We start from the raw sequence: 54,224 nt of genomic DNA on the forward strand, positions 1-54,224 counted from the left end.
CGCGGCTGCGGCGCGGGGGGCGCGGGTTCGGGTTCCGGCTGCGGCTCTGCGACGGTTTCGGCCGGCGGCGCGGCATCCTCGGGCTCACCCTGATCCGGCGCGACCGATTGCGCGGGCGGCGTCACCGCCTGCGGCGCGGTCGCCTCCAGCCCGACGTCCTTCACCAGGCTGACCTCCATCGGGGTCTGCTGGAGCTTCTGCGGATTGGGCGTCGCGAGAAAGCCGACCGACAGCAGGCCGAAGAGCACGACATGCCCCGCGACCGCGATGCCGAGGCCGATCTTCTCCGCGCGATCCATCAGCGCGCCGCCGTTCCGCCCGCGCCGGAGCCTTCGACGGTCAGCAACGACACGCGGTTGATCCCGGCGCGGTTGAGTTCGCCCATCACCCGCATCACCCGGCCGTAGTCGAGCGCGCGATCGGCACGCAGGAAGACCTGCGGCGGCTCGCCCCCCGCCTTGCTCGCGGCGAGCCGTTCGAGCCGCTCCGGCAGCGCCGCCTCGGTCACCGGCGCGTCGTCGAGGAACAGCTGCCCGGCGGCGTCGATCGACAGCTGCACCGGCCTGGCGTCCTGATCGAGTGCCTTGGCGCGGCTGTCGGGCAGGTTGACGGGGACGCCCGCGGTGAGCAGCGGAGCGGTCACCATGAAGATGATGAGCAGCACCAGCATCACGTCGACTAGCGGCGTGACGTTGATGTCCGCCACCGGCGCCCGCCGCCCGCGGCCGCGGGACGAGGGAAGGTTCATGCCCATCAGATCCTCCCCGGCACGGGGAGGCGGACCGCGTCACGCAGTGACGTGGTGGAGGGGGCTTTCCACATGGCGCGGCGCCCGGGGATGCCCCCCTCCGCCACCGCTGCGCGGCGCCACCTCCCCAGACCGGGGAGGATTGAGAGATCGCCCCTCACCGTCCGCTGTCCAGCTGGCGCGACAGCGTGGTGTGAAAGCCGTCGGCGAAACGGCCCAGCGCTGCCTCGATCCGGTTCACGCCGTGGCTGAAGCGATTGTAGGCGATCACCGCGGGGATCGCGGCGAACAGGCCGATCGCGGTGGCGAACAGCGCCTCGGCGATCCCCGGCGCGACCACGGCGAGCGACGAATTCTGCGCCTGCGCGATGCCCGTGAAGCTGCGCATGATGCCCCATACGGTGCCGAACAGCCCGACGAACGGCGCCACCGAACCGATCGTCGCCAGGATGTTGAGCCGGTCGCCGATCCGGTCGATCTCCAGCGCCGCCGCCGCGCCCATCGCCGTCGCCAGCCGTTCGCGCGTGCCGCCCTTGTCGATCGAACCGCCCGCGGTCGACCGGCGCCATTCCTTCACCCCGGCAGCGAAGACGCGCGCGGAGGGCAGGTCCTTGTCCGCCTCCGCCTTGTAGAAGGCGTCGATATCCTCCGCCTGCCAGAAATCGCGCTCGAACCCCGCCATGCCCGCGCGGATCCGGCCCAGCCGGCGCCAGAAGGCGATGATGAGCGCCCAGGTCCAGACGCTGGCGATCAGCAGCCCGGCCATCACGATCTTCACCACCACGTCCGCCTGCAGGAACAGCGCGACCGGCGACAGCGTCGCCGCATCCATGTTGAACACCGGATTCATGCATTGCTCCCCTGCCAGATCAGGCTTTGGTAGATGTCCGTCCAGGCGGTCGGTTGACGCTTGGGCCGGCCCGACGGCGCGACCAGCGCCGCCGTGACCTCGGCCTGCGTCAGAACAAGCGGACCGCGCCTGACTGTCTGATGAATGACGACGCTGGCGGCGCGGACGCGCAGCACCCGGCTGACGACGAGCAGCGCGTCGTCCAGCCGCGCCGGCGCCGCATAGCGGATCGACAGGTCGGCGACGGCATAGGCGCCCTCGCCCGCATCGTGCACCGCGCGCTGGTCGATCCCGGCGAGCCGCAGCATGTCCGAGCGCGCGCGCTCCATGAATCGCAGATAGTTGGCGTGGTAGACGACGCCGGACACATCGGTGTCCTCGAAGAAGACGCGCACCGGATAGCGATGCTCGCGCCCTTCGAAACGTCCTGCCTGCGGCTGGTCCAGCCCGTCGTCACTCATGCCGCCGCGCGTTAACCCAACCGGCGCGCAGGGGGAACCCCGCGCGCGCGGCGATCACGGCGTCACGATGGCGCGCGTATCGACAAAGACGCTGGGATCGAGCGCCAGCCGGGGGCGTGCCGCGGGCAACGCGACCGGGATCGCCTGGACGGTGCGGATCGCGGGCGCGGCGGTATCGGCCATCGCCATCCGCGTCGCCGCGGCGCGCTGCGCCCGCCAGCGGTCGTAGGCGGCGTAGACGTCGGTGAACGGCCGTTCGAGCGCGGCGAGACGCACGACGGCGAAGGCCGGCAGGTCGGCGGGCGCGACCGCGGCCCCATCGGCAAGCGTCGCCGCGGCGGCGTCGCAGAACGCCGCATGTCCCGGCGCCTGTGCGAAGAAATTGTACAGGCGCGTCATCTGGTCGTCGTAGCGGTCCTGCCAGTCGCCGCCGCCGGTGCGGAATTCCGCGGCGAGCCCCGCCTGCGCCGCGGCGAGCGCCGCCTTGCGCTGGCCGAGCATCGTATTGTAGCCGGCGACGATCGCCGCCGCATCGGGGCCGCGGCAGGCGAGCGCGGCGACGTTGAGCGCGGCGCGCAGGTGCCACAGCGCGCCGTCGGCGGTCAGGTCGCGGTTCGGGGTGGCGTAGCGGCCATCGGGCATCACCGCCGGGATCCGCATGCCGGCATAGGTGCCCGCGGGCATCGCGGCGATCGCCGCGGCCGGTGCCGGTTCGGGGGGAACGACGGCGACCGCGCCCGGCTTCGCCGTGCATCCGGCCAGCAGGCCGACGCCGATCGCGGTAAGAACAACGTATCGGCGCATCGCCGGTCCTTCCCTGCTGCCCCCCGACAGGCCCGAAGTGTGATGCGCAAATGGTTAACAAAAGGTTACCGCATGCCGCATATCGGCGTTCAGGCGGCGCGCTTCTCCAGCGCGGATGCCGCCTCGCGCATCAGCGCGGCGATGATGTCGGCGATCGGCTCCTCGCGCGTGACCATGCCGACCGACTGGCCGGCCATCACGCTGCCATGCTCGACGTCGCCGTCGATCACCGCGCGGCGGAGCGCACCGGCCCAGTAATGTTCGATCTGCAACTGCGCCTCGGCCATCGCCACGCCGCCCTCGTCCAGCGTCTGCGCGACCTCGCGCTGCTTGGCGCTGAACAGCTCGCCGCCCGCGTTCTTCAGCGCGCGTACCGGGATCACCGGCAGGCGCGGGTCGATCTGCACGCTCGCCACCGCGTCGCGGGCGGAGGCGCGGATGAACGCCTTCTTGAAATTGGCGTGCGCGATCGATTCGGTCGCACAGACGAACCGCGTGCCGAGCTGCACGCCGGCCGCACCCATGTCGAGATAGCCCGCGATCGCCTCGCCGCGACCGATGCCGCCGGCGACGAACACCGGGACCGTCTCCGCGATCTCGGGCAGCATCTCCTGCGCCAGCACGCTGGTCGACACCGGGCCGATGTGGCCGCCCGCCTCCATCCCCTCGATCACCAGCGCATCGACGCCCGAGCGGATCAGCTTCTTCGCCAGCGCCAGCGTCGGCGCGAAGCATATGACCTTCGCCCCCGATGCCTTGATCGCCTCTAGGCTGCCCTTCGGCGGCAGGCCGCCGGCGAGCACGACATGGCCGACCCCGTGCCGGGTGCATACCGCGATCAGGTCGAACAGCGCCGGGTGCATGGTGATGAGGTTCACGCCGAACGGCCGGTCGGTCATCGCCTTCGTCGCCGCGATCTCGGCATCGAGCAGCTCGGGCGTCATCGCGCCGCAGGCGATCACGCCGAACCCGCCGGCGTTCGACATCGCCGAAACGAGGTTGCGTTCGCTGACCCACGACATGGCGCCTGCCATGATCGCGACCTCGCTGCCGAGGAACGCCGCGCCGCGCGCCATACGGCGGCCGAGCCTCTCCCCTCCCGCATGCGAAAGGGGCTGGGGGAGGGCCTGATCGGCGGTGTCAGTCGTTGGGAGCGTCATGGCGCATGCCATGCCCTCCCCCAATCCCTCCCGCAAGCGGCAGGCGGATTTTACGCTGCCTCCGCGTCCAGGCCGTACGCCGTGTGGAGCACGCGGACCGCGAGTTCCGTCTCGTCCTCGTCGATCAGCACCGATACCTTGATCTCGCTGGTCGAGATCGCCTGGATGTTGATGCCGCGCGCGCCCAGCGTGGTGAACATCGTGCTGGCGACGCCCGCATGGCTGCGCATGCCGACGCCGACGACCGAGATCTTGGCGACGCGCGTGTCGTGGACGAGTTCGGAAAAGCCGATCGCGTCGCGCCCCTGGTTCAGCGCCTCCAGCGACCGCGCCAGATCGGCGGACGGCACGGTGAAGGTGACGTCGGTCGATCCGTGGTTGTGCGCGATGTTCTGGATAATCATGTCGACGTTGATGTTCGCCGCGGCGAGCGGCGCGAAGATCGCGGCGACCGCGCCGGGCTTGTCGGGCACGCTGATGAGCGTGATCTTCGCCTCGTTCTTGTCGTGCGCGATCCCCGTGATGAGCTGGCGTTCCACGTCATCAATCTCCTCTTCGCCGACGATCATCGTGCCGGGCAATGTGTCCGCCATCGGCGCGTCCTCGCCCGTGAAGGACGAGAGCACCTGGACGCGGACCTGTTCCTTCATCGCGAGCCCGACCGACCGGGTCTGCAACACCTTGGCGCCGACGCTGGCGAGTTCCAGCATCTCTTCATAGGTCACCTTGGCGAGCTTGCGCGCGCGCGGCACGATCCGCGGGTCGGTGGTGTAGACGCCGTCGACGTCGGTATAGATGTCGCAGCGATCCGCCTTCATCGCCGCCGCCACCGCCACCGCCGACGTGTCCGATCCGCCGCGTCCCAGCGTCGTGACGCGCCCCCTGCCGCCACCGGTATCGTCGGCGACGCCCTGGAAGCCGGGGATCACCGCGACCTCGCCCGCCGCCAGGCTAGCGTCGAGCGCGGCGGTCTCGATCGTGCCGATCCGCGCCTTGGCGAAGGCGTCGTCGGTGTGGATCGGCAGCTGCCAGCCGAGCCACGAACGCGCCTTCACCCCCGCCGCCTGCAATGCGATCGCAAGCAGGCCGCTGGTGATCTGTTCCCCCGCGGCGACGACGACGTCATATTCGCGCGGGTCGTACAGCGACGACGCCTCGCGGCAGAAGCCGACCAGCCGGTCGGTTTCGCCCGCCATCGCCGACACGACGACCGCGACCTGGTGTCCGGCATCGACCTCGCGTTTGACGCGCGCGGCGACGCTCCGGATGCGCTCGATCCCGGCCATCGACGTGCCGCCGAACTTCATCACGATCCGCGCCATCTGGCTCGCCAAACTCCTTGGGGTAGAGGGGCCGTCCTGATAGGTAGCGGCCATGGGAAGCGCAAGCGACACGATGGGCGGGACGATCGACCCCGGCGAGGCACGCCACTTCGGCGCGATGGCACGCGACTGGTGGGACCCCAGGGGGTCGTCGGCGATGCTGCACCGGCTCAACCCCGCGCGGCTGGGCTATATCCGCGCCGCGATCGACCTGCACTGGGACGGCGACGATACCGGCTTCGCGCCGCTCGCGGGCCGGACCACGCTCGACGTCGGCTGCGGCGCCGGGCTGCTCTGCGAACCGCTCGCCCGGCTCGGCGCGCAGGTCACCGGGATCGACGCCGCGGCGGAAAATATCGCCGTAGCTCAGGCACATGCCGAGCAGTCGGGCCTGTCCATCGACTATCGCGCGATCGGCGTCGAGGCCATGACGGGCCGTTTCGACCTCGTCACCAGCCTCGAGGTAATCGAGCATGTCCGCGATCCCGCGGGCTTCGTACGCGGGCTGGCGGAGGCGCTGGACGACGGCGGCCTGCTGGTGATGTCGACCCCCAACCGCACGCCGCTGTCGCGCCTTGCGCTCATCACGCTGGCGGAGGGCACGGGGCGCATCCCGCGCGGCACGCACGACTGGGACAAATTCCTCACCCCCGACGAACTGACCGACCTGCTCCGGCGCGCGGGGCTGACCGTCACGGACGTGCGCGGGCTCGCCTATTCGCCCGCGACCGGGTTCCGCCTGAGCGATTCGACGCAGCTGGACTATTTCGTCACCGCGAAACGCCGCTAGGCGCGCCGCCATGTCCGTCCTGCACGCGCGCCGGCTGCGGCTGCCGATCCTGTTGCTCGTCGCCGTCGCCGCGCGCTGGCTGACGTTCGGCAACCCGCTGGTCCATGTCGACGAGGAATTCTATTTCGTCGCCGCCTCCCGCATGTGGCAGGGCGCGCTGCCGTTCGTCGACGTGTGGGACCGCAAGCCGATCGGACTGTTCCTGCTCTATGCCGTGCCCGCACGGCTCGGTTTCCCCGCGGGCATCTGGGCCTACCAGATGCTGGCACTCGCCAGCGTCGTCGCGACCGCCTGGCTGATCGCGCGGCTGGCCGAACGGATCGGCTTTGCCGCCGGCGCCACCGCCGCGGCGCTCGCCTACATCCTGTGGCTCGACCTGCTCGGCGGGCAGGGCGGGCAGTCGCCGGTCTTCTACAACCTGCTTGCCATCGGTGCGGCGTTGCTGCTGCTCGCGTCGGCGGCCTCGCCGCGCCGCCGCGCGACCGGCCTGCTCGTCATGGCGCTGATCGGCGTCGGTCTGCAGATCAAGACGTCTCTGGTGTTCGAAGGCATCCTGTTCGGCCTGTGGCTGCTGGTCGAGGACTGGCACATCGCCCGCCGGCCGGCCGCATCGCTCGCCTATGGCGCGGCCCTGATCCTCGTCGCGCTGCTGCCGAGCGTCGCGGCGGCGGGCTGTTATTACGCCGTCGGGCAGTGGGACGCCTTCGTCTACGCCAACGTCCTGTCGATCTTCCAGCGCCACGCCGACCCGATCGGCGAACTCGCGTCCAACTTCGGCCAGATCGTCCTCATCGCCTCGCCGCCGGTGACGCTCGCGATCCTTGCACTATACCGCGGCACCGCCGACGCGGACCACGCCCGCGACCGGCGTTTCGTCGCGCTGTGGCTGGGCGTCGCGATCGCCAGCGTGCTGATCTTCCGCCCGTGGTTCGACCATTATGCGCTCCCGATCCTGCTGCCCGCCTGTGCCGCGGCGGCCGGCCTGCTCGGCAGCGCACGCTGGCGCCGCCACACGCCTGCGCTGCTGCTGACCGCGGCGCTCGCCGGCCAGATCGTGCTGGTGGTGCAGCGGCTGGGCCGCGGCGACGCGCGCGAACTGGCGGCGATGACGCGCGTGGTCGGCCGGGGACCGGGATGCCTTTACGTCTATTCGGGGACGACGATGCTCTACGCCTCGACGGGACGTTGCACGCTGTCGCGGTTCCTAGTGCCCTCGCACCTGATCCGCGCGCGCGAGGCCGGCGCGACCGGCGTCGATCAGGACAGCGAGATCCGCCGCATCCTGGCGGCGCGCCCCGCGGTCGTGGTGATCCGCCCGGCCTATGGCGGCGAACGCCCTGCCGCGCACCGCATCGTCGTCGACGCGATGGCGCGCGACTATCGCCTCGCCGCCAAACTGCCGATGGGCAACGAAGGCGTCAGCATCTATCGTCTGGCCCGATGAAACGCCTGTTCGCCTCGATCCACGACGTCTCGCCCCGCTTCGAGGGCGAGGTCGACCGCCTGCTCGACCATCTCGCGCCGCACGTCGGGCGGCGGCTGGCGATGCTGGTCGTGCCCGATCACTGGAGCAGCGCGCCGATCACCCCGGCGTTCGCGGCACGGCTGCGCGGCTGGTCGGACGAGGGGATCGAGATGTTCGTCCACGGCTGGACGCACCGCGACGACAGCCGCCACGCCGGTGCCGCCGCCGGGTTCAAGGCGCGCCACATGACCGCGGGCGAGGGCGAGTTCCTCGGCCTTTCGCATGACGAGGCGCTGCGGCGGATGCGCCGCGGCAAGGCGCTGGTCGAGGACATCACCGGGCGCGCGGCGACCGGCTTCATCGCCCCTGCCTGGCTCTATTCCGACGGCGCGCGCGCGGCGCTGGCCGATGCGGGGTTCGCACTGGCGGAGGATCACGCCCGCGTCTGGCGGCCGGGCGGCGGCGTCGTGGCGCGCGGGCCGGTCATCACCTGGGCCAGCCGGACGCGCATGCGCCAGCTGAGCTCGCTCGCCGCGGCCGGCGCGTTGCGCCACGCGCTGCAACCGCTGCGCAACGTGCGGATCGCGGTCCATCCCGGCGACACGGGCGTCGCCGGCCTGCTCGACAGCATCACCGCGACCTTCGCCGCCTTCCGCCGGCACCGGCCCGCGGCCTACGCCGACCTTCTCGCCGGCTGATCCTTCGCCGCGATCACCGCGGCGTAATGCGCGACCAGATCGGCGGCATGCTCCTCGTCGCTGCGCACGCTGGCGGCGGCGACCGCCGCCGCGCGGCGCACGATCGCGCGTTCGCGGGCCAGCATGCGCAGGATCGCATCGGCGCAGGAATGCGCGTCGCGCTGGACATAGACCTCGGCAAACAGCGGATCGGCGATTTCCGCGGTGCCGCCGCCATCGGGCACGATCAGCGGCGTGCCGCTCGCCAGCGCCTCCGCCGGGACGAGCCCGAACGTCTCGGTCCCGCAGCCGTGGATATAGGCGTCGGCGCTCGCCATGATCGTCGCCAGCCGGCGGCGGTCGTAGACGGGCTGGAACAGCCGGATGTGCGGCGTATCGCCGATGTGCTTTTCGAGCGTCTTGGTGTCCATCCCCTGACCGAGGATGACGAGCCCGACGGGCGCCTGCGTGCCCGCGCGGTGCACCGCGTCGATCACCGTCGGCCAGCGCTTTTCGGGATGGTGGCGACCGACGCCGAGCAGCAGCTGCGCGTGCGGCGGCAGGCCGCATTGCTGGAGCAGCGCGGCGCGCAGCCCCTCGTCGCGCAGGCTGGGCGAGAAATGCGCGCGCTCGATTCCCAAAGGCATCGTCGCATCGACGTGCAGGCCGCGCGCCGACAGCTGCCGCGTCAGCGACGGGCCGTTGGTGACCACCGTGTCGAACCGGTCGAAGCAGCGGGCGAGATAGCGGTCGTACCACGAGAATGCCCGCTCGATCCGGGGCGCGGAGGCGACCGGCTTGAACCAGCGCTTGGGATAGGCCTCCAGATTGTCGTTGTGGAGAAAGAACGACCGGATCGCCCGCCCCCGCCAGTCCGCCACGATCCACGCGGCGCGCCATGGCGAGCAATTCTCGACCACGTCGGGGTCGAGCGCATCGAGCCGGCGGTGAAGCGGCTCGGCATCCCAGAACAGCCCGTAATTGGCGTCGAACGGCATGCCCGGCGCCTTGATGTAATGCACGGCGCCGCCGCCCGGGCGCTCCTCGATCCGGTCCTCGCGGCCGGGGGCGAGCACGATCAGCTCGTGACCCATCGCGGCCAGCACCTCGATCTTGCGATCGACATAGGTGCGCACGCCGCCGCCGGTCGGCGAATAGAATTCGTTGACGTCGACGATGCGCATCAGTCGCGCTTCAATGGGGCGAAGCCGCCCAGGCCGCGCAGATATTGCATGCGCACGACGCGGTCGCTGGTGCCGGTGCCGACATCGACGATCGCGCGGTCGACCTTGGGCCGCGACATGCCGAGCTTGCCCTCGCCGGGGAAACCGGCGCCGTCGTCGAAGAAGTTGAACTTGTTCTTGTCGTCGCGGTCGTGCGTCACGAACAGCGCATAACGGCCCGGCCGCGGCACGCGGATGCACACCGCCACCTCGCCCGTCGCGGGGATGCCGGTCCACACCCGGCGGAACGTCTTGCCCGCCGCGATCAGCTTGCTGTCGTCCTCGAGGAAATCGGCGTCGGTCGCGGGATACAGTTCCAGCTTGATGCGGCCCTTGTGATCCTTCAGCCCGATGACGCGGGCGAGGATCGCGGGGCCGCCGCCGGGGCTGCACGCCGCGGCGTCGCTGCCCAGCACCTGCGCGCCCGCCGGCGCCGCGACAAGCAGCGCGGGCAGGAGCATGGCCAACGGCTTCATTGCGGCTTCCTCGTCGCGAGATGGTGCAGCCCGAACCCGACGATCAGCACCGCATGGACCAGCAGCACCGCCGCCGCGGTGAACGCGATCAGTTCGGACAGCGCCTGGTCCTCGCCGATCATCAGGATCGCGAAATTGGCGAACAACAGGTCCTTGTTGGGCAGCAGCGGCAGGCGCGAGAAGAGCAGCCGTCCCGCCGACAGGAACAGCCAGGTTCCGATCGCGACGCTGGGCATCGCCAGTGCCCAGGCGGCGGCGAGGAAGAACGCGCCCAGGATCAGCCGCGCGCAATGGACGCCGAACACCATCCACAGGTCGGTCCGCGGCAGCGAGAACACCTTGCGCGAAAAGATCAGGAACGGCAGCGAGGTGCCGAAGATCACCACCAGCGATCCGTAGACGTAGCGCATCATGTCCGCGGGGATCAGGTTGCGCCCCGCCGGCAGCGCGATCGCGATCATCGCCAGCGTCACCGCATTGCCGGCGATCGCGGACAGGATCGACACGTCCTTCACCGCGCCGAACGGCGCCGCCACCAGCTGCGTCCGCGCCCGCGCCCAGGCGTAGAAATAGGCCTCGCCCGAATAGCCCATGACGACGTCGTTCGCGATCCGCTTCTTGATGAGCGCGACGAGGCCGGCGAGCGGGATGCGCCACAGCCGGCGGAAGATCACATAGTCGGCGAGCGGCGGCACCAGGTACAGCCCCGCGAATGCCGCGTAGAACAGCGGATTGCGCGGCGTCGCCCGGTTGAGCCCGGCCAGTCCCGAATTGAACAGCTCGTGCCCCAGCCCCGCCAGCATCGCGAGCGTCACCAGCGCGCCGATGATCGCCGGCCAGCGGCTCTTGATCGTCTTCAAGGGCTGGAGGCCCGCGATGTCTGGGGACGGCGGCACGATCTCGACGTAGGGATGGCCTGCACTATGGTCGATCTGCACCCGGTGGTCCGAACGATGAAGGTGCCGCGGCTTACCCGTTGCGGCCGCATGTTGCACATGAATTCCGTTTCACTGTCCCGTCACGCACGCCTGTGGCACAGCGATGCCCGACGATGCCCGCCGCCCATATCCTGACCTTTGCGCAAGACCTGTCCGGGGGTGGCGTCGAACGTGCGCAATTACGCCTTGCGACAGAGTGGCTTGCCGCGGGACGGCGGGTGACGCTGGTGATCGGCGACGCATCCGGGCCGCTCGCCGCCGAGCTGCCGCCGGGCCTCGCCATCGAACGGCTCGACGATTCCGCCTATCTCGCGCAGCGCCGGATCACCGCGATCGTGCGGCGGCTGCGGCCCGACCTGCTGTTCTGCGCGGGCAATCATTACACGCTGGTCGCGGCGTGGCTTCGCCTGCGGCTCGGGGCGGACGCGCCGCCGATCGTCGGCAAGCTGTCGAATGCGGTCGACCGCGGCGATCAGGGCCGGATCGTCGCCGCCGCGCATCGCATCTGGCTGGCGCAGCATGGCCGCTTTCTCGACCATCTGGTCGCGATGACCCCCGCCACCGCCGCCCGCGCCGCCTCCGTCATGCGGATGGAGGGACGGACCAGCGTCATCCCCAATCCCCCCGCGCCCCGTCAGGCCGCGCCGGCGCTGCCGGCGTCGGCGCAGCGCACGATCCTGGGCGTCGGGCGGCTGGTGCCGCAGAAGCGCTGGGATCGCCTGATCGCGGCGGTGCCGGCGCTGCCCGGCGACGTCCATGTCGTGATCCTGGGCGAAGGCGAGTTGCGCCCCGCGCTGGAACGTCAGGTGCGCGAGGCGGGGCTGGGCGACCGCGTCCACCTGCCCGGTCATGTCGCCGATCCGTTGCCGGCGATGGCGCAGGCGCGTCTGCTCGCGCTGGCGAGCGACTATGAAGGGGTGCCGGGGGTGTTGCGCGAGGCGCTGTCGGTGGGGACGCCCGTGGTCGCGACCGCATCGAGCCCGTCGGTACGGGAAATCGTCGGGTCGCCCGCGCTCGGCAGCGTCGTCGCGCCCGACGATGCGGCGGGATTCGCCGCCGCCCTCAACCACTGGCTCGCCGCGCCGCGGCCGGCGCCGGTGCCGCAGCCGGGCGCCGATTCGGCGGCGCGCTACCTAGCCCTGTTCGACCGCCTCGCCTGATCCGGCGCCGTCCGCGTCGTCAGTCTCGCCCTCGCGCTCCGCGCTGCGTTCCAGCGCGGTCTTGACCATCGCGGTCATCGGATCGGCGAGCGCCAGCCCCAGGATGCCGAACAGCGCGCTCGCCATGATCTGCGCGCCCAGCGTCAGCGCCGGCGGCAGGTCGACGGTCTTTTTGGCGACGATCGGCAGCAGGACGTAGCCGTCGAACCCCTGCACGATGACATAGGTGCCGATCGCCCAATAGCCGACGTCGGTGCCCGCCGAAAAGCCGACCGCGATCATCAGCGCGCCGCTGATGAAGGCGCCGATGTTGGGGATGAAGGCGAACAGGCCGGTGAGGATGCCGAGGATCATCGCCATCGGCACGCCGCCGATCGTCAGCGCGATGCCGGTCAGCACGCCTTCCGCGAGCATGCCGAGCAGCCGCCCGGCGAGCAGCCGGCGCAGCGTCTTGCCCATCCGGTCGAGCACCACCGCGAACTCGGCGCGGTTGCGCCGCGGCACCATCCATTCGAGCCCGCGTCCGTAGGTGCCCGGATCGATCGCCACGAACAGGCCGATGACGATAATCATGAACATCGTCGTCAGCGCGCCGAACGCCGTGCCGACCCACGAGGTGATCCGCCCGACCGAGCTCAGCGCCTGGCGCGCGATGCCGCTGACGTCCGACGCGCCGGGCATCAGCCCCTGCGAACTCAGCCACCCCGCGAGGCGGTTCGCCTGCGATTCCAGCGTCGAGCGCAGCTGCGTGAACTGCGCCGACACCTGCACGCCGGTGAGGTAGAAGGTGCCGAACAGGAAGGCGATCGTCAGCAGCACGACGATCAGCAACCGCCAGCCGCGCCCGATCGGCAGCACCCGCCCGAGCAGCCGCACGCCGCCGTCGAGCAGCGCGGCGAAGACCAGCCCCGCGAATATGATGAGCAGCGGCTGGACCAGGATCACCGCCAGCGCGATGGTGCAGGCCAGCCCGAGCCAGACGGTCGCCCGCTTCAGCTCCTGCCGGATGAACGGATCGCGCAGTTCGTTGGGGCTGGCCTCCTGGACCGTGGCGGGCGCGGACGGCGCGGCGCTCACGTCATTTGCCCCCGGCGGGGTGCAACGACAGGCCGGCCCGGCCCGAGCGCAGCGATCCCCACCACGTCAGCGGGTTGAGCGTCGCATCGCCGTCGAGGCTGAAGGTCAGGAATTCCGCGCGACCGCCCAGATTCTCGTACGGCACCGGGCCGCCGAGCCCCAGTTGCGCGAGCGGGAAGCGGCTGTCCGCCGACCGGTCGCGATTGTCGCCCATGAGGAAGACGTGGTTCGCGGGAATGCGGACCGTGGCGAAATTGTCGCCGGGGCTGTCGGGTTCGAGGTCGACGGTGTCATAATGGCGCCCGTTGGGCAGCGTCTCGGTGACGATCGGCAGGTGGCAGACATAGCCGCCGCCGGGCGCGGGGCGCCGGGCCCCGTAATATTCGCTGTCGCTGCACGGGCTGTTGGTGTCGACCGGCAGGTCGACGTAATGCATCTCGCCGCGCGCGATCGGCTTGCCGTTCAGGATCACCGTCCCGCCCTGCACCGCCAGCGTGTCGCCGGGCAGGCCGATGACGCGCTTGATATAATCGTTGCGCGTCCCCGGCGGCGTCACGATCACCACGTCGCCGCGCGTCGGCAGGCTGCCGAACAGGCGGCCGTGGACGAACGGCAGGCCGACGCTCCAGCTGTCCTCGGGCTGGCGCAGCACCAGGCTCTTGAAGATCGCGACCGGATTGGGGATCGTCGGCGACACGAACGACCAGCCATAGGCGAATTTCGACACCACCAGCCGGTCGCCGATCCTGAGGCCGGGCAGCATCGATTCCGACGGGATGTAGAACGGCTTGGCGACGAAGCTGTGGAAGCCGAGCACGATCAGGATCAGCCAGAAGATGCCCTTGATCTCGCCCCACCAGTCGGTCCGCTTGGTCGCGGCCTGTGCCGGGGGTGGCGTGACCGCCGGCTCGGTGGGCTGATTGCCGTCCAACACCGCTTCCTTCATGCCTTGGGATCCGGAATCGCCTCGATTATCACGAAGGCCTGCGCCCAGGGATGATCGTCGGTCAGGGTCAAATGTACGCGGGCGACGTGGCCTTCGGGGATCATGGCGTCAAGCCGTTCCTTCGCGCCGCCGGTCAGCGCCAGCGTCGGCGCGCCCGAGGGGGCATTGACGACGCCGATGTCCTTCATGAACACGCCCGCCCGGAACCCGGTGCCGACCGCCTTCGAAAACGCCTCCTTGGCGGCGAAGCGCTTGGCCAGCGTGCCCGCACTGGTGTACGGCCGGCGGGCGGCCTTGGCGCGCTCGTGGTCGGTAAAGACGCGCCGTTCGAACCGCTCGCCGAACCGGTCGAGCGACGCCTGGATACGCACGATATTGCACAGGTCCGAGCCAAGACCGACGATCATGCGGCGGCTCCGGCCTGCCCGGCGGCGGAAGGATGCGCAGCGGACGGCCTCGCGCCGGACGCGGTCCGAAGCCCCCCTTCCCCTGCCGGCGCGGATCGGCGCGCCTTACCCACGCGCCGCGTCCATCTCCTCGCGCATCCGCCGCACCGCCTCGCCGAGCCCCACGAACAGCGCCTCGCCGACCAGGAAATGGCCGATGTTGAGCTCGCGGACCTGCGGGATCGCCGCGATCGGGCCGACGTTGTCGAAGGTCAGGCCATGGCCGGCATGCACCTCGATCCCGTTCTTTGCCGCCAGCGCGGCGGCATCCGACAGCCGGCGCAACTCCGCCGTGCGCGCGTCGCCGTCGATCTCGGCATAGCGGCCGGTGTGCAGTTCGATCACCGGCGCGCCCAGCCGGATCGCGGCGTCGATCTGCGCCGCCTCGGGCTCGACGAACAGCGACACGCGGATACCCGCATCGCGCAGGCGCGCGATCAGCGGCGCCAGCCGGTCGAACTGCCCCGCGGCGTCGAGCCCGCCTTCGGTCGTCACCTCCTCGCGCTTTTCCGGCACGATGCACGCCGCATGGGGGCGGTGGCGCAGCGCGATGCCCAGCATCTCGTCGGTCGCCGCCATTTCGAGGTTGAGCGGTATCGTCAGCGCCGCCGACAGCCGGGCGATGTCGTCGTCGGTGATATGGCGGCGATCCTCGCGCAGGTGCGCGGTGATCCCGTCCGCCCCCGCCGCCGCCGCGATCGAGGCGGCGCGCACGGGATCGGGATAGCCCGCCCCGCGCGCGTTCCTGACCGTGGCGACATGGTCGATGTTGACGCCGAGACGCAGAAAGTCGGTCATGCCATGTCCTTGCCGCACACCGCGGCGGAAAGCAGGTCGAAGGCGAAGCCCTTGCCCTGCCAGATCTCGCCGATGGGAAAATCGTCGGACGATCGGTTGGTGAAGACCACGACGACCATGTCGGCGTCGGGCAGGATGTAGTTGCGCGTCTGCACGCCGCCGATCTCGCCGTCGCGCTGGACGATGCGGACGGGCGCCGCGCATCCCGCGAGACGGCCGGGGAACACCCACGCCCCCAGCGCCTGATAACTGCCGCCGCCCTCCGGCGTCCACAACTCGGCGCGCAGCGGCGGGAGTAGCAGCATGCCGGTCATCAGCGCGCGGTCGAAGCGGAACACCGATCGCGCGGTGCCGGTCAGCCCGCCTGCGGCACCGAAGGCGGCGAGCCGGAACGCAGGCTCCGGCCGGCCGCCGACGAACCCCGGCACCCCGCGTGCCATGCCCCGCGCCATCGTCATGCCCGCCGGCCAGCCGCGCACGCCCCCCGTCGCGGCGGCGGCGACCAGATAGTCGCAATTGTTGTAGGCGAACGCGCTGCCCGGCACCGTCGGCCGCGACAGGCAATAGCCAAGGTCCGGCGCGGCGCGGGTGTAGAAGGCGGGCAGGCTGCCCGCCGCCGCCGGCGTGTCGTCGGGGTTGGCGAGCCCGCTGTGATGCGTCAGCAGCTGGCGCAGCGTGACCGCGAGCGTCGCGCCGCGCGGCCCGCCGGGGCGCGCGACGGGCGCGTCGAGGGCGGCGGGATGATCGCGCAGCAGCAGCGCGGCGGTGACCTGTTTGGTGATCGATGCCAGCCGCCAGCGCGCGCGCGGGTCGTGCATCGCGCCGCCGCCGGGCGACACCGTGCCATAGCCCTTCTCGACCAGCACCCGGTCGCCGCGCGCCACCAACAGGACGCCGGCGAGCCTGGCGCGGTCGGCGACCGCATCGACCCTCGCCGACAGGCCACCCGCGGCGGCGGCGAGGGCGAGGGAGAGGATCACGCCGCGCGACTGCCCGGCTTGATCGCCGGGATCGCCGCCAGTTCGGGCGGCACCGCATCCGCCGCATAGGTCGGCACGTCGATACGGATCAGCGGGAAGAAGGGTACGCCGAGGTCCACCGTCCCGCCCGAGCGATCGACCAGCGACGCTGCGGCGACGACGCGCCCGCCCGCCGCCTCGATCGCCCGGATCGCCTCGCGGCTCGACAGCCCGGTGGTGACGACGTCCTCCATCATCAGCACCTCGCGCGCCCGCGCCAGCCGGAAACCGCGACGCAGTTCGAAGGTGCCGGTCGGCCGCTCGACGAACATCGCCTCGACGCCGAGCGCGCGCGCCATCTCGTGCCCGGCGATGACGCCGCCCATCGCGGGCGAGACGACCGCGCCGATCCGCGCCTTCAGTTCCGCGGGGATCCGCGCCACCAGCGCCTCGGCGAGGCGGGCGCCACGCCGCGGGTCCATCAGCACGCGCGCGCATTGCAGGTAGCGCGAGCTGCGCAGGCCGGACGACAGGATGAAATGCCCCTCGAGCAGGGCATCGGCGGCACGGAATTCGGCCAGCACGTCGTCGTCGGTCATCGGCGGTCTCGCAGGATACGTCGGTCCGTGCGGCTCATAGGATCTCCGCCACCCGCCGCCAAGCCGGCCGCGTCGATAAACCGCAGCCCGGCGCTTGAGGCCGAGCCCCCCGGCGCGTATAGGCCATGGCAAAAGGGGTGCAGGCTTGCGCCCGAAACGGCCCGTTCGCCGGGCGGGCGAGGGAATCTGGACGGGGTGACGACACGCATGCGCATGAGGTTCAAGGGGATCGCACTGGCCACCGGCCTGGTGCTGGCGGGACTGGGAGCGACGGCGGATGCCGCGCAGACCCCGCCGGCCGCCACCGCCGCCGCACCGGCGCCGCAGGGCGCCGCGGCGCCGGCGGGCGCGTCGGCCACCGTGGCCGCGACGCCGCCCGCCGCCCCCAACTCGCCCGAACTGGCGATGGACGGCGCGCCGGCGATGGTCGCCAAAGCCGGGATCGGCCATCCGGTCGACGGCCGTATCGGCATCCAGCCGCAGGTGACGACGAACGGCCAGTTCGCGCACTGGTTTCACGATTCGATCCTGTTCCCGCTCATCACCGTCATCAGCGTGTTCGTGCTGCTGCTGCTGATCTACGTCGTCATCCGCTTCCGCAAGGCGGCGAATCCGGTGCCGTCGAAGACCAGCCACAACACCGCGATCGAGATCATCTGGACGCTCGCGCCGGTCATCATCCTGGTCCTGATCGCGGTGCCGTCGATCGGTCTGCTCCAGGCGCAGTTCAAGCCGGCGCCCGCCAATGCGATCACGCTGAAGGCGATCGGCAACCAATGGTATTGGTCGTATCAATATCCCGATAACGGCGGGTTCGAGATCACCGCCAACATGCTGAAGGAAAAGGACCAGGTCGGAAAGGGCGAACGGTTCCGCACCGACGCCGACGGTCCGCGCCTGCTCGCCGCCGACAACCGCATCGTGCTGCCGGTCGGCGTGCCGATCCGCCTCATCACCACGTCGCAGGACGTGATCCACAGCTGGGCGGTCCCGGCCTTCTGGATCAAGCTCGACGCGGTGCCGGGCCGCCTCAACGAGACGAGCTTCACGATCAAGGAACCGGGCCTGTACTTCGGCCAGTGTTCGGAACTGTGCGGCGCCCGCCACGCGTTCATGCCGATCGCGGTCGAGGCGGTCCCGCCGGCGCAGTTCGCCGCCTGGGTCCGCGCCAAGGGCGGCACGGTGCGCGCCGCCGGACCGAGCGACAAGGTGATCCCGCAGCCGGGCGCCGAAGGCTCCGCCGTCAAGCAGGCGGAGGGCAATGCGGTGGACGCCGCCACCGGCCCGACCGAGAATGCGACGATCGCAGCCCCCACTTCTTCGCAAGGTGCGACCGGCAATCCGGCCACCGGCAACGCGGGACAGTAAGATGACCGATACCGCCCTCCACCCCTCCGCATTCGTGGCGCACGACGACCATGCGCATGCGGATGCCGACCACAAGCCGGGCTTCTTCGCCCGCTGGTTCATGTCGACCAACCACAAGGACATCGGGACGCTCTACCTGATCTTCGCGATCATCGCGGGGATCATCGGCGGCGCGATTTCGGGCCTGATGCGCGCCGAACTCGCGCAGCCGGGCATCCAGTATCTCGTCGGCTGGGCGAACTTCCTGCCCGGCGGCGACGGCGGCCTCGACCATGCGCTGCACCTGTGGAACGTGCTCATCACCGCGCACGGCCTCATCATGGTGTTCTTCATGGTCATGCCGGCGATGATCGGCGGCTTCGGCAACTGGTTCGTGCCGATCATGATCGGCGCGCCCGACATGGCGTTCCCGCGGATGAACAACGTCAGCTTCTGGCTGCTCATCCCCGCCTTCTCGCTGCTGCTCGCCTCGCCGTTCTTCGGCGGTGCCGGCACCGGCTGGACGGTCTATGCGCCGCTGTCGACCTATGGCGAGCCCGGACCGTCGGTGGACATGGCGATCCTGTCGCTCCACCTCGCCGGCGCCTCGTCGATCCTCGGCGCGATCAACTTCATCACCACCATCTTCAACATGCGCGCGCCGGGCATGACGCTGCACAAGATGCCGCTGTTCGTGTGGTCGGTACTGGTCACCGCCTTCCTGTTGCTGCTCGCGCTGCCGGTGCTCGCCGCCGCCATCACGATGCTGCTGACCGACCGCAACTTCGGCACGACCTTCTTCGATCCCGCCGGCGGCGGCGATCCGATCCTGTACCAGCATCTGTTCTGGTTCTTCGGCCACCCCGAAGTGTACATCATGATCCTGCCGGGCTTCGGCATCGTCAGCCAGATCATCGCCACGTTCAGCCGCAAGCCCGTCTTCGGCTATCTCGGCATGGCCTATGCCATGGTCGCGATCGGCGTCGTCGGCTTCGTCGTGTGGGCACACCACATGTTCGTCACCGGCCTCAGCGTGAACGTGAAGATGTACTTCACCGCCGCGACGATGGTGATCGCGGTGCCGACCGGCATCAAGATCTTCAGCTGGATCGCGACGATGTGGGGCGGTTCGCTGACGTTCAAGACGCCGATGGTCTGGGCGATCGGCTTCATCTTCATGTTCACCGTCGGCGGCGTGACCGGCGTCGTGCTCGCCAACGGCGGTATCGACGACTACATGCAGGATACCTATTACGTGGTGGCGCACTTCCACTACGTGCTGTCGCTGGGTGCGGTGTTCGGCCTGTTCGCCGGCTTCTATTACTGGTTCCCGAAGATGTTCGGGAAGATGTACAACGAGGCCCTCGGCCAGGCGCACTTCTGGGTGTTCTTCCTGGGCGTGAACGTCATGTTCTTCCCGATGCATTTCCTGGGCCTGCAGGGCATGCCGCGTCGCTACCCGGACTATCCGGACGCCTATGCGACGTGGAACGCGATGGCGAGCCACGGCTATGAGATCATGGCCGCGGGCATGGTGATCTTCTTCGTCAACGTGGTCTATTCGCTGATCGCCGGGCCGAAGGCGCCCGACAATCCCTGGGGCGAAGGCGCGACGACGCTGGAGTGGACGCTGTCCTCGCCGCCGCCGTACCACCAGTTCGAGACGCTGCCGAAGATCGACTGACCGGCACGCCTTTCGCGAATCCCGACGCCCCGGAGGTCATCCTCCGGGGCGTTTTTCGTTGCCGCCCGCCGAACGCGGCAGCGACCGCGCCCGTCCGATCCGCGTTAACCTATGCCATTAAGATCGCGTGCTATAGGATGCTGCTATCCGGCACCCGTCGTGGAGGGGCGCCGGGCGCACCGGGTCGGGGGACTTGCACAGTGTTGGACGAAGCGTGGAGCGGCGCCGCGGCGCCTGCCGACGGCCTCGCGGAGGCAGCCGCCGTCACCGATCCGCTGAGGCTGGGCGGCGTCATCGCTCCTGCGCTGCTGCTGGCGGCGTGCGGTGGGGGCGGTGGTGGCGGTTCCGCCCCGCCCGTCGCGTCGCCACCGGTGGTGGTCGTGCCGGCCGCGATCACCCCCGCACAGGCCAGCCGCTTCCTCGCACAGGCATCGATGGGTGCGACGCGTGCGACGATCGATACGGTCGTCTCCCGCCGCTACGAAGGCTGGATCGACGACCAGTTCGCCCTGCCCCGCGCGACGTCGCACTGGGACTGGCTGGTCGCCAACGGCTATGCCGCCGCCGCCAACATCAACGCCGAAACCGGCTTCGACGCGACGCTGTGGCGGCAGATGATCGCCGAGCCCGACCAGTTGCGCCAGCGCGTCGGCATGGCGCTGCTCGACCTGCTCGTCGTCGGCATCGGCGGCGTCAACCTCAACTGGAAGCAGTTCGCCACCGCCGCCTATGTCGACGTGCTGCTCGACAATGCGTTCGGCAATTACCGCACGTTGCTCGACGCGATCACGACCAACGCGGCGATGGCGTCGTTCCTTACCTTCCTCGGCAATCGCAAGGCGAACGCGACCACCGGCGCGCAGCCCGACGAGAATTACGCGCGCGAACTGATGCAGCTGTTCACGCTCGGTCTCTACCAGCTCAACATGGACGGCAGCGTCAAGACGCTCGCCGGCGTGCCGCAGGAAACCTATACCCCCGCCGACGTCGCGGGGCTGGCGCGCGTGTTCACCGGGCTCAGCCTCGCGACGAACGTCAGCACGACGCCCGACCGCTATCGCCAGCCGCTGGTGATGAATGCCGCCCTGAACGAAACCGGCGCGGCGAGCTTCCTCGGCGCATCGACCAGCGGCGGCGGCATGGCGGCGGTGAAGGTCGCGCTCGACACCATCTTCGCGCATCCCAACCTGCCCCCCTTCGTCTCGCGGCAGCTGATCCAGCGCCTCGTCACCAGCAACCCCAGCCCCGCCTATGTCGGCCGCGTCGCCGCAATCTTCGCGGACAACGGCGCGGGCACGCGCGGCGACCTCAAGTCCGTCATCAGGGCGATCCTGCTCGATACCGAGGCGCGCAGCGACGCCGCGCTGACCGGCGCCACCGCGGGCAAGCTGCGCGAACCGGTGATGCGGCTGACCGGCTGGGCGCGGATGGCGAAGATCGCCTCGCCCGCCAACGCCTGGGCGTTCGGCGACACGTCGAGCCAGTCGACCCGGCTCGGCCAGTCGATGGGGCGCAGCGCCACCGTCTTCAACTTCTTCCGTCCGGCCTATTCTCCGCCCGCCACCGGGATCAGCAGCGCCGGCCTCGTCGCGCCCGAATTCCAGATCACCAACGAGCAGAGCGTCGTCGCCTACGTCAACTACATGCAGGGGCTGGTCGCGAACGGCACCGGCGACATGAAGCCCGACTATACCGACCTGATCGCCAAGGCGGCGGACAGCGCCGCGCTGGTCGACGAGGTCAATCTGGTCCTCGCCGCCGGCCAGCTCGGCACGGCGACCGTGACGGCGATCCGAACCGCGGTCGACAGCGTCAGCGCCACCGCGACCAACGGTCCGGTCAACCGCGTCGGCATCGCGGTGTTGCTGACGCTCGCCTCCCCCGATTTCCTGACGCAGCGGTGACCCAGATGGACGTGACCCGAGACGCCTCCCGGCGCGCCTTCCTCAAGCGCTCCGCCGCGCTTGGCATGGCGGGGGTCGCGGCGCCTTTCGTCACCAGCCTCGCCGCGATCGGCGAGGCCGCGGCGGCGACCGCGACCGACTACAAGGCGCTGGTCTGCGTCTTCCTCTACGGCGGCAACGATTATGCGAACACGCTGCCCGCCTATGACGCGGCGAGCTACGCGCAATATCAGGCGGCGCGCGCGAACATCGCGCTGACCCGCGAATCGCTCGCCGATACGCTGCTGACGCCGACGATCGGGCTGCCCGGCGGGCGCCAATATGCGCTGGCGCCGACGATGGCGCCGCTGCTGCCGCTGTTCGACCAAGGCAGGCTGGCGGTCGCGCTCAACGTCGGCACGCTCGTGCAGCCGACGACCAAGACGCAATATCAGCAGAATGCGGTGCGGCTGCCGCCCAAATTGTTCAGCCACAACGACCAGCAGAGCTATTTCCAGGCCTCCAACCCGGAGGGCGCGACCTCGGGCTGGGGCGGCCGGATCGGCGACCTGTTCCAGGCGGGCAACGGCGCCGCGACGCTCACCTGCATCAACGCGAGCGGCAATGCCGTGTACCTGACCGGGACGTCGGCGGTGCAATATGCGATCGGCACCGGCGGCCCGATCCCGCTCATCAACAATGCGACGTCGCTGTATGGATCGACGACCGCGGCGACGACGCTGCGCAGCCTGATGACGGGCGGCAACGCCAACCTGCTGGCGGGGGAGCACGCACGGGTCAGCAAGCGCGCGCTCGATACCTATGCGCAGGTCAGCGGCGCGCTCGGCGGCGCGCCCGCGGCGAACTTCCCGCTGTTCCCGACCGGCAACGGCCTCGCCGACCAGCTCAAGATGGTCGCCCGGCTGATCTCCGTCTCGTCCGAACTGGGCGCCAGGCGTCAGGTGTTCTTCGTCTCGCTCGGCGGGTTCGACCTGCACGACAATCTCGTCGCGCAGCATCCCGGGCTGGTCGGCCGCGTGGCGGCGGCGATGCGCGCCTTCTACGATACCACGGTCGCGCTCGGCGTCGCCGACAAGGTGACGAGCTTCACCGCGTCCGATTTCGGCCGGACGCTGCAATCGAACGACGACGGGTCGGACCATGGCTGGGGCAGCCATCATTTCGTCATGGGCGGCGCGGTGCGCGGCCAGCGGTTCTACGGGGCGCCGCCGGCACTGGGCAACAACACCGCCGACGACGTCGGACAGGGTCGGCTGCTGCCGACGACCTCGGTCGATCAATATGCGGCGACGCTGGCCAGCTGGTTCGGCGTCGGCAACGGCGCCATGACGACGGTCCTGCCCAACATGGGCAATTACAACCCGTCGAGCTGGAACCTCGGCTTCGTCTGACCGCGCTGGCGTCACAAGGTCGCGCGCGAGCATGCCGGCAAGGGCGGGGCAGGACGGGTTCGCGATCGCGATGCCGGCGCGGTGCGACACGTCGGGTGCCGAGAGCGAGTACTGCCGGTTCGGGTTCGAGATCGGCTGGATCGCCGAGCGCGATGAACTGCCGGACTTCGCGCCGGCGATCGAACGGGCGACGACAGGCGCGCCGTTGCTGCGGATGCGACGCCGCGCCGACGGCACCGTCCCTCGCGACCCCGTCGACCGCCCCTGCGCCGGAACACCTCGTCGGGAGGCGCCGGTACCGACCTCGGGCACGACCCTGCCGGGCACCGGCACGAGGTGACGCAGTCCGGCCCTGGCGGGCAGCGGGAAGGGTCGCGGGTCGTCGGCGCATGTCAGGCTGCGGGATTGGGGAGCGCTACTGGCACGGTGCGGGGGTGGACGGACCGGTGGTGTGGTACGATGGCGCCGGGAGCGGGCAGCGCCGCTGGCTGGGCGCGGATGATCACGGCTCGGGCGGCGGTGACGGCGGAGCCAGCGGTATCGTCAGCAAGGTGTCGTTATCGCCCGGTTGGTCGATCACCAGATCGCCGCTCGGCCTGTAGCCGTGGTCCGTGAGAAAGCGTTGCAGATTGCCGTCGAAAGGGGTCGGCGTCAGACCCTGGTCTCCCAGGGCGGCGACAAGTTTACACCCGCGCTCACAGACGATCTGCGCTTCCCGGATCGCTGGGAATTGCTTGACGAGGGCGGCGGTCAGATCCTCCGGCCTTCCGGATCGAAGGTCGGCCGCCGGCGGCAAAGGCGGTACCGTCGCAGGCGGCGACGGCGCCGGCGATGCGCCGGTCGTGACGATGCGGACATCCCCCTGCCCGGACGGCGCGTCGGCCCCGGTTCGGATCGAGCTGGCAGCGATAACTGCAAGGCCGGCGAGAAGGGCAGCCGCCGCGAAGCCGGTCAGGGCGCGGGGAGTTGGTTCGAACGGCATCGATCGCTTCCTTGGTCCGTGCATGGACGAGCCGGGTCCGGCGGCTCGCCCATGCCCGCCGTCAATTGCTGATGACGCTGGTGTTCCGTCGCCCCTGGCTGCGCAGCGTGGAGATCGCGGTCATGGGATCATCCGTGATGACATAGGAGAAGCTGCCGCTGGCCACGCTCGTGATCCAGTTCAGGTTTTCGCGATTGTCGTAGGTTTCCTGCCCCCAGCCATGCTGGGATTTCCACAGCCAGTAGCGAGGATCGGTGCAGCAATGTCCGTCCGCCGCGAAATAGCTGTTATATCGCGTTTCCGGCACCGGCTGATACGCGCCCAATACCTTCACGTTCGTCTGGGTCGTGCGCATGGCGTAATAGGAATTTATGATATTGTTGAGCGGATAGGACAGGGAGTTGTCATATTGCTTGAGGCGCACCTCGGTCGCATAGACATAGTCCTTCGCGTAATAGGACCGCCAATTGGCCAGCGAATTCCCGGGGCCGCCGCTTGCATCGATGAAGTCGGCGCCGAACACCGGGATCAGGCGGAAACGACCGCCTTCGGTGCCGGGATTGAAGAAGCCCTTTTGCTCGAATGACGCCGCGTCGTTGCCGATGGCACTGACCGGCATCTTGAAATAGACCCAGCGCTCTGCCGGCGTGCCCCACGCGTTGCGGTATCCCTTCACGATATCCCACGCCACCTTGGCGGCCGGGACGTCCTTGACGTCCAGCAGGAGGATCATCGACAGCCGCTTGTCCCGGATGGCGCTCAGGATGTCGTGCAACCTGGTAAAACGGCTGTCGCTGTAGCCCGAGAGATTGGGATAGCGCAGGTGCAGGTTCCAGTCCTGGCCGGGGAAGGCATCGATATTGGGGTTGTATCCGGCGTGGGTATACGGGTCGTATGGCTGCCCGTTCACCGCCGTATAGGCATTGGTGGTGCGGCCCAGATTGGTGTCGTGAAGAACGACCGCATTGCCTATGCTGTCCAGCCGGATGTCGATTTCGGAACATTCGATACCGTTCGCGGCAGCGGCCTCGATCGCCGCAACCGAGTTTTCAGGGATGTTGCGCAGCCAGTCGGCATGCGAGTTCGTCCCCACCGCGGTCCCATGCAGCCCGCGATGCGCGCACACGATCGTCATGTCCCTGTGCGCGCTTTTCAGCAGGTTGCCGATCTTGTCCGTGTTGTAAGTCTGCGCCGCTGCCGGCGTGGCGGCGACCATGGTCAGCAGCAGCATGGCGGCGAGTCTTTTCGTGCGTATGTCCATCGTTCAATCCTTCGCTGCGGAATTGGGGAGGCCATGCGGTGCCTGCCCGGCGATAGCGGCCGGCTCCGGCACGAAGACCGAAGGAGGCGGGGCCGGTACGTCGGCCGGGGACAGCAGCGATCCCGTGTCGGGATCGTAGCGGAAGACTTCGGTGACGGTGCCGGTGACCACGCGCAGGATCCCGGGATCGTCGGTCACGCGGATCGGGACCGGCGCGGCGCCGGGGCACGCGACCAGCGCACCGGTGTCGAAGCCGGTGCCGCCCGCGGGGCGGACACGGCAGGGCGCCTCGCCGGGGCGGCCGATTTCCAGCCACCCTTCCGGGGTTATCCGATGGCTGTAGACGCCACGACCGTCGGGGCCGATCGTCGTGAAGGTCGCACCGCGATCGAACCGGCGATCGGCGACCGCCAGCCCCTTCACGCCGACGATGTTGTGCGTCAGCAGCCCGTCGTCGCCGATATAATAATGGCCGATCTGCGTGCCGGTGTCGTCCGGCCAGCGCAGGTGCATATGCACGTGGGGCGGCGCATCGCCATGGCCGTGCGGGGCATTCGTGTCGAACCCCATGATCTGGATCCGCCCCAGCCCGCCACGCGCCACCGCCTCGCCCAGGCCAAGCCGGCGCACGACCTCGCGCTGGGCGAATTCCAGGTTGTCCGCCGCACGGCGTTGCAGCACCGGGAACGGGCCGCTCGCATAGGGGCCGGCACGACGCGCCGGATCGGCATGTTCGAAGCGCAGCACCATGCCCGGCTCCACGATATGCGTCGCGACCTCCGCCGCGGTGACCGCGTCGGCGGTCACGGGCGGCAGCGCGACGACCAGTCCCCCCGCCCGTGCGCGGAACGGCACGTCGCCGCCTTCGAGCAGCACCCGGCGGATCGCAGCCGGGGGGCCGAAAAACGCCAGCTCGAGCGAGCGCCGCCGCGGCACGTCGAGCGCGACGACCGTCTCGCGCGCATTGTCCGCGTTGAACAGCGGCACGGTGACCGGTGCGCAGGCGGGGCAGGAGGCGGGATCGAAGCGCATCGCCGGCCCGGCGCCGCGCCTGACGAATTTGAGGACGACGCGCACGCGATCCGCATCGGTGTCGGCGGCCGGCGTCGGCACGGCGGACGCCAGCAGCAGCGCGACCGCCAGGCCCCTCACCATTGCGGCTTCCACGACAGTCCCAGCCAGAGGGTGCGGCCGACGGGAAAATAATAGTTCACATAGCGCCGCCGGACGCCCTGGCGGACGACGAAGGGTTCCGTGGTCAGGTTCTGCACCTGCCCGACCAGTTCCAGTCCGTGGCGGACGGTGAACCGTGCCTGCATGTCGATCTGCTGGCGCGGCTCCTGGTACAGGTCGCGCGTCGGCGTATCGCCGTCCGCCGACTGCAGCGCGCGCCCGATCCGATTGTACGAGGCGCGCAGCTCGAACGGCCCCGTCGCATAGAAGACGGTGGCGTTGGCGATATAGGCGGGTTGCTGGATCAGCCCGCTCGTGCGGCGCGTCGCCGGCAAACCGGATGCGACGCCGGCACCGCTCACCGGCTGGCCGTACGACCCGTCGAGCAGCGTGACATTGGCGTTGACGCCCAGCCCCGGCACCAACGGGATGCGATCCAGCGTGTAGCCGACCTCCAGCCCCCTGACGCGCGCGCCGGCCGCGTTGCGCGGCGTGCTGACGAAGACGTTCTGGTAGGTGACGCCCTGGAACGTCGTCGCCGGTCCCTGCTGGCTGCTGGTGAAGATTTCGTTGCGGATGTCCTTCACGAAGCCGGCGACGGAGATCATGCCGGCCGGCAGATACCATTCGTAGGACAGGTCGTAGTTCCACGCCTCGCGCGGCTTCAGGTCGGGATTGCCGGTGTTGATCGTCAGCACGCCGTCGCTGCCGACGCCGAACGACGTGCGCGCGGCATATTGGCTGTAGTCCGGGCGGCCGATGGTCTTCGACACCCCCGCGCGAAGCCGCATACCGTCGCCAAGTTGATAGGTGGCGAGCGCCGACGGCAGCCAATAGCCGTAGCCGGTGGTCCGGCGCACCGGCTGATAGGCGGTCGTACCGCGCACCGTCGGTGCCTGGTTGGTATCGATGACGAGGTCGGTGCGGTCGTAGCGCAGCCCGGCCTGTACGTCGAAGCGGTCGGCGCGGAACAGCGCCTGCGCGTAGGCCGCCTTCGTCGTCTCGAGATCGCTGAAGTCGTCGGCGGCGTTGTTGGCGATCTGGTTGGTGGTGATGAACGATGCGCGGTTGGCCTCGAACCGCTGCCATGCCTTGCCGCGATCGAGCAGCAGATACGGGACGCCCGGCGTCAGGTAGGTCGCGGGACGCTGGTCGTAGACGATCCGGCGCATCGTGCCGATCGCGCTCAGGGCGGCGGCACTGGCGGAGACATATTCGACGTAGCGCTGGTCGTACGAGAGGTCGGTGCGCGTCGCCGCCGCGCCGACGTTGATGCCCGGCCCGCGATCGCCGGCCCCGGCATTGATCCCGAGATTGACCCTGGCGAAGTCGACCGTCGAATCGAGATCGCGATGGATGTCGCGATAGTAGAGCGCGCGGTAGCTGTCGGGATTGATCGCTGCCGCCTCGTCGTTCAACGTCAGGCGCGGGCGACCGTCGACCAGCCGATAGGCATAGCCGAACTGCGGCAGGAACCCCGCCGACGACGTGCCCGGCTGGGGGTTGCTGTCGTATTTTATCATCTCGCGCACTTCGCGATATTCGGCCTTCGAACGGGCCAGCGTCGTGTCGAGCACCACGCCGTCGCCGAAGTCGTGCCGCCCCCTGGCATCGATCAGCCAGGTGTCACGCGCCACCGGCTGGTAGGTGAGACCATGCTGCATGAACCCCCGCGCGAACCGTCCGCTGGTCGCGGTCACGTCGGTTGGTGCCCCCGTCGGCTGGGTCAGCACCTCGTACCGGGTCTCGGTATCCTTGTCGTGGTAATAGCCCCCGAACAGCGACATCTCGGTCGCGTCGTCGGGGCGCCATTCCAGCTTCAGGTTGCCGCTGAGCCGGGTGCGCATGTTCTCGAAGAAATAATCCTGGTTGCGGATCGGCACGAGCGGGCCGGTCGACAGGTTGGGGAAGGGCGTGCGCGCGCCCGCCGCGGTGAAATAGGTCCAGCCCGCGGCGTTGGTGTCGCCGGGCAGCTCCGCACGGGCGGTGGAGGGCAGGCGCTGATATTCGACCGACGCGACGATGCCGAAGTCGCGGTTCGCACCGAAGCGCATCGCGCCGGTCGCATCGGCGCGGACCGACGCGCCACCGCTGCGGATCAGCTTGCCCGCGGTGTCGTTGTCGCCGCCATTGGCGTTGACCACGAAGACGCGGTCGCCGCGTCCGTCGAACGCGCTCTTGGACACGATGTTGATCTGTCCGCCCAGGGCATGCGGGTCGTAGTGCGCCGTGACGCTCTTGATCGCCTCGATCCGCGCGACGAGCGAGGAGGGCAGCATGTCGAGCCGTGCGCCGCGGAACACCCAGTCGGGCGAGGCGAGCGGGATGCCGTCGATCGTCACCAGATTGTATTTGGGATCGAGGCCGCGAATGGTCGCGCGCTGGTAGATGTCGCGGTTCTTGGTCGGATCGGCGCCGCCCACAACCGACACGCCGGTGATCCGCCGGCTCGCCTCGACGATGTTCAGATCCGGAAGCCGCCCGACATCGTCCTGCGATACCGCGTCGAGGATCACCGCCGCGTCACGCTTGGCCCTGGTCGCGGAGCGTTGCGAGGCGCGAAAGCCGGTGACGACGATGTCCCCGCCCTGATCCGCATTCTGGTCCGCGCCCTGACCCCCGTCCTGACCTGCGTCCCGAACCCCGCCCTGCTCCCCGCCCGCCGGACCGCCGGCGTGCGCCACGGGGCCGGGCCGGGCCGTCTGGTCCGCCTGGGCCGTTGCGGCCATCGGCATGCCTGTCAGCATCGTACTGGCCATCACGGCCGCCGACCGGCGTATCGTCGCCATCCTCGTCATTTCGATTCCCCTTCGGACGACGGATATATATCATCTTGTATGAAACTAATATGTCAATCGATTGCAGCGGTGGTTTGGATGCGCGATGACAGCTAGGGTGTTGAAGAAGGCGGATATCGTGCATGGTTGATGTGTCGGTCCGGGCCCGCCGGATCCTGGGTATGGTCCGCCAGCATGGCAGCGTGTCGCGAGCGATCCTGATTCGCGAAAGCGGCCTGTCGGGTACGGCGGTGTTCCGCGCGACGGAGGAACTGGAGGCGGCGGGGCTGGTGCGCGCCGGCGTCCCGGTCGTCTCCGGGCCGGGCCAACCCAGCACGTCGATCCATATTGAGCCCGATGCCGCCTTCAGCCTGGGACTGTCGGTCATGACCGATCGCGCCGACGTCGTGCTGCTCGACATGGCGGGGCAGGTCCGCGCCCGGCGCGAGGTGACGCTGCCCGGCATGCCGCGCGTCGCGATGCTCGATGCCGCCGTCGACTTCGGCCGCGACGCGCTCGCGCGGCTGGGGATCGACCGGCGGAGGCTGCGCGGACTGGGCGTGGCGGTGGCGGGCTATTTCGTCGATCCGGGGACGGTCAATCCCGCCCCCGAGCTCGAGGAATGGGCGATGATCGATCTCGACGATGCGATCGCGCGTCATCTGGCGATGCCGGTCGTCGTCGAGAACATCGCCAACGCGGCCGCGCTCGGCGAACGCCTGCTCGGTATCGGTGCGCGCTTCGAAAGCTTCTGTTACGTCAACGTCGCGGCCGGGTTCGGTGCGGGCATCGTTGTCGACGGTGCGCTGATGCGCGGGCGTCACGGCAATGCCGGCGAGATCGGCGGACTGTTCCTGTCCACCGGCCGCGTCACGCCCAACCTCGCGACGCTGTACCATTGCCTGAGCCGTCACGGCGTCCGCTGCGACGGCATTTCCGACATGGTGGCGCGCTTCGATCCCGACTGGCCCGGCGTGGATGCCTGGCTCGCCGCACACCAGCCGTCCTTTTCCTATCTGTTCGGCGCGCTGCGCTTCACGCTGGATTGCGAGGCGGTGATCCTTGGGGGCCGGCTGCCCCGCGCGCTGGCGCAGCGGATCGTCGATGCCATCGACTGGCCGGAAAACCACTGGCCGATCCGGCGCGATCGTCGCGCCCCGTCCACCGTCACGGCAGTGGCCGGACTCGACCCCGAGCTGTCCGGGCCGCTCGGTGCGGCGGCGCTGGTCTTTCACCGGACGCTGTTCGACTGACACGGGAGACGGGAAACGTCGCCGGACAGGCCGCCGCAGTGACGCCGGACTTACCCGCCATCAGCTGCGAGCGCGGCGACGACGCGAGCCGACATTCGGCTGGCTCCACCGCTCGCCGCCGCTCATCGAGGGATATGCCGCCCGCGCAGCACGCCGATCGTGCCGTCGAACGGGTTCTGCGAAGACGCTCAGCCTATTGTCGACCGATCGCGCCTGTTCCAATACTCCGGGCGGTCGCCGACCTTGTCAGAGCGCGCGGGCGCGCGGCGTGGCCGCAGCGATCTGCGCACCCGCGGTTCGGCACGCGGCACCGATCATCGGATAGGGAACGTCGGTGTTGCGCGCCAGCTGGTCCGGCAGCGCCGCACGGCATTGCGCCATCGACGCATAATGCGTGGGGACGATGCGTGCCTCGGTGCACTGGACGTTGCCGTCCGCGCAGCCCATGATCGCCATGACGTAGAACAGCGGTTCCATCAGCGCCTCACTCTCTGCGGGTAAAATCCGCGGGCGTCGCTTTATGTTCCGCCGCGTCGCTTTCGCGCAGCGGGGGTCGCGCCTACATAGGCGGCAATGCCCCCCCTCGATCCGACCAACCAGACCCCGGCCGACCAGCCGCTGCTGCCGACCCTGCGGCGGTTCCTGCCCTATCTGTGGCCGGCGGGCGAGGCGCGGCTGAAGGCGCGGATCGTCGGCGCGATGACGCTGGTCGTCGCCAGCAAGCTGGTGCAGGTGTTCGGCGCGTCCTACACGCTGAAATATGCGGTCGACCGGATGAGCGTCGGCGACCGCGGGCTGGCGACGATCGTCATCCTGCTGGTCGTCGGCTATGCGGCGTCGCGCTTTTCGACGACGCTGTTCGACAATGCCCGCAACGCGGTGTTCGAACGGGTCGGACAGGATGCGACGCGGCGGCTCGCCGCCAACGTGTTTCGCCACCTGCACGGCCTGTCGCTGCGCTTCCATCTGGAACGGCGCACCGGGGCGGTGACCAAGGTGGTCGAGCGCGGCACCAAGAGCATCGACACGATGCTGTATTTCCTGCTGTTCAACATCGCGCCGACGGTGCTGGAGCTGACGCTGGTGCTCGGCATCTTCTGGCACAGCTTCGGCTGGCCGCTGGTCGCGGCGACGGTGGCGATGGTCGCGGTCTACATCCTGTTCACGCAGAAGGTCACCGACTGGCGCAACGCGTTGCGCGCGCGGATGAACGACCTCGATACCGGCGCGGTCGCGCATGCGGTCGATTCGCTGCTCAATTTCGAGACGGTGAAGTATTTCGGCGCCGAGGAGCGCGAGGCGCGCCGCTACGACGCCGCGATCTCCGCCTATGCCGCCGCCGCGACCAAGTCGGAAAACAGCCTGGCGTGGCTCAACGTCGGACAGGCGCTCATCACCAACCTGATGCTCGGCGCGGGCATGGCCTATGTCGCCTGGGGGTGGAGCCAGAGCCGCTTCTCGGCGGGCGACGTGGTGTTCGTGTCGACGTTGCTGTCGCAGCTGTTCCGGCCGCTCGACCTGCTCGGCATGGTCTATCGCACCATCCGCCAGGGGGTGATCGACATGGCGAGCATGTTCGCGCTGATCGACACGCCCGCGGAAGTGACCGACGCCCCCGGCGCGACGCCGCTGGCGATCGGACGGGGCCATGTCCGCTTCGAGGGCGTGCGCTTCGGCTACGATGCCGACCGCACGATCCTCGAACACCTCGACCTCGACGTGCCCGCGGGCACCACGCTCGCCGTCGTCGGCCCGTCGGGCGCGGGCAAGTCGACGCTCGCACGGCTGATGTACCGGTTCTACGACGTCGGCGCCGGACGGATCACGATCGACGGACAGGACATCCGGGCGGTGACGCAGGCGTCGCTGCGCGCGGCGATCGGCATCGTGCCGCAGGACACGGTGCTGTTCAACGACACGATCGGCTACAACATCGCCTATGGCCGCGAAGGCGCGGGGCGGCCCGAGATCGAGGCGGCGGCGGCGGGCGCGTCGATATCCGGCTTCATCACCCGCCAGTCCGATGGCTACGACACGCGCGTCGGCGAACGCGGCCTGAAGCTGTCGGGCGGCGAGAAACAGCGCGTCGCGATCGCGCGGACCCTGCTCAAGAACCCGCCGATCCTGATCCTCGACGAGGCGACGAGCGCGCTCGACAGCCGGACCGAGGGCGAGATCCTCGACACGCTGAAGGCGATCGAGCGCGGCCGCACCACGATCGTGATCGCCCACCGGCTGTCGACGGTGGTGCACGCCGACCAGATCGTCGTGCTCGACGGCGGCCGCGTCGCCGAACGCGGCACGCATGCGGAGCTGCTGCGCCGCGGCGGCCTGTACGCGGAGATGTGGGCGCGGCAGGCACAGGAACGCGACGATGCCGACGTCGCGGGCGCCGGCGAGGGCGCGCTGGCGGCGGAGTGAACGCCTGCGCGGTTCATCCCGCCCGGTGGCGGCGCCAGTACCAGAAGGAATAGAGGATCGGCAGCACCGCGGCGACCAGGATGGCGACGACGAACAGCGCCATCCGGCCATGGGGGCCGAGCGGCAGCACCGCGGCAGCGGCGACCAGCAGCCCACCGAGGATCATCGTGCGCGCGCCGAAGCGATGCGTCGCGATCCAGTTTTCGGGATCGGTCAGCGTCCAGGGCGTGCGGATGCCGACGAAGAACCCCGGCCGCGATTTGGGGAGGACGTTGCCGATCACGATCAGCAATACGCCGACCATCATCATCGGCAGCAGCGCGGGCAATCGCCAGCCGAAGGCGGGTGCGGCGACCTTCGCCTCGATCACCACCATCAGCACCAGCAGACCCGCCCAGGCCGCGTGCAGCACCGGCGCACCGGCATCGCGCCGCGCGCGATCGGGTTCGAGCGCCGGCACCAGCGCGCAGACGAGCGCGACGACCGCGGTGATCGCCACTCCGACGAACAGCGCCATCGCCGCGGGCATCCGCCCGTCGATCTCGCCCGCCGCATTCCAGTGCGTCGGCAGCGTCGCGCCGGCGGGCAGCCGCCCCAGCGCGACCGCGGCCAGCACGGCCAACGCCAGCACCGTCGCCACCGATGCCCCGATCAATCCGCGACGCGTCATCCCTCGTCTCCCTCTCCGCCGACCTTCAGCCGGCCCATGAACCCCATCATCACCTCTTCCAGCGCGGAGAGGTTGAGCGTGTAGACCGTGCTGGTGCCGCGGGTTTCGCCCTGGATCAGCCCCGCCGCGCGCAATCGCGCGAAATGTCCGGACATCGTCGGCTTCGACACGTCGAACGCCGCCGCCAGATCGCCCGCGGTCATGCCCCCCCGCCTGAGCAGTTCGAGGATGCGGCGGCGGGTGGGATGCGCCAGGGCGTCGAACACCTTGTCCATGCCATCTTGTTAGCATGAAGGCTAATTAGCGTCAAGGCTAAACGCCGCTATCGCCTCGACGCTGCGGTGACGCGCGCCTACATGGGCGGCGATGATCCCCGATCCCCAGCGTCCCGATCCCCTGCCCACCCTGTCGCGCGTCTTCGGCTTTCCCGCGTTCCGGGGGGTGCAGGCGGATGTCGTCGCGCGCGTGCTGGCAGGCGAGCGGACGCTGGGCGTGATGCCGACCGGAGCGGGCAAGTCGCTGTGCTACCAATTGCCGTCGGTGATGCTGGAGGGGACGTGCGTCGTCGTCTCGCCCCTGATCGCGCTGATGCACGACCAGCTGCGTGCGGCCGAGGCGGTCGGCATCCGCGCCGCGACACTGACCAGCGCCGACCAGAATCGCGCCGAATCGATCGCCCGCTTCCGCGCCGGCGAACTCGACCTGCTCTACATCGCCCCCGAACGGGCCTCGACCGGCCATTTCCGCGAGCTGCTCGCCAGCGCGCCGCTCAGCCTGTTCGCGATCGACGAGGCGCATTGCGTCAGCGAATGGGGCCACGACTTCCGCCCCGACTATCGCCTGCTGGCGCCGCTGATGGACGCGTTCCCGCAGGTGCCGCGGCTGGCGCTGACCGCGACCGCGGATGCGCACACCCGCAGCGACATCCTGCAACAGCTCGGCATTCCGCAGGACGGACTGATCGTCTCCGGCTTCGACCGGCCCAACATCCGCTATGCGATCAGCCCCAAGGCGAACACGACGAAGCAGATCGCCGACGTCATCGCCGCGACGCCGGGGCCGGGCATCGTCTATGCGCAGACCCGCGCCGCGACCGAGAAGCTGGCCGAGGCGCTGGGCCGCACCGGCCGGCCGACGCGCGCCTATCACGCCGGCCTCGACCCGCACGTCCGCCAGAAGAACCAGGCGGATTTCGTCGCGTCGGAAGACATGGTGATCTGTGCCACGGTCGCATTCGGGATGGGGATCGACAAGCCCGACGTCCGCTTCGTCGCGCATGCCGGGCTGCCGAAATCGATCGAGGCCTATTATCAGGAAACCGGGCGGGCGGGCCGCGACGGCGATCCGGCCGCGGCGCACCTGTTCTGGGGCGCCGAGGATTTCGCCCGCGCCCGCCAGCGGATCGGCGAGGTCGAGCCCGACCGGCAGGCGGGCGAGCGGACCCGCCTCGCCGCGCTGGGCGCGCTGGTCGAGACCGCGGGCTGCCGGCGGCGCATCCTGCTCAAGCATTTCGGCGAGGACCGGCACGAGGATTGCGGCAATTGCGACAATTGCCTCGGCTCCCCCGACGCGGTCGACGCGACGCAGACCGCGTGCAAGTTCCTGTCCGCCGTGTTCCGCACCGGGCAGATGTTCGGCGTCGGCTATGTCGAACAGGTGCTGCTGGGCCAGTCGACCGACCGCAGCGTCGATCGCGGCCACGAATCGCTGTCGGTATGGGGCATCGTCGACGGCGAGGAGGCGGCGCTCATCAAGCCGGTCGCGCGCGCGCTGCTGTTGCGCGACGCGCTGCGCACCAACGCGCACGGCGGCCTCGAATTCGGGCCCGGCGCGCGGCCGATCCTGAAGGAGGGGGCGCGGGTGATGCTGGTGGTGCCGCCCAAGCCCGCCCGCGGGCGCCGGCGCGATGCCGGCGTGGCGACCAACCCGGCGGACAATCCGCTGTTCGAGGCGCTGCGCGAATGCCGGCGCGATCTCGCCAAGAGCGCGGGCGTGCCGCCCTATGTCATCTTCCACGATTCGGTGCTGCGCGAGATGGCGGCGCAGCGCCCCGCCGGGCGCGCCGAGCTGATGCACCTGTCGGGCATCGGCGCGCGCAAGCTCGACGCCTATGGCGATGCGTTTCTCGCGGTGATCCGGAGCGCCGCCGAAAACGGCTGACGCGCTTCGGTCGATCGCGTAACGGGACCGGATGGCCGACATCCGCACGATCAACGACAGCATCAGCGTCGCCCCCCAGATCGATCCCGACGACATCCCCGCGATCAAGGCGGCCGGGTTCAAGGCGATCGTCAACAACCGCCCCGACGCGGAGGAGGCGGGCCAGCCCGACGGCGAGGCGATCCGCGCCGCGGCGGCGGCGGCGGGCCTCGGCTATGCCGCGATCCCGGTCACCCACGCCGGCTTCTCGCACCCGCAGATCGACGCGATGACGCAGGCATTGGTCGCCGCGGACGGCCCGGTGCTCGCCTATTGCCGCTCGGGCACGCGCAGCTGCAACCTGTGGGCGCTCGCCGCGGCGAAGGCGGGGCGCAACCCCGAACTGCTGGTCGAACAGGCGCGCGGCGCGGGCTACGACCTGTCGGGCATGCGCCCGACGCTGGACGCGCTCGCCGGCGGCCGGTGACGCCGCGATGACCGACCATCTGGTCTGGATCGCGGTCGGCGCGGGCGCATGCGTCGCGATCGCCGTCGTCGCGGCCGTCTGGATGCTGACGCATCGGCGGGCACCGCGGATCGCCAGCCCCGAAGAGGCGGCGGACGCCGCGGAACGCGCGCTTGCCGGCTTCGATACGCAGGGGGCGGTGGTGGGCACCGACGGCACCGGTGCGCTGGCGATCGATCGCGGCGGCCGCGTCGCGGTGATGACCCGCGCGGGCAAGGGCATCGCGGTGCGCGAGGTCGCATGGACGGCGTTGCGCTCGACCGCGGCGGGGATCCTGATCGATACCGGCGAGCGGCGGCCGGGACAGGTGCTGGTGTCGGGCGTCGATGCGCTCGACGTCCGCCGCCTCGCCCCCGCCGACCTGCGGCGGCTGGTCCCCGAGCCGCGCCGCGCCTGATCGCGGCGCGACGCGGCCGGGGACGGCGGCTCAGGCCGCCGCGGTCTCCAGCGCCGGATAGTCGGTATACCCCTCCGGCCCGGTCGAATACCACGTCTTCATGTCGTCGGCGGCGAGCGGCGCGCCGCGACGGAAGCGCTCGACCAGATCGGGATTGGCGATGAACTTGCGACCGAAGGCGATGCCGTCGGCGAGCCCCGAATCGAGATCCGCCTGCGCGGCCTGCTGCGTGTAATCCTGGTTGAGGATCAGCGGGCCGGAGAAGACCTTGCGGATCTCCGGGCTCAGCTTGGGCACGTCGGTGCTGCCGAAGGTGCCGTCGGGCGCCTGTTCGCGCAGTTCGAGGAAGGCGATGCCCAGCGCGTCGAGCGCACGGGCGGCGGGGACGAACACGCTCGCCGGATCGCTGTCGTCGGCGCCCTGCGTCTCGCCGTTGGGCGACAGGCGGATGCCGGTGCGGCCCGCGCCGATCGCGTCGATCACCCGCTCGACCGATTCGCGCATGAAGCGGATGCGGTTTTCCGGGCTGCCGCCGTAATCGTCGTCGCGCAGGTTGGTGCCGTCGCGCAGGAATTGGTCGATCAGATAGCCGTTGGCGCCATGCAGCTGGACGCCGTCGAAGCCGGCGCGGATCGCATTGGTCGCGGCGGTCGCATAATCGTCCTGCGCGCGGGCGATGTCGTCCAGCGTCGCCGCCTGCGCCTCGGCATAGGGGTTTTCGGGCTTGTGATAGGGCGCGCGCGTCGCCGACGACGACAGCGGCGCCATGCCGATGACGTCGGGCCGCGACAGCCGGCCCATGTGCCAGATCTGCGCGACGATTTTGCCGCCCGCCTCGTGCACCGCGGCGGTCACCGGCTTCCATGCCTCCACTTGCGCCTCGGTCCACAGGCCCGGCGCGTTGGGCCAGCCGAGACCCTGCCGGCTGATGCCGGTGCCTTCGCTGATGATGAGGCCGGCGCCGGCGCGCTGGCGGTAATAATCGATCATCAGCGCGGTCGGGACATGGTCGGCGGTGGCGCGGCCGCGGGTCAGCGGCGACATGAGGATGCGGTTCGCCGCGGCGATGTCGCCGAGCTGGATGGGATCGAAGAGGCTGGGCATGGATGCTCCGTAAGTGACCTGACGCGAGGCAAATAGGCAGCTACAGGGCGGCATGCATCAGGCGCAGGCAACAAGAAAAACTGTCCCGGCGGCAACCGCCCCGCTTGCCGCTACGGCAGCGCCGGGTCTCGCCTTCGGCGCGCTCGTCGTCGCCAACGTCGCGCTGGCGTTCGGGCCGTGGTTCGTCCGGCTCGCCGACGTCGGACCGGTGGCGGCGGGGTTCTGGCGGATCACGCTGGCGATCCCGTTTCTCGGCGGCCTCGCGTTCGCCGCCGGCGCGCGGCCGGTGCGGATGGCGCGCGGGCTGTGGACGATGCTCGCGATCGGCGGCGTCGCCTTCGCCGCCGATCTCGGCAGCTGGCACCTCGGCATCGTTCGCACGACGATGGCCAATGCGACGCTGTTCGGCAATTCGGCGATCCTGATCTATCCGGTCTACGGCTTTCTCGCCGCGCGCGCCTGGCCGACGCGGGGGCAGGGCGTCGCGCTGGCGCTGGCCGCGGTCGGGGCCGCGCTGCTGCTCGGCCGTTCGTACCAGCTCGATCCGCGCAACCTCGCGGGCGACCTGCTCTGCATCGTCGCGGGGCTGCTCTACACCGTCTATATCGTGTTGATGGCACGGGTGCGCGGAGCGATGCGGCCCCTGCCCGCGCTGGCGCTGTCGAGCTGCGCGACCGCGCTGCCGCTGCTGGTCTTCGCGCTGGCGCTCGGCGAACGGGTGATGCCCGGCCATTGGTCGGCGCTGCTCGGCCTCGCCCTCGTCAGCCAGGTGATCGGCCAGGGCTGCATGATCTTCGCGCTCGGGCAATTGTCGCCGCTGGTGGTCGGGATCGCGCTGCTGATCCAGCCGGTCGTCGCCGGCGCGGTCGGCTGGATCGAATATGGCGAGCGGTTGCAGGGACCGGATTGGATCGGCGTCGCGTTGGTGGCACTGGCGCTGGTATTGGTACGGCGCGCCGAGGTTGCGCCGGCGGGCCGACCGGCGCAGGAGAACGGGACATGACGCAGGACCTGACCCTCGACGAGATCCGCGAGCGCCTGGCGCCCGGCATCGCCGACAACGCCGCCTTCGACGGCTGGAGCGACGCCGCGCGCGACATGGCCGCGGATGCCGCCGGCATCGACCGCGACGTCGCGCGACTCGCCTTTCCGGGCGGCGCGGTCGAGATGATCGATGCCTGGTTCGCCGCGATCGACCGCGACATGGTCGCCGCGCTGCCGCCAGCGGCGCTGGCGGCGATGAAGATCCGCGCGCGGATCACCGCGCTGGTCGAGGCGCGGCTGGATGCGATCGCGATCAACCGCGAATCGCTGCGCCGTGCGCTCGCCATCCTGGCGATGCCGCAGCACGTCGCGCGCGCCGCGCGGCTCGGCTGGCGCAGCGTCGACCTGATGTGGCGGCTCGCCGGCGATACCGCGACCGATTACAACCATTATACCAAGCGCACGATCCTACTCGGCGTCTATGGCGCGACGGTGACCGTGTTCCTCGACGACGACAGCGAGGGCCATGCCGATACCCGCGCGTTCCTGTCGCGGCGGATCGACGGGATCATGCGCTTCGAACGCGCCAAGGCGGGCTTCGTCAAACGCTACGAACACCGCCCCAGCCTGTCGCGCTTCGTTGGGCGGCTGCGCTACCCGGTCGTCTGACGGACCGCGCCGGGCGCGCGGCGGACCGAGCGATTCCGCGCCGAACCGTGCCGGACGCGCTTTACTCGCCCAGCCGTAAATGATAATCAGTCGCATCATGGAAATGTCGCGTACCATCGTACCCGCACTCGATCTCGTCTCGCTCCCCCGCCGCCAGCCCGCGACGGTCGCGGCGATCGACTGGGCGCGACTCGCGCTGCCCGAGGCACGGCGCCTGCGCGAACTCGGCTTCGACGAAGGCGTCGCGGTCGAGGTGCTGCATCGCGCCTCGCTGGGCGGCGGGCCGATCGCCTGCCGCATCGGCCGCATGACGGTCGCGCTGCGCCGCGCGGTCGCGGGTGCCGTGCACGTGGCGCTGCCCATCGCCGCCGAATAAGCCGGATCACGGTGCACGCAGCCCCGCTGGTGGCGCTGGTCGGCAATCCCAATGCCGGCAAGAGCGCCCTGTTCAACGCGCTGACCGGCGCCCGGCAAAAGGTCGGCAATTATCCCGGCGTCACCGTCGAACGCCATTCGGGCCGGCTGACGCTCGACGACGGCCGCCCGGTCGAACTGATCGACCTGCCCGGTGCCTACAGCCTCGAACCGTCCAGCCCCGACGAGCGCGTCACCCGCGACGTCGTCACCGGCGCCAGCAGCCTCGAACGCCTGCCCGACGCGCTGGTCGTCGTGGTCGACGCCGCCAATCTCGACAACCACCTGCGCTTCACGCTCCAGCTGATCGCACTCGGCCTGCCGGTGGTGGTGGCGCTCAACATGATCGACCTCGCCGCGCGCGACGGTCTGACGCTGGATGCCGCGGTGCTCGAGCGCGAGCTGGGCGTTCCCGTCGTACCCACGGTCGCCGTGCGCAAGCGCGGGCTCGACGCGCTGCGGACGGCACTGGCGGACGCGGTCGCCGGCGGCGCCCCGCGCACGCCCGACGTCGGCGCGGGGACGCAGGACGACATCGTCCAGCTGCAACGCCGCGCCCGCCATATCGCCGCGGCGGCCACCGTCTCCGAAACCACCGGCCGGCGCTGGGCGCATCTGCTCGACGCGGTGGCGCTGCACCCGGTCGCGGGACCCCTACTGCTGGTCGCGATCCTGTTCGTGATGTTCCAGGCGGTGTTCACCTGGGCCGCGGTGCCGGCGGACGCGATCGACGCGGGCTTCGGCGCCCTGCAGGATGCGATCAAGGCCGCGCTGCCCGCCGGGTTCCTGCGTTCGCTGCTGACCGACGGGCTGATCGCGGGGGTCGGCGCGGTGATCGTCTTCCTGCCGCAGATCCTGATCCTGTTTTTGTTCATCCTCGTGCTCGAATCGTCCGGATACATGGTCCGCGCGGCGTTCCTGATGGACCGGCTGATGGCGACCGTCGGCCTGTCCGGCCGCGCCTTCATCCCGCTGCTGTCGAGCTTCGCCTGCGCGGTGCCGGGGATCATGGCGACGCGGACGATCGACGACGAGAAGGACCGGCTGACGACGATCCTGATTGCGCCGCTGATGACGTGCAGCGCGCGCTGGCCGGTCTACACGCTCATCATCGGCGCGATGATCCCCAATACGCAGGTGCTGCCGCTGGTGCGGTTGCAGGGCGTGGTGATGTTCGCGCTGCTCGTCATCGGCATCGCCGGCGCCTATGTCGCCGCCCTGGTGCTGCGGCGGACGGTGACGAAGGGCGCATCGTCGGGCTTCATGATGGAGATGCCGAAATACCAGATGCCGCGGCTGCGCGACGTCGCGCTGGGGCTGTGGCAGCGTGCGATCATCTTCCTCAAGCGCGCCGGCACGATCATCGCCGCGACGACGGTCGTCCTGTGGCTGCTGCTCAGTTTCCCCAAGCCGCCGGAGCGCAGCGGCATCAGCCCGGTCGACCATTCGATCGGCGGCCGGATCGGCCATGGCATCGAATATGTCGTCAGGCCGATCGGCTTCAACCGCGACATCGCGCTGGCGCTGCTGCCGGCGATGGCGGCGCGCGAGGTCGCGGTGTCGGCGATCGGCACCGTCTATGCGATCGACGACACCGACGGCAGCGGCACCGACCGGATCACGGACCGGATCCGTGGCCGCTGGACGCTGCCCACCGCGCTCGCCTTCCTGATGTGGTTCGTGTTCGCGCCGCAATGCATCTCGACCATCGCCGTCACCCGGCGCGAGACGAACGGGTGGAAGTGGCCGCTGTTCATGGTTGGCTATTTGTTCGCCGCCGCCTACATCATGGCCGGGATCACATACTGGCTGGCGGTGTTCGCCGGCCTCTAGACAGTTTCGGGGCATTCCATGGCGGGCAGCGTCAACAAGGTCATCATCGTCGGCAACCTGGGGCGCGACCCCGAATCGCGGTCGTTCCAGAACGGCGGCAAAGTCGTCAACCTGCGCATCGCGACGTCGGAATCGTGGAAGGACAAGAACAGCGGCGAGCGCAAGGAAAAGACCGAATGGCATTCGGTCGCGATCTTTAACGAAGGGCTCGCCAACGTCGCCGAGCGGTTCCTGCGCAAGGGATCGAAAGTGTATATCGAGGGCGCGTTGCAGACCCGCAAATGGCAGGATCAGCAGGGCAACGACAAATATTCGACCGAGATCGTGCTCCAGGGCTTCAACAGCGTGCTGACGATGCTCGACGGACCCAATGGTGGCGGCCAGGGCGGCGGCGGTCGCGGCAGTTCGGGCGGCGGTGACGACTGGGCCGGCGGCGGCGACGATTTCGGCGGCGGCAGCGGCGGCGGCTCGGGCGGCGGATACGGCGGCGGCAGCCGTGGCGGCGGCGGCGGTGCTCCCGCGGCCGGCGGCGGCAACCGCGGCGGCTTCGGCCAGGGTGGAGGCTTCGCCGACGACCTCGACGACGACGTGCCGTTCTGACCCGGGATCCCGCCGCATTCCTCGACGAAGCCGTCCGCACCGCCGCGTCCGTCGCCACGACCGGTCCGGTCGCGCGCGGCTGGCAGGTGAACGAGGCGATGCGCGCCGCGGCGATCGACACCTACGACCTCGAATCGCTGCGCAACGGCACCGCGCTGAAACGGATCACCGATTTCGCGGCGGCGCTGTGCGATGCGCCGATCGCGCTGGTCAGCCTGGTCGAGGAAACGCGCCAGACGTTCATCTCGCGCACCGGCCTCGATGCCGAGGAAACGTCGCGCGAGACCTCGTTCTGCGCGCATGCGATGCTCGGCGACCAGGTCATGGTGGTGCCCGACGCGACGCGCGATCCGCGGTTCGTCGACAATGCGCTGGTGACGGGCGAGATGCACGTCCGCTTCTATGCGGGTGCCCCCCTGATCTCGGACGACGGCATCCCGCTGGGATCCCTGTGCGTGATCGACACGCGGCCGCGCGCGGGGCTGACGCCGGTCCAGATGCAGGGATTGGCGACGCTCGCCGACAACGTCATGGCGCGGCTGCGCGACAGCCGCGACGCCGCCGCGTGGCGCGCGGCCGAGCGCGACACCCGCCGCCGGCTGTCCGACAGCGAGGACCGGTTCCGCACCCTCGCCGACACGATGCCGCAGATGGTCTGGTCGACCCTGCCCGACGGCTATCACGATTATTACAACGCCCGCTGGTACGAATTCACCGGCACGCCGCAGGGATCGACCGACGGCGAAGGCTGGAACGACGTGTTCCATCCGGAGGATCAGGCGCGCGCATGGGAGGTGTGGCGCCGGTCGCTGACCACCGGCGAACCCTATCAGATCGAATATCGGTTGCGCCATTTCGACGGCACCTATCGCTGGGTGCTCGGCCGCGCGCTGCCGATCCGCGACACCGCCGGACAGATCACCCGCTGGTTCGGCACCTGCACCGACATCCACGAACAGAAGCTGGCGCTGCACGAGCGCGAGGTCATCAGCCAGGAACTGTCGCACCGGATCAAGAACATCTTTTCGGTGATCTCCGGGCTCATATCGTTCGCGGCGCGCAGCCGGCCGGACTTCGCGCCGGTCGCGTCGGACCTGCGCCAGCGGATCACCGCGCTGGGGCGCGCGCACGACTTCGTGCGGCCGCACAGCCCGACATCGCGCCCCTCGGCGCAGCAGGACAGTCTGCAGGGGCTGCTGGGCGAATTGTTCGAACCCTATCGCCGCAGCGATCGCCAGCCGATCACGATCGCGGGCGACGAGATCGCGATCGACGACCGGTCGGCGACGCCGCTGGCGCTGCTGTTCCACGAACTGGCGACCAACGCGACCAAATATGGCGCGCTGTCGACCGACGACGGGGCGGTGGACGTGACGATCACGCGCGAGGCGGACCATGTCACGCTGCACTGGGCGGAACGCAACGGCCCCCGTGTCGTCGAGCCGACCGGGCCGCAGGGGTTCGGCAGCCAGCTGATCGAATTGTCGGCGGTCCGCCAGCTCGGCGGATCGGTCCACCGCGCGTGGCGGTCGGAGGGGCTGGCGATGACGGTCCGGGTGCCGCTCGCCGCGTTCAGCCGCGCCTAACTTCCCGTCGGACGGTACATCACCACGTCGTCGTTGGCCGGCGCATCGCCGGCGCCGTCGGTCGCCATCGCCGCCGCGGCGAGGATCGCCGCCTCGCTGAACGGCTTGCGGATATAGCCGAGCGCGCAATCGCTCTCGCAGTCGATCTGCGACGGGTTGGCGGTGACGAACACGACCTTGATCCCGTAATCCTGCGCCATCCGCTGGGCGATGCTGGGGCCGGTGGCGCCGTCGCGCAGGTTGACGTCGACGAACGCAAAGCCGCACCCCGGCGCCGCCTCGATCGCGCTGGCGCTGTCCGCGGCGATCGCCGCGACCTCATAGCCCGCATCGATCAGGATCCGTTCCAGATCCAGCGCCACGAAAATCTCGTCTTCGACAATCAAAGCTGTCTTGGTCATCATCATTCCCGGCTTGGCCTAGCCAAACACAGGTTAAGTCCTTTGGTTCCGCCGGTTAACCGGTTTCCGTCGACATCCGACACTTTGCCTCGTCACCGTTGCAGCAGGAACACGGCGTGTTGCGCCAGCAGGTTGGCCGCGGCGGAGCTGCGCTGGCGGTCGCCGGACAGGAACCAGGCGCCCTCCACCGTGACCCGCCGCTCGCGCAGGAAGGCGCGGAAATCGTCGATCGTGACGTGGTGAATATTGGGCGTGTCGAACCATTGTTCGGGCAATTGCGGCGTCACCGGCATCCGCCCGCCCCACAGCAGCGACAATCGCACCCGCCATTGCGCGAAATTGGGAAAGCTGACGAACGCGCGGCGGCCGATACGGAGCAGGTGATCGAGCACCACGTCGGGCGCGCGCGCGGTCTGCAACGTCTGGCTGAGGATGGCGTAATCGAAGCTACGGTCGGGATAGGCGGCGAGATCGACGTCGGCGTCGCCCTGGATCACCGACAGGCCGCGTGCCACCGCGGCGGCGACGTTGCCCGCATCGAGCTCCAGCCCCCGCGCGTCGCAGCCGCGGCGGTCGCGCAGCGCCGCCATCAGCGCGCCGTCACCGCAGCCGATGTCGAGCACGCGGCTGCCCGATGCGACGTGGTCGGCGATAACGGCAAGATCGGGGCGCAGCGTCATGGCGTCGCCCGCAGCATCGCCGCGGCCTCGGGCGACAGCCGCTCCATGTAACGGTCGGGGCGCAGCGGCGGATGGAAGCCCAATGCGGCATAGACGCCGTGCGCGTCGGCGGTGACGAGCGCGATGCGGCGGATGCCCGCGTAGCGCGGATGATCGACGAACCAGCCGACCATCGCCCGCCCCAGCCCCTGCCCGCGCACCGCGGCATCGACCCAGACATCGGCGATCCAGGCGAAAGTGGCGTAATCGGTGATCGCGCGCGCATAGCCGACCTGTTCGCCGTCGCGATACGCGCCCAGGCAATGCGACCCCGCGATCGCGCGTTCGACCAGATCGCGCGCGATGCCGGGCGACCAATAGCTCGACGCCAGCCAGCCATGGATGCGCGCGACATCGAGCCGCGTGCGGTCGTCGTCCAGCGCGATCATCGCCCGCCCTTCAGGAACCCGTCGACCACGCGGTTCATCTCCGGCGCCTCCAGCAGGAAGGCGTCGTGGCCATAGGGGCTGGAGAGTTCGACGAAGCTGACCGGTGCGCCTGCGGCGTTGAGCGCGGCGACGATGCCGCGCGATTCGATCGTCGGATACAGCCAGTCGGTGTCGAAGCTGACGAGGCAGAAGCGCGCCTGCGTCGCGCGGAAGGCGTTGGCGAGCAGCCCGCCATGTTCCTCCGCCAGATCGAAATAATCCATCGCGCGGGTGATGTAGAGATAGCTGTTGGCGTCGAACCGGTCGACGAAGCTCAGCCCCTGATGGCGCAAATAGCTCTCCACCTGGAAATCGGCGTCGAAGCCGAAGCTCTTGGCCTCCCGCGCCTGGAGCCGCCGCCCGAATTTCTCGGTCAGCCCGGCTTCGGACAGATAGGTGATGTGCGCCGCCATCCGCGCCACCGCGAGACCCGCGGCGGGCGGCTCGTCGCCGTAATAGTCGCCCTCGCGCCATTTCGGATCGGCCATGATCGCCTGGCGCCCGACCTCGTGAAAGGCGATGTTCTGCGCGGTGTGGCGCGCGGTCGAGGCGATCACCACCACCGCCGCGACGCGATCTGGAAAGGTCGCGGGCCAGCTGAGCGCCTGCATCCCGCCCATCGATCCGCCGACCACCGCCTTCAGCCGCGCGACGCCCAGATGGTCGAGCAGCAGCGCCTGCGCGCGCACCATGTCGCGGATGGTGATGACCGGAAAGGCCATCGCCCATGGCCGGCCGGTCGCCGGATTGACGCTCGCCGGCCCCGAACTGCCCATGCAGCTGCCCAGCACGTTGGCACAGATGACGAAATCGCGCGCCGGGTCGATCGGCCGGCCCGGCCCCACCATCCGCGTCCACCAGCCGGGCTTGCCGGTACGCGGATGTTCGGAGGCGACGTGCTGGTCGCCGGTCAGCGCGTGGCAGATCAGGATCGCATTGCCGCCGTCGGGGGCGAGCGTGCCGTAGGTTTCGTAGGCGATGTCGACCGGCGACAGCAGCACGCCGCCGTCGAGCCGCAGCGGCCCCGGCAGCGTGACGTGGCGCGCAGTGCCGAACCGCTGATCCTCGCTCATCCCGGCGGTCGCTACGGCGCTCTTCTTGTCAACGCAAGCACCGGACCGCTAAGGCCGCGGCATGTCAGCACCCGCCCCCAAGCCGTGGATCCTCGGCATCGCCCCCTACGTCCCCGGCCGCGCCACCAGCGAGGACGGCCGCAAGGTCGCGAAGCTGTCGTCGAACGAAAACCCGTTCGGCACGCCCGATGCGGCGCGCGCCGCCTATCGCGACGCCGCCGGGCATCTGGAACGCTATCCCGACGCCGCCGCGGTCGACCTGCGCGCCGCGCTCGCCCGGCATTACGGGGTCGAGGCGGACCGGCTGATCTACGGCACCGGATCGGACGAGGTGCTGCACCTCGCCGCCGGCACGTTCGCCGGGCCGGGGGACGAGATCATCCACGTCCGCTACGGCTTTGCGGTCTACGAGATCGCGACCCGCCGCGTCGGTGCGACGCCGGTGGTGGTCGCCGACCGCGACTATGCGACCGACGTCGACGCCATCCTGGCGGCGGTGACGGAGCGGACGCGGATCGTCTTCGTCGCCAACCCCAACAATCCGACCGGCACCTATTCGACGCGCGAGGAGATCGCGCGGCTGCACGCCGGACTGCCGGACACGGTGCTGCTGGTGCTCGATCAGGCCTATACCGAATATCTCGAGCCCGAGGACGACGACGGCGGGCTGGAGCTCGCCCGCACCGCGTCGAACGTGCTGGTCACGCGGACCTTTTCCAAGATCTTCGGCCTCGCCTCCGAACGCGTCGGCTGGGGCTATGCCTCGGCGGAGATCATCGGGGCGATGCACCGCATCCGCGCGCCCTTCGCGTTCAGCATCGGCGCGCAGGCCGCCGCCATCGCCGCGCTGGGCGATGCCGCCTTCGTCGAGCACAGCCGCAGCCACAACCGGACGTGGCGGGGGTGGTTCGCCGAACAGGTCGACGCGCTGCCCGGCCTGCGCGCGGTGCCGAGCAAGGCCAATTTCGTGCTGGTCCTGTTCGAAGGCGCGCTGACCGCCGAGGCCGCGTACAAGGCGCTGATGGCGGCGGGCTATGCCACTCGCTGGCTGCCCGGACAGGGCCTGCCGCACGGATTGCGCATCACGATCGGGACGGAGGCGGAGATGCGCGACGTCGCCGCCGTGCTGCGCGCCGAGGTGGAACGGGCCGGCTGATGCTGCCCTTCGCGCGCGTCACCGTCATCGGGCTGGGCCTCATCGGATCGTCGGTGGCGCGCAGCGTGCGCGCGACCATGCCGACGGTGCGGATTACCGGCTATGACGCCGATCCGGCGGTGCGCGCGACCGCACGGCGGATCGACCTGGCCGACGACGTCGCCGACAGCGCCGGCGCGGCGGTGATCGACGCCGACCTCGTCATGCTGTGCGTGCCGGTCGGCGCGATGGGCGCGGTCGCCGCGGAATTCGCCGACGACCTGCCCGCGGATGCGATCGTCAGCGACGTCGGCGGATCCAAGGAAAGCGTCATCGCGGCGCTGCGCGCGGTGCTGCCCGACGCGACGATCGTCCCCGGCCATCCGGTCGCGGGCACCGAACACAGCGGCCCCGAATCGGGCTTCGCGACGCTGTTCCGCGGCCGCTGGTGCATCCTGACGCCCGAGGCCGGCACGCCGGAGGCACCGGTGGTGCGGCTGCGCAGCTTCTGGGAGACGCTGGGTGCCGCGGTCGAGATCATGACCCCGCGGCACCACGACCTGGTGCTCGCGGTCACCAGCCATGTGCCGCATCTGATCGCCTATTCGATCGTCGGCACCGCCAGCGATCTCGAAGAGGTGACGCAGTCGGAGGTCATCAAGTTCTCCGCCGGCGGCTTCCGCGACTTCACGCGCATCGCCGCGTCCGATCCGACGATGTGGCGCGACGTGTTCCTGAACAATCGCGAGGCGGTGCTGGAGATCCTCCAGCGGCTGACCGAGGACGTGACGATGCTCCAGCGCGCGATCCGCTGGGGCGACGGCGACCAGTTGTTCGACCTGTTCACCCGCACCCGCGCGATCCGCCGCTCGATCATCGAACAGGGGCAGGACGACGCCGCACCGGACTTCGGCCGCAGCCACTGACGCCGGCCGGTCCGGTCAGGAGGGGTGGTCGAGCACGTTGATCGCGGCATGGACGCGCGCCTCGATCTCGGCGCGCGGCAGCCCGGCTGGGATCGGGTCGCCGATGCGGATCGTCACCACCCCCGGCCGCTTGGCGCCGTGCTTGGGCCAGACGACGCCGGTGTCGAGCGCCACCGGCACGACCGGCAGGCCGAGCGTCCGGTAGAGCCCGGCGAAGCCCGATTGCAGCGGCGGCTGCTCGCCGGGCACGACGCGCGTGCCTTCCGGGTAGATCAGGATCGATCGCCCCTCCGCGCGCAGCGCCTTGGCCGCGCGCATCATCGATCGCAGCGCGGACGCCGACGCCTCGCGATCCGCGACGATCCCGCCATATTGCTTCGCCGCCCAGCCCCAGAACGGGATCGTGCTCAACTCTCGCTTGATGACCATCGCCGGGCCGCCGAGCAGCAGCTGCAGCTCCAGCGTCTCGAACATCGCCTGATGCTTGGCGGCGAAGAACACCGCGCCCTCGGGCGCCCGGCCCTCGACGCGCACGCGGATGCCCATGATGCGGCGATAGAGCAGCCGGTGCATGCGCGCCCAGACGTGCGCGTGCCGGATCACCGCGCGCCGGCCGAACAGCGCCGATACCGGCACCGCCATCACGATCGGCGCCGACAGGCCGTAGAAGAGCAGGTCGAACAGCATCGTGCGCAACCGGTTCATGCGCCCACTCCCAGCCACAGCGCGACGCGGCGCAGCAGCAGCTTGTTGTATTCGTTGACGAGCGTGCCGAGACGCGGCGTGCTCTGGACGCCGTCGCCCAGCACCAGCACGCCCGGCCCCATCGCCGCGGCCAGTTCCATCCGCGCCCGCGGTACGTGCCAGTCGGAGGTGACGAGGCGGACGCTGCGATAGCCGTGGGTCTTGACCCAGGCCGCCGATTCCTCGGCATTGGAACGCGTGTCGACCGCATCCGCGCCGAGGTCGATGCAGCAGGCGAACAGGGCGGGCGGCGTGCGATATTCGCGCGCCAGGTCGATCGGCCGCACGCCCGGCGCGACGCCGGTCACCAGCATCCGCCGCCCCTGCCGCGCGCGCAGCAGCGCGATGCCGCGGTCGATCCGCCCCGCGCCCCCGGTCGGCACCACGATCGCATCGGTGGTGTTGCCCTCCAGCGGTCCCGGCAGCATCAGCATGAACGCCGCAAAGCCGAGGCACCAGCCGAGCGCCACGACGCCGAGCAGCCGCGTCATCACAGCGACCGCCGCAGCGCACCGACCACGGTCGTCCGCGCCGCCAGCGTCGCCAGCAGCACGAACCCGGGCGGCAGCAGCACCAGGATCACCCAGTCGCCCGCCGCCAGCGTGATCCCGCCCAGCAGCTCCGATCCCAGCGCGCCGAGCTTGCCGCCGAGGAAGACGAGCACCGCCAGCGCCGCCGCGCCGCCGGCGACACCGCCCAGCGCGGCGTCGAGCGCGATCCGGCGCTGGAACAGTCGCGCGACCTGGACGTCGGTGGAGCCGAGCATGTGCATCACTTCGATCGTCGCGCGGTGCGTGTCCAGCCCGGCCCGCGCGGCGAGCATCACCACCGCCGCGGTCGCGGCGAGCATCAGCGCGACCAGCGCCAGCGCCAGCCACGTCAGCGTGTCGAGAAAGCCGCTGACCGGCGACATCCAGCGCTGGTGCCGGTCGACGCGTGCCGACGTGCTCAGCCGCCGCACCGCGGCGATCACCGGCGCGGGATCGGCATCCGCCGCCAGATCGACGTCGATCATCGCCGGCACCGGCAGGTCGGCGTCGGCGCCCGCGCTGCCCAGCCACGGCTCGAGCAGCCGGGCCAGTTCGGCGCGGTTCACCGCGCCCGCGTGGCGGACCGCGGGCAGCCGGCGCAGCACGACGAGCGTCCGTGCCGCCAGCGCGTCGCGCGTCGCGGGATCGCCCGCGACCAGCTGCACCGTCAGCCGCCCGGCGAGCTGTCGTTCCAGCGCGCGCGCCGATTGCCGCGTGCCGAGCCCCAGCGCTGCGGCGAGCAACGTCAGGAACAGCATGATCGCCATGACCCACGTCATCGCGCGCAGCCCGCCCGCCTCGTCCAGCACGCGCCGGTCCGCGCCGCTCATGCCGGCGTCCTCATGCATGCCCCCGCGCGGACGGCGGATAGCGCAGCACGCCGGTCGGATCGTGCAGTCGCCCCTTGTCGAGGCGCATCATCTGGGCGCCCTGCACCCGGCCGAGCAGCTGGAGGTCGTGCGTCGCGACGACCACGGTGGTGCCGAGCTTGTTGAGCGATTCGAACAGGTGGATCAGCCGGTCCGCCATGTCGGCATCGACGTTGCCGGTCGGTTCGTCCGCGACCAGCACCTCGGGCCGGCCGATCACCGCGCGCGCGATCGCGACGCGCTGCTGCTCGCCGCCCGACAGCGTCGCGGGTCGCGCGTGCGCGCGCTCCGCCAGCCCGACCCAGGCGAGCATCTCGCGCACCGGCTGTTCGATATCGCTGTCCGACACGCCCGCGACGCGCAGCGGCAGCGCGATATTGTCCCACGCCGACAGGTGGGGGACGAGGCGGAAGTCCTGGAACACCACGCCGATGCGGCGGCGGAACCCGGGCAGGCGGCTGCGCGGCATCGTCACCGCATCCTCGCCGAACAGGCGGATGATCCCGCGGCTCGGCCGCTGCGCGAGGTAGAGCAGCTTCAGCAGCGACGTCTTGCCCGCCCCGCTCGCGCCGGTGAGAAAGTAGAAGGCGCCGCTGCCCAGCGTGAAACTGATGTCGGACAGCGTTTCCTCGCCGGTGCCGTAGCGCAGCCCAACATTCTCGAACTGGACGATATTTGCCATGCGCCTGGCCGCGACCGCTCCCGTCGAGGCGTGGCGCCGGCGCTGCGCCGGCACGATCCGGCCTCGCCCGATGCCTTCGCATGGGCGGGGCGCGGCTTCAAGCTTGCCACGCGGGCGGGGTACGTGCTTAGAATCGTTACTGCCGCGGTCATCGTTCCGCGTCCCTGCCGTGAAGCCTTGCGCATGATCCTCGAATGCCCCGAATGCAGCACCCGATATCTGGTGCCCGACAGCGCGATCGGGGCCGAGGGCCGCACCGTGCGATGCGCCAACTGCCGGCACAGCTGGTTCCAGGATCCCCCCGCGCCGGACGACGACGCGCCACCGCCACCCGCCGCGGGCCCGGAGGCGCCCCCCGCCACGGCGCAGGACGAGGAGGACGAAACCCCGCCGTTCCTCGAACCCGCGGTGATTCCGGCGATGCGCGGCACCCCGGCACCGGCCGAACCGCTCGTCGCCGCACCCGATTACGACGCCTTCGCGCATCGCCCGCCCTTCCGCCCGCGCCGCAACAGCTCGCGGCGCTGGACGATCATCGCGATCCTGACGGGCCTGCTGATGATCGCCGGGGTCGGCGCCATCCTGTACCTGGGCGCACCCGGCCTGCTCGCGCGGATCGGCCTGCCCGTCGGCGCGGAGGAATCGCCGCTGCGGCTGAAGGACAATCCGATCGAGCGGCGCGAGCTGGAGAACGGATCCGAGCTGTTCGCGGTCAGCGGCCAGGTCACCAACCCCTCGGGCGAGCGCCAGCGCGTCCCCGACATCCGCGCCGAACTGCGCGATGCGCAGGGCCGCATCGTCTACAGCTGGACGATCACGCCGCAGCAGCGGACGCTGAACCCCGGTGGCGCGATCGATTTCAATTCGGCCAAGCTCGACGTGCCGGCGAACTCTAAGCGGCTGGAACTCAGCTTCGTCGGCGAAAGCGGCGGCGCGAGCGCGAACTGATAACGTCCATGCGATGAAAAGCGCCGCCCCATCGAAAAGGGGCGTTGCGGACCCCGAAACCCTTTGCTAGTGGCCTGCGCCTGCCAGATGCCGGTTTCGCCCGGTGTTCTTCACGTGCGGCCGTGGCGGAATTGGTAGACGCGCAACGTTGAGGTCGTTGTGGGCGAAAGCCCGTGGAAGTTCGAGTCTTCTCGGCCGCACCACTTTCTTCTGATGTGACAGACGGCAACCGCCGCAGGTCGAGGCGATAACGCGCCGTGCCCGCGTCCCGGGCAAAGCCCGTGGGCCGGCTGTGCAGGATGCGATCGGGGCACCGCGCGCCATCTCCCACGGTTTCCGATCGGGCTTCGGCCGTCGCCGGGGCAGGCCCGCTGCCGATCGCGGCCTGTCGGCCCTCAGCCCTTGGCGGCCTTGCGCAGCGCGAGACGCACCAGCGCATCCAGCGTCGCGCCCGCGCCCAGATCCTCTTCCGCCGCGCCGACCGCCGCCGCCGCCTCCGCCGGACGGAAGCCGAGGTTGAGCAGCGCCGATACCGCATCGGCCGCCGCACCGACCGGCACGACCTGCGCCGCGGCGGCAGGGCCCAATGCGACCGTGCCGACCTTGTCCTTCAGTTCGCGGACGATCCGTTCGGCGAGCTTCGGCCCGACGCCGTTCGCGCGCGCCACCATCGCCTTGTCCTGCGCCGATACCGCGCGCGCGATCTCCTGCGTGTCGAGCGCCGACAGGATGGCGAGCGCGACGCGGGCGCCGACGCCCTGCACGCCGGTGAGCAGCCGGAACCAGTCGCGTTCCTCGGCGCGCGCGAAACCGACGAGGCGAATCGAATCCTCCGCGACCAGCATCTCGGTATGCAGCATCGCCGCCTCGCCGACCGGACCGATCGCCGCGAGCGTCCGCGCCGATGCGCCGACCAGATAGCCGACGCCGCCGACATCGATCACGGCATGGTCCACGCCGGTCGAATCGAGCCGGCCCTTGAGGTGGGCGATCATGCCGTCACCCGGGCACGCCGTGCCATGCCCTGCGCGGACGCCAGATGATGCGCATGGGTGATCGCCACCGCCAGCGCGTCCGCCGCATCCGGCCCAGCCAGTTTCGCACCGGGCAGCAGCACCGCCATCATCGCCTGGATTTGGCGCTTTTCGGCGCCGCCGGTGCCGACGACTGCCTTCTTGACGGTCGAGGGATGATATTCGCCGATATGCAGCCCGGCGCCCGCCGCGGCGAGCAGCACCACGCCGCGCGCCTGCCCGAGCTTCAGCGTCGATTGCGCGTTGGTGTTGCCCAGCACCTCCTCGACCGCGGCGCCGTCGGGGCGTTCGGCGAGGATGACGTCGATGAGCGCGGCGTGCAGGTTGGACAGCCGCCGCGGCAACGCCATCGACGGATCGGTCTTGATCTGGCCATTGGCGATATGCCGCAACCGGTTGCCGTCGGCATGGATGACGCCCCAGCCGGTCGTGCCCAGTCCGGGATCGAGACCGAGGATGATCAGCGCGACGCTCCGGCGATCGGCAGCGTCACAGTTACCACGTCGTTCGGGTTGGGAATCATCAGCATGACGATCCCGCTGGCTAGCCCCGCGACACCCCAGCCATAGGATCGTCGCCGCAGGTCGACGACACCGCGGATCAGGCAATAGGCCGTGGCGGCGAGGCCGAGCCAGGCCCAGTGGCTCAACCCAGCTTCTCCATCACGGCGTCCGATACCTCGTAATTGCCCCACACCGTCTGGACGTCGTCGTCGTCGTCG

At 70.0% G+C, this 54,224-nt stretch carries 58 protein-coding genes, 1 tRNA gene and 1 pseudogene (1 of these 60 running past the window's edge); 24 read left to right on the top strand and 36 right to left on the bottom strand.

Going from position 1 to position 54,224, the window contains the following annotated elements; genetic code table 11:
- From LPN01_RS10940 to LPN01_RS10970, 7 genes and pseudogenes are all read right to left on the bottom strand, one after another.
- Positions 1 to 299: pseudogene (locus LPN01_RS10940) on the bottom strand (cell envelope biogenesis protein TolA); the annotation flags it as partial.
- Positions 299 to 754 (bottom strand): protein TolR, encoded by a 456-nt coding sequence (gene tolR / locus LPN01_RS10945; protein ID WP_262828453.1) that lies wholly within the window; start codon positions 752 to 754, stop codon positions 299 to 301. The pseudogene LPN01_RS10940 and the gene tolR, both read right to left, overlap by 1 nt.
- Before the next feature lie 151 nt (positions 755 to 905).
- The gene (tolQ, locus tag LPN01_RS10950) at positions 906 to 1,598 is read right to left on the bottom strand and encodes a protein TolQ (RefSeq protein WP_262828454.1); all 693 of its coding nucleotides are present in this window, start codon (positions 1,596 to 1,598) and stop codon (positions 906 to 908) included.
- Complete coding sequence (locus LPN01_RS10955; RefSeq protein ID WP_262828455.1) at positions 1,595 to 2,059, bottom strand: YbgC/FadM family acyl-CoA thioesterase; 465 nt, start codon at positions 2,057 to 2,059, stop codon at positions 1,595 to 1,597. The genes tolQ and LPN01_RS10955 overlap by 4 nt, the downstream gene beginning before the upstream one ends.
- Positions 2,060 to 2,113: 54 nt before the next feature.
- Positions 2,114 to 2,863, bottom strand: coding sequence for a hypothetical protein (locus tag LPN01_RS10960; protein ID WP_262828456.1), 750 nt, complete (start codon positions 2,861 to 2,863; stop codon positions 2,114 to 2,116).
- A gap of 89 nt (positions 2,864 to 2,952) precedes the next feature.
- Positions 2,953 to 3,939, bottom strand: a complete 987-nt coding sequence (locus LPN01_RS10965) for an NAD(P)H-dependent flavin oxidoreductase (RefSeq protein WP_262828457.1) — start codon at positions 3,937 to 3,939, stop codon at positions 2,953 to 2,955.
- A 134-nt stretch (positions 3,940 to 4,073) separates the two neighbouring features.
- Complete coding sequence (locus LPN01_RS10970) at positions 4,074 to 5,345, bottom strand: aspartate kinase (protein WP_262828458.1); 1,272 nt, start codon at positions 5,343 to 5,345, stop codon at positions 4,074 to 4,076.
- 52 nt (positions 5,346 to 5,397) lie between these two features.
- Between LPN01_RS10970 and ubiG the strand changes: the two genes are divergently transcribed.
- From ubiG to LPN01_RS10985, 3 genes are read left to right on the top strand one after another with little or no spacing between them, the layout of a single operon-like run.
- On the top strand, positions 5,398 to 6,135 hold the full coding sequence (gene ubiG / locus LPN01_RS10975; protein ID WP_262828460.1) for a bifunctional 2-polyprenyl-6-hydroxyphenol methylase/3-demethylubiquinol 3-O-methyltransferase UbiG: 738 nt from the start codon (positions 5,398 to 5,400) through the stop codon (positions 6,133 to 6,135).
- 10 nt (positions 6,136 to 6,145) lie between these two features.
- On the top strand, positions 6,146 to 7,579 hold the full coding sequence (locus tag LPN01_RS10980; protein ID WP_262828461.1) for a hypothetical protein: 1,434 nt from the start codon (positions 6,146 to 6,148) through the stop codon (positions 7,577 to 7,579).
- Positions 7,576 to 8,298, top strand: coding sequence for a polysaccharide deacetylase family protein (locus tag LPN01_RS10985; RefSeq protein ID WP_262828462.1), 723 nt, complete (start codon positions 7,576 to 7,578; stop codon positions 8,296 to 8,298). Before LPN01_RS10980 ends, LPN01_RS10985 begins: the two co-directional genes overlap by 4 nt.
- On the opposite strand, the gene LPN01_RS10990 is transcribed toward LPN01_RS10985, so the two are convergent.
- Genes LPN01_RS10990 through LPN01_RS11000 form a run of 3 tightly spaced genes read right to left on the bottom strand, consistent with a single transcriptional unit; the run spans position 8,274 to position 10,914 of the window.
- Positions 8,274 to 9,461 carry a glycosyltransferase gene (locus LPN01_RS10990; RefSeq protein ID WP_262828463.1) on the bottom strand — a complete coding sequence of 396 codons (1,188 nt, stop codon included), beginning with the start codon at positions 9,459 to 9,461 and terminating at the stop codon, positions 8,274 to 8,276. The two genes, LPN01_RS10985 and LPN01_RS10990, sit on opposite strands and share 25 nt — an antisense overlap.
- The gene (locus LPN01_RS10995) at positions 9,461 to 9,976 is read right to left on the bottom strand and encodes a DUF2141 domain-containing protein (protein ID WP_262828464.1); all 516 of its coding nucleotides are present in this window, start codon (positions 9,974 to 9,976) and stop codon (positions 9,461 to 9,463) included. The genes LPN01_RS10990 and LPN01_RS10995 overlap by 1 nt, the downstream gene beginning before the upstream one ends.
- Positions 9,973 to 10,914, bottom strand: a complete 942-nt coding sequence (locus LPN01_RS11000; protein ID WP_262828465.1) for a hypothetical protein — start codon at positions 10,912 to 10,914, stop codon at positions 9,973 to 9,975. Before LPN01_RS11000 ends, LPN01_RS10995 begins: the two co-directional genes overlap by 4 nt.
- 113 nt (positions 10,915 to 11,027) lie before the next feature.
- Between LPN01_RS11000 and LPN01_RS11005 the strand changes: the two genes are divergently transcribed.
- Positions 11,028 to 12,074 carry a glycosyltransferase gene (locus tag LPN01_RS11005; RefSeq protein ID WP_262828466.1) on the top strand — a complete coding sequence of 349 codons (1,047 nt, stop codon included), beginning with the start codon at positions 11,028 to 11,030 and terminating at the stop codon, positions 12,072 to 12,074.
- Here the strand turns inward: LPN01_RS11005 and LPN01_RS11010 are convergent.
- From LPN01_RS11010 to pyrE, 6 genes are all read right to left on the bottom strand, one after another.
- Complete coding sequence (locus LPN01_RS11010; RefSeq protein ID WP_262828467.1) at positions 12,048 to 13,151, bottom strand: AI-2E family transporter; 1,104 nt, start codon at positions 13,149 to 13,151, stop codon at positions 12,048 to 12,050. The genes LPN01_RS11005 and LPN01_RS11010 overlap by 27 nt on opposite strands.
- A gap of 1 nt (position 13,152) precedes the next feature.
- Positions 13,153 to 14,097, bottom strand: a complete 945-nt coding sequence (lepB, locus tag LPN01_RS11015) for a signal peptidase I (protein WP_262828468.1) — start codon at positions 14,095 to 14,097, stop codon at positions 13,153 to 13,155.
- Complete coding sequence (gene acpS, locus LPN01_RS11020) at positions 14,094 to 14,504, bottom strand: holo-ACP synthase (RefSeq protein WP_262828469.1); 411 nt, start codon at positions 14,502 to 14,504, stop codon at positions 14,094 to 14,096. The genes lepB and acpS overlap by 4 nt, the downstream gene beginning before the upstream one ends.
- Positions 14,505 to 14,609: 105 nt before the next feature.
- Entirely contained in the window at positions 14,610 to 15,341 is a 732-nt protein-coding gene (locus LPN01_RS11025; RefSeq protein ID WP_262828470.1) for a pyridoxine 5'-phosphate synthase, read from the bottom strand.
- A complete protein-coding gene (locus tag LPN01_RS11030) occupies positions 15,338 to 16,321 on the bottom strand; it encodes a serine hydrolase domain-containing protein (RefSeq protein WP_262828471.1) in 984 nt (327 codons plus the stop codon). The genes LPN01_RS11025 and LPN01_RS11030 overlap by 4 nt, the downstream gene beginning before the upstream one ends.
- A complete protein-coding gene (gene pyrE / locus LPN01_RS11035) occupies positions 16,318 to 16,899 on the bottom strand; it encodes an orotate phosphoribosyltransferase (protein ID WP_262828472.1) in 582 nt (193 codons plus the stop codon). The genes LPN01_RS11030 and pyrE overlap by 4 nt, the downstream gene beginning before the upstream one ends.
- Positions 16,900 to 17,106: 207 nt before the next feature.
- On the opposite strand from pyrE, the gene coxB reads away from it, so the two are divergent.
- The 5 genes from coxB (at position 17,107) to LPN01_RS11060 (ending at position 23,565) form a co-directional block, all read left to right on the top strand.
- Positions 17,107 to 18,267 carry a cytochrome c oxidase subunit II gene (gene coxB, locus LPN01_RS11040; RefSeq protein ID WP_262828473.1) on the top strand — a complete coding sequence of 387 codons (1,161 nt, stop codon included), beginning with the start codon at positions 17,107 to 17,109 and terminating at the stop codon, positions 18,265 to 18,267.
- Position 18,268: 1 nt separating this feature from the next.
- A complete protein-coding gene (gene ctaD, locus LPN01_RS11045; RefSeq protein WP_262828474.1) occupies positions 18,269 to 19,930 on the top strand; it encodes a cytochrome c oxidase subunit I in 1,662 nt (553 codons plus the stop codon).
- Positions 19,931 to 20,130: 200 nt separating this feature from the next.
- The gene (locus LPN01_RS11050; RefSeq protein ID WP_262828475.1) at positions 20,131 to 21,834 is read left to right on the top strand and encodes a DUF1800 family protein; all 1,704 of its coding nucleotides are present in this window, start codon (positions 20,131 to 20,133) and stop codon (positions 21,832 to 21,834) included.
- 5 nt (positions 21,835 to 21,839) lie between these two features.
- On the top strand, positions 21,840 to 23,225 hold the full coding sequence (locus tag LPN01_RS11055; protein WP_262828476.1) for a DUF1501 domain-containing protein: 1,386 nt from the start codon (positions 21,840 to 21,842) through the stop codon (positions 23,223 to 23,225).
- A gap of 31 nt (positions 23,226 to 23,256) precedes the next feature.
- Positions 23,257 to 23,565, top strand: coding sequence for a hypothetical protein (locus tag LPN01_RS11060; protein WP_262828477.1), 309 nt, complete (start codon positions 23,257 to 23,259; stop codon positions 23,563 to 23,565).
- A gap of 162 nt (positions 23,566 to 23,727) precedes the next feature.
- On the opposite strand, the gene LPN01_RS11065 is transcribed toward LPN01_RS11060, so the two are convergent.
- From LPN01_RS11065 to LPN01_RS11080, 4 genes are all read right to left on the bottom strand, one after another.
- Entirely contained in the window at positions 23,728 to 24,207 is a 480-nt protein-coding gene (locus tag LPN01_RS11065) for a hypothetical protein (protein ID WP_262828478.1), read from the bottom strand.
- A 61-nt stretch (positions 24,208 to 24,268) separates the two neighbouring features.
- Positions 24,269 to 25,468 carry a glycerophosphodiester phosphodiesterase family protein gene (locus LPN01_RS11070; protein ID WP_262828479.1) on the bottom strand — a complete coding sequence of 400 codons (1,200 nt, stop codon included), beginning with the start codon at positions 25,466 to 25,468 and terminating at the stop codon, positions 24,269 to 24,271.
- A 3-nt stretch (positions 25,469 to 25,471) separates the two neighbouring features.
- The gene (locus LPN01_RS11075; protein WP_262828480.1) at positions 25,472 to 26,623 is read right to left on the bottom strand and encodes a hypothetical protein; all 1,152 of its coding nucleotides are present in this window, start codon (positions 26,621 to 26,623) and stop codon (positions 25,472 to 25,474) included.
- Positions 26,617 to 29,370: a TonB-dependent receptor gene (locus tag LPN01_RS11080; protein WP_262828481.1), complete on the bottom strand. Its 2,754-nt coding sequence runs from the start codon at positions 29,368 to 29,370 to the stop codon at positions 26,617 to 26,619. The genes LPN01_RS11075 and LPN01_RS11080 overlap by 7 nt, the downstream gene beginning before the upstream one ends.
- Positions 29,371 to 29,561: 191 nt before the next feature.
- Between LPN01_RS11080 and LPN01_RS11085 the strand changes: the two genes are divergently transcribed.
- Positions 29,562 to 30,671: an ROK family transcriptional regulator gene (locus LPN01_RS11085; RefSeq protein WP_262828482.1), complete on the top strand. Its 1,110-nt coding sequence runs from the start codon at positions 29,562 to 29,564 to the stop codon at positions 30,669 to 30,671.
- 246 nt (positions 30,672 to 30,917) lie between these two features.
- On the opposite strand, the gene LPN01_RS11090 is transcribed toward LPN01_RS11085, so the two are convergent.
- Positions 30,918 to 31,148: a hypothetical protein gene (locus LPN01_RS11090; RefSeq protein WP_262828483.1), complete on the bottom strand. Its 231-nt coding sequence runs from the start codon at positions 31,146 to 31,148 to the stop codon at positions 30,918 to 30,920.
- Positions 31,149 to 31,244: 96 nt separating this feature from the next.
- On the opposite strand from LPN01_RS11090, the gene LPN01_RS11095 reads away from it, so the two are divergent.
- Positions 31,245 to 33,092, top strand: coding sequence for an ABCB family ABC transporter ATP-binding protein/permease (locus tag LPN01_RS11095; RefSeq protein WP_262828484.1), 1,848 nt, complete (start codon positions 31,245 to 31,247; stop codon positions 33,090 to 33,092).
- Positions 33,093 to 33,105: 13 nt separating this feature from the next.
- Here the strand turns inward: LPN01_RS11095 and LPN01_RS11100 are convergent, their stop codons facing one another.
- Positions 33,106 to 33,762 (bottom strand): SdpI family protein, encoded by a 657-nt coding sequence (locus LPN01_RS11100; RefSeq protein WP_262828485.1) that lies wholly within the window; start codon positions 33,760 to 33,762, stop codon positions 33,106 to 33,108.
- Complete coding sequence (locus LPN01_RS11105; RefSeq protein ID WP_262828486.1) at positions 33,759 to 34,037, bottom strand: metalloregulator ArsR/SmtB family transcription factor; 279 nt, start codon at positions 34,035 to 34,037, stop codon at positions 33,759 to 33,761. The genes LPN01_RS11100 and LPN01_RS11105 overlap by 4 nt, the downstream gene beginning before the upstream one ends.
- 91 nt (positions 34,038 to 34,128) lie before the next feature.
- Here LPN01_RS11105 and recQ point away from each other — a divergent pair, with 91 nt between their 5' ends.
- The 3 genes from recQ to LPN01_RS11120 are packed head-to-tail and all read left to right on the top strand — an operon-like array spanning position 34,129 to position 36,824.
- Positions 34,129 to 35,922 (top strand): DNA helicase RecQ, encoded by a 1,794-nt coding sequence (recQ, locus tag LPN01_RS11110; RefSeq protein ID WP_262828487.1) that lies wholly within the window; start codon positions 34,129 to 34,131, stop codon positions 35,920 to 35,922.
- Between the two features lie 31 nt (positions 35,923 to 35,953).
- Positions 35,954 to 36,388 carry a TIGR01244 family sulfur transferase gene (locus tag LPN01_RS11115; RefSeq protein ID WP_262828488.1) on the top strand — a complete coding sequence of 145 codons (435 nt, stop codon included), beginning with the start codon at positions 35,954 to 35,956 and terminating at the stop codon, positions 36,386 to 36,388.
- Between the two features lie 7 nt (positions 36,389 to 36,395).
- On the top strand, positions 36,396 to 36,824 hold the full coding sequence (locus LPN01_RS11120) for a hypothetical protein (protein ID WP_262828489.1): 429 nt from the start codon (positions 36,396 to 36,398) through the stop codon (positions 36,822 to 36,824).
- A gap of 30 nt (positions 36,825 to 36,854) precedes the next feature.
- Here the strand turns inward: LPN01_RS11120 and LPN01_RS11125 are convergent, their stop codons facing one another.
- Positions 36,855 to 37,928, bottom strand: coding sequence for an alkene reductase (locus LPN01_RS11125; RefSeq protein ID WP_262828490.1), 1,074 nt, complete (start codon positions 37,926 to 37,928; stop codon positions 36,855 to 36,857).
- Between the two features lie 52 nt (positions 37,929 to 37,980).
- Here LPN01_RS11125 and LPN01_RS11130 point away from each other — a divergent pair, with 52 nt between their 5' ends.
- From LPN01_RS11130 to LPN01_RS11155, 6 genes are all read left to right on the top strand, one after another.
- Complete coding sequence (locus LPN01_RS11130; RefSeq protein ID WP_262828491.1) at positions 37,981 to 38,931, top strand: DMT family transporter; 951 nt, start codon at positions 37,981 to 37,983, stop codon at positions 38,929 to 38,931.
- Entirely contained in the window at positions 38,928 to 39,581 is a 654-nt protein-coding gene (locus LPN01_RS11135) for a COQ9 family protein (RefSeq protein WP_262828492.1), read from the top strand. Before LPN01_RS11130 ends, LPN01_RS11135 begins: the two co-directional genes overlap by 4 nt.
- Positions 39,582 to 39,678: 97 nt before the next feature.
- A complete protein-coding gene (locus tag LPN01_RS11140; RefSeq protein ID WP_262828493.1) occupies positions 39,679 to 39,957 on the top strand; it encodes a ferrous iron transport protein A in 279 nt (92 codons plus the stop codon).
- An 11-nt stretch (positions 39,958 to 39,968) separates the two neighbouring features.
- A complete protein-coding gene (gene feoB / locus LPN01_RS11145) occupies positions 39,969 to 41,828 on the top strand; it encodes a ferrous iron transporter B (RefSeq protein ID WP_262828494.1) in 1,860 nt (619 codons plus the stop codon).
- An 18-nt stretch (positions 41,829 to 41,846) separates the two neighbouring features.
- Positions 41,847 to 42,428, top strand: a complete 582-nt coding sequence (gene ssb, locus LPN01_RS11150) for a single-stranded DNA-binding protein (protein WP_262828495.1) — start codon at positions 41,847 to 41,849, stop codon at positions 42,426 to 42,428.
- Between the two features lie 98 nt (positions 42,429 to 42,526).
- On the top strand, positions 42,527 to 44,014 hold the full coding sequence (locus LPN01_RS11155; RefSeq protein WP_262828544.1) for a sensor histidine kinase: 1,488 nt from the start codon (positions 42,527 to 42,529) through the stop codon (positions 44,012 to 44,014).
- Here the strand turns inward: LPN01_RS11155 and LPN01_RS11160 are convergent.
- The 4 genes from LPN01_RS11160 to LPN01_RS11175 all read right to left on the bottom strand — a co-directional run bounded on the left by LPN01_RS11160 (position 44,011) and on the right by LPN01_RS11175 (position 46,635).
- A complete protein-coding gene (locus LPN01_RS11160; RefSeq protein ID WP_262828545.1) occupies positions 44,011 to 44,418 on the bottom strand; it encodes a response regulator in 408 nt (135 codons plus the stop codon). The genes LPN01_RS11155 and LPN01_RS11160 overlap by 4 nt on opposite strands.
- An 89-nt stretch (positions 44,419 to 44,507) precedes the next feature.
- Entirely contained in the window at positions 44,508 to 45,095 is a 588-nt protein-coding gene (metW, locus tag LPN01_RS11165) for a methionine biosynthesis protein MetW (protein ID WP_262828496.1), read from the bottom strand.
- Entirely contained in the window at positions 45,092 to 45,523 is a 432-nt protein-coding gene (locus LPN01_RS11170; RefSeq protein ID WP_262828497.1) for a GNAT family N-acetyltransferase, read from the bottom strand. Before LPN01_RS11170 ends, metW begins: the two co-directional genes overlap by 4 nt.
- On the bottom strand, positions 45,520 to 46,635 hold the full coding sequence (locus tag LPN01_RS11175; RefSeq protein WP_262828498.1) for a homoserine O-acetyltransferase MetX: 1,116 nt from the start codon (positions 46,633 to 46,635) through the stop codon (positions 45,520 to 45,522). The genes LPN01_RS11170 and LPN01_RS11175 overlap by 4 nt, the downstream gene beginning before the upstream one ends.
- A 61-nt stretch (positions 46,636 to 46,696) precedes the next feature.
- Here LPN01_RS11175 and hisC point away from each other — a divergent pair, with 61 nt between their 5' ends.
- Entirely contained in the window at positions 46,697 to 47,791 is a 1,095-nt protein-coding gene (gene hisC, locus LPN01_RS11180; protein WP_262828499.1) for a histidinol-phosphate transaminase, read from the top strand.
- Positions 47,791 to 48,696, top strand: a complete 906-nt coding sequence (locus LPN01_RS11185) for a prephenate/arogenate dehydrogenase family protein (protein WP_262828500.1) — start codon at positions 47,791 to 47,793, stop codon at positions 48,694 to 48,696. The genes hisC and LPN01_RS11185 overlap by 1 nt, the downstream gene beginning before the upstream one ends.
- Before the next feature lie 15 nt (positions 48,697 to 48,711).
- On the opposite strand, the gene LPN01_RS11190 is transcribed toward LPN01_RS11185, so the two are convergent.
- The 4 genes from LPN01_RS11190 to ftsE are packed head-to-tail and all read right to left on the bottom strand — an operon-like array spanning position 48,712 to position 51,521.
- Positions 48,712 to 49,401 carry a lysophospholipid acyltransferase family protein gene (locus LPN01_RS11190; RefSeq protein WP_262828501.1) on the bottom strand — a complete coding sequence of 230 codons (690 nt, stop codon included), beginning with the start codon at positions 49,399 to 49,401 and terminating at the stop codon, positions 48,712 to 48,714.
- On the bottom strand, positions 49,398 to 49,934 hold the full coding sequence (locus tag LPN01_RS11195; RefSeq protein WP_262828502.1) for a YdcF family protein: 537 nt from the start codon (positions 49,932 to 49,934) through the stop codon (positions 49,398 to 49,400). The genes LPN01_RS11190 and LPN01_RS11195 overlap by 4 nt, the downstream gene beginning before the upstream one ends.
- A complete protein-coding gene (locus LPN01_RS11200; RefSeq protein WP_262828503.1) occupies positions 49,931 to 50,800 on the bottom strand; it encodes a cell division protein FtsX in 870 nt (289 codons plus the stop codon). Before LPN01_RS11200 ends, LPN01_RS11195 begins: the two co-directional genes overlap by 4 nt.
- Positions 50,801 to 50,810: 10 nt before the next feature.
- Entirely contained in the window at positions 50,811 to 51,521 is a 711-nt protein-coding gene (ftsE, locus tag LPN01_RS11205) for a cell division ATP-binding protein FtsE (RefSeq protein WP_262828504.1), read from the bottom strand.
- 183 nt (positions 51,522 to 51,704) lie between these two features.
- Here ftsE and LPN01_RS11210 point away from each other — a divergent pair, with 183 nt between their 5' ends.
- Both LPN01_RS11210 and LPN01_RS11215 read left to right on the top strand, forming a co-directional pair.
- Entirely contained in the window at positions 51,705 to 52,469 is a 765-nt protein-coding gene (locus tag LPN01_RS11210) for an MJ0042-type zinc finger domain-containing protein (protein WP_262828505.1), read from the top strand.
- 116 nt (positions 52,470 to 52,585) lie between these two features.
- A tRNA-Leu gene (locus LPN01_RS11215) sits at positions 52,586 to 52,672 on the top strand.
- Between the two features lie 192 nt (positions 52,673 to 52,864).
- On the opposite strand, the gene ruvA is transcribed toward LPN01_RS11215, so the two are convergent.
- The 4 genes in view from ruvA to LPN01_RS11235 are tightly spaced (each overlapping or abutting the next) and all read right to left on the bottom strand, a layout consistent with a single transcriptional unit that may run on beyond the window.
- Positions 52,865 to 53,464 carry a Holliday junction branch migration protein RuvA gene (gene ruvA / locus LPN01_RS11220; RefSeq protein ID WP_262828506.1) on the bottom strand — a complete coding sequence of 200 codons (600 nt, stop codon included), beginning with the start codon at positions 53,462 to 53,464 and terminating at the stop codon, positions 52,865 to 52,867.
- Positions 53,461 to 53,967: a crossover junction endodeoxyribonuclease RuvC gene (ruvC, locus tag LPN01_RS11225; RefSeq protein WP_262828546.1), complete on the bottom strand. Its 507-nt coding sequence runs from the start codon at positions 53,965 to 53,967 to the stop codon at positions 53,461 to 53,463. The genes ruvA and ruvC overlap by 4 nt, the downstream gene beginning before the upstream one ends.
- On the bottom strand, positions 53,964 to 54,152 hold the full coding sequence (locus tag LPN01_RS11230; RefSeq protein WP_262828507.1) for a hypothetical protein: 189 nt from the start codon (positions 54,150 to 54,152) through the stop codon (positions 53,964 to 53,966). The genes ruvC and LPN01_RS11230 overlap by 4 nt, the downstream gene beginning before the upstream one ends.
- On the bottom strand, positions 54,149 to 54,224 hold the 3' end of the coding sequence (locus LPN01_RS11235; RefSeq protein WP_262828508.1) for a YebC/PmpR family DNA-binding transcriptional regulator. 668 nt of this gene lie beyond the right edge of the window; 76 of the gene's 744 nt are visible here — the last part of the coding sequence; the start codon falls outside the window, past its right edge; the stop codon is at positions 54,149 to 54,151. The genes LPN01_RS11230 and LPN01_RS11235 overlap by 4 nt, the downstream gene beginning before the upstream one ends.

It is taken from the genome of Sphingomonas sp. A2-49, from assembly GCF_025548555.1.
Classification (GTDB): Bacteria; Pseudomonadota; Alphaproteobacteria; order Sphingomonadales; family Sphingomonadaceae; genus Sphingomonas.

What these genes read in the sequence shown, in the direction of transcription:
- tolR (WP_262828453.1), bottom strand. Translation starts at nt 754, where the DNA reads ATGGGCATGAACCTTCCCTCGTCCCGCGGCCGCGGGCGGCGGGCGCCG.
- tolQ (WP_262828454.1), bottom strand. Translation starts at nt 1,598, where the DNA reads ATGAATCCGGTGTTCAACATGGATGCGGCGACGCTGTCGCCGGTCGCG.
- LPN01_RS10955 (WP_262828455.1), bottom strand. Translation starts at nt 2,059, where the DNA reads ATGAGTGACGACGGGCTGGACCAGCCGCAGGCAGGACGTTTCGAAGGG.
- LPN01_RS10960 (WP_262828456.1), bottom strand. Translation starts at nt 2,863, where the DNA reads ATGCGCCGATACGTTGTTCTTACCGCGATCGGCGTCGGCCTGCTGGCC.
- LPN01_RS10965 (WP_262828457.1), bottom strand. Translation starts at nt 3,939, where the DNA reads ATGGCGCGCGGCGCGGCGTTCCTCGGCAGCGAGGTCGCGATCATGGCA.
- LPN01_RS10970 (WP_262828458.1), bottom strand. Translation starts at nt 5,345, where the DNA reads ATGGCGCGGATCGTGATGAAGTTCGGCGGCACGTCGATGGCCGGGATC.
- ubiG (WP_262828460.1), top strand. Translation starts at nt 5,398, where the DNA reads ATGGGAAGCGCAAGCGACACGATGGGCGGGACGATCGACCCCGGCGAG.
- LPN01_RS10980 (WP_262828461.1), top strand. Translation starts at nt 6,146, where the DNA reads ATGTCCGTCCTGCACGCGCGCCGGCTGCGGCTGCCGATCCTGTTGCTC.
- LPN01_RS10985 (WP_262828462.1), top strand. Translation starts at nt 7,576, where the DNA reads ATGAAACGCCTGTTCGCCTCGATCCACGACGTCTCGCCCCGCTTCGAG.
- LPN01_RS10990 (WP_262828463.1), bottom strand. Translation starts at nt 9,461, where the DNA reads ATGCGCATCGTCGACGTCAACGAATTCTATTCGCCGACCGGCGGCGGC.
- LPN01_RS10995 (WP_262828464.1), bottom strand. Translation starts at nt 9,976, where the DNA reads ATGAAGCCGTTGGCCATGCTCCTGCCCGCGCTGCTTGTCGCGGCGCCG.
- LPN01_RS11005 (WP_262828466.1), top strand. Translation starts at nt 11,028, where the DNA reads ATGCCCGCCGCCCATATCCTGACCTTTGCGCAAGACCTGTCCGGGGGT.
- lepB (WP_262828468.1), bottom strand. Translation starts at nt 14,097, where the DNA reads ATGAAGGAAGCGGTGTTGGACGGCAATCAGCCCACCGAGCCGGCGGTC.
- acpS (WP_262828469.1), bottom strand. Translation starts at nt 14,504, where the DNA reads ATGATCGTCGGTCTTGGCTCGGACCTGTGCAATATCGTGCGTATCCAG.
- LPN01_RS11025 (WP_262828470.1), bottom strand. Translation starts at nt 15,341, where the DNA reads ATGACCGACTTTCTGCGTCTCGGCGTCAACATCGACCATGTCGCCACG.
- pyrE (WP_262828472.1), bottom strand. Translation starts at nt 16,899, where the DNA reads ATGACCGACGACGACGTGCTGGCCGAATTCCGTGCCGCCGATGCCCTG.
- coxB (WP_262828473.1), top strand. Translation starts at nt 17,107, where the DNA reads ATGCGCATGAGGTTCAAGGGGATCGCACTGGCCACCGGCCTGGTGCTG.
- ctaD (WP_262828474.1), top strand. Translation starts at nt 18,269, where the DNA reads ATGACCGATACCGCCCTCCACCCCTCCGCATTCGTGGCGCACGACGAC.
- LPN01_RS11055 (WP_262828476.1), top strand. Translation starts at nt 21,840, where the DNA reads ATGGACGTGACCCGAGACGCCTCCCGGCGCGCCTTCCTCAAGCGCTCC.
- LPN01_RS11060 (WP_262828477.1), top strand. Translation starts at nt 23,257, where the DNA reads ATGCCGGCAAGGGCGGGGCAGGACGGGTTCGCGATCGCGATGCCGGCG.
- LPN01_RS11065 (WP_262828478.1), bottom strand. Translation starts at nt 24,207, where the DNA reads ATGCCGTTCGAACCAACTCCCCGCGCCCTGACCGGCTTCGCGGCGGCT.
- LPN01_RS11070 (WP_262828479.1), bottom strand. Translation starts at nt 25,468, where the DNA reads ATGGACATACGCACGAAAAGACTCGCCGCCATGCTGCTGCTGACCATG.
- LPN01_RS11075 (WP_262828480.1), bottom strand. Translation starts at nt 26,623, where the DNA reads ATGGTGAGGGGCCTGGCGGTCGCGCTGCTGCTGGCGTCCGCCGTGCCG.
- LPN01_RS11080 (WP_262828481.1), bottom strand. Translation starts at nt 29,370, where the DNA reads ATGGCCGCAACGGCCCAGGCGGACCAGACGGCCCGGCCCGGCCCCGTG.
- LPN01_RS11085 (WP_262828482.1), top strand. Translation starts at nt 29,562, where the DNA reads ATGGTTGATGTGTCGGTCCGGGCCCGCCGGATCCTGGGTATGGTCCGC.
- LPN01_RS11090 (WP_262828483.1), bottom strand. Translation starts at nt 31,148, where the DNA reads ATGGAACCGCTGTTCTACGTCATGGCGATCATGGGCTGCGCGGACGGC.
- LPN01_RS11095 (WP_262828484.1), top strand. Translation starts at nt 31,245, where the DNA reads ATGCCCCCCCTCGATCCGACCAACCAGACCCCGGCCGACCAGCCGCTG.
- LPN01_RS11100 (WP_262828485.1), bottom strand. Translation starts at nt 33,762, where the DNA reads ATGACGCGTCGCGGATTGATCGGGGCATCGGTGGCGACGGTGCTGGCG.
- LPN01_RS11105 (WP_262828486.1), bottom strand. Translation starts at nt 34,037, where the DNA reads ATGGACAAGGTGTTCGACGCCCTGGCGCATCCCACCCGCCGCCGCATC.
- recQ (WP_262828487.1), top strand. Translation starts at nt 34,129, where the DNA reads ATGATCCCCGATCCCCAGCGTCCCGATCCCCTGCCCACCCTGTCGCGC.
- LPN01_RS11115 (WP_262828488.1), top strand. Translation starts at nt 35,954, where the DNA reads ATGGCCGACATCCGCACGATCAACGACAGCATCAGCGTCGCCCCCCAG.
- LPN01_RS11120 (WP_262828489.1), top strand. Translation starts at nt 36,396, where the DNA reads ATGACCGACCATCTGGTCTGGATCGCGGTCGGCGCGGGCGCATGCGTC.
- LPN01_RS11125 (WP_262828490.1), bottom strand. Translation starts at nt 37,928, where the DNA reads ATGCCCAGCCTCTTCGATCCCATCCAGCTCGGCGACATCGCCGCGGCG.
- LPN01_RS11130 (WP_262828491.1), top strand. Translation starts at nt 37,981, where the DNA reads ATGCATCAGGCGCAGGCAACAAGAAAAACTGTCCCGGCGGCAACCGCC.
- LPN01_RS11135 (WP_262828492.1), top strand. Translation starts at nt 38,928, where the DNA reads ATGACGCAGGACCTGACCCTCGACGAGATCCGCGAGCGCCTGGCGCCC.
- LPN01_RS11140 (WP_262828493.1), top strand. Translation starts at nt 39,679, where the DNA reads ATGGAAATGTCGCGTACCATCGTACCCGCACTCGATCTCGTCTCGCTC.
- ssb (WP_262828495.1), top strand. Translation starts at nt 41,847, where the DNA reads ATGGCGGGCAGCGTCAACAAGGTCATCATCGTCGGCAACCTGGGGCGC.
- LPN01_RS11155 (WP_262828544.1), top strand. Translation starts at nt 42,527, where the DNA reads ATGCGCGCCGCGGCGATCGACACCTACGACCTCGAATCGCTGCGCAAC.
- LPN01_RS11160 (WP_262828545.1), bottom strand. Translation starts at nt 44,418, where the DNA reads ATGATGACCAAGACAGCTTTGATTGTCGAAGACGAGATTTTCGTGGCG.
- metW (WP_262828496.1), bottom strand. Translation starts at nt 45,095, where the DNA reads ATGACGCTGCGCCCCGATCTTGCCGTTATCGCCGACCACGTCGCATCG.
- LPN01_RS11170 (WP_262828497.1), bottom strand. Translation starts at nt 45,523, where the DNA reads ATGATCGCGCTGGACGACGACCGCACGCGGCTCGATGTCGCGCGCATC.
- LPN01_RS11175 (WP_262828498.1), bottom strand. Translation starts at nt 46,635, where the DNA reads ATGAGCGAGGATCAGCGGTTCGGCACTGCGCGCCACGTCACGCTGCCG.
- hisC (WP_262828499.1), top strand. Translation starts at nt 46,697, where the DNA reads ATGTCAGCACCCGCCCCCAAGCCGTGGATCCTCGGCATCGCCCCCTAC.
- LPN01_RS11185 (WP_262828500.1), top strand. Translation starts at nt 47,791, where the DNA reads ATGCTGCCCTTCGCGCGCGTCACCGTCATCGGGCTGGGCCTCATCGGA.
- LPN01_RS11190 (WP_262828501.1), bottom strand. Translation starts at nt 49,401, where the DNA reads ATGAACCGGTTGCGCACGATGCTGTTCGACCTGCTCTTCTACGGCCTG.
- LPN01_RS11200 (WP_262828503.1), bottom strand. Translation starts at nt 50,800, where the DNA reads ATGAGCGGCGCGGACCGGCGCGTGCTGGACGAGGCGGGCGGGCTGCGC.
- ftsE (WP_262828504.1), bottom strand. Translation starts at nt 51,521, where the DNA reads ATGGCAAATATCGTCCAGTTCGAGAATGTTGGGCTGCGCTACGGCACC.
- LPN01_RS11210 (WP_262828505.1), top strand. Translation starts at nt 51,705, where the DNA reads ATGATCCTCGAATGCCCCGAATGCAGCACCCGATATCTGGTGCCCGAC.
- ruvA (WP_262828506.1), bottom strand. Translation starts at nt 53,464, where the DNA reads ATGATCGCCCACCTCAAGGGCCGGCTCGATTCGACCGGCGTGGACCAT.